General features: G+C 73.8%; 34 protein-coding genes and 6 pseudogenes. 11 read left to right on the forward strand and 29 right to left on the reverse strand.

The window, feature by feature from the left end; genetic code table 11:
* Positions 1–280: 280 nt before the first annotated feature.
* From B1205_RS25105 to B1205_RS25145, 9 genes are all read right to left on the reverse strand, one after another.
* Entirely contained in the window at positions 281–709 is a 429-nt protein-coding gene (locus B1205_RS25105) for a DUF2267 domain-containing protein (RefSeq protein WP_089157909.1), read from the reverse strand.
* A 5-nt stretch (positions 710–714) separates the two neighbouring features.
* Complete coding sequence (locus B1205_RS25110; protein ID WP_089157854.1) at positions 715–897, reverse strand: hypothetical protein; 183 nt, start codon at positions 895–897, stop codon at positions 715–717.
* A 98-nt stretch (positions 898–995) separates the two neighbouring features.
* On the reverse strand, positions 996–1,865 hold the full coding sequence (locus tag B1205_RS25115; protein ID WP_089157855.1) for a DUF72 domain-containing protein: 870 nt from the start codon (positions 1,863–1,865) through the stop codon (positions 996–998).
* 27 nt (positions 1,866–1,892) lie between these two features.
* Entirely contained in the window at positions 1,893–2,291 is a 399-nt protein-coding gene (locus tag B1205_RS25120) for a TraR/DksA family transcriptional regulator (protein ID WP_089157856.1), read from the reverse strand.
* Positions 2,292–2,461: 170 nt separating this feature from the next.
* Positions 2,462–3,091, reverse strand: coding sequence for a uridine kinase (locus tag B1205_RS25125; RefSeq protein WP_089157857.1), 630 nt, complete (start codon positions 3,089–3,091; stop codon positions 2,462–2,464).
* A 155-nt stretch (positions 3,092–3,246) separates the two neighbouring features.
* Positions 3,247–3,852: a winged helix-turn-helix domain-containing protein gene (locus tag B1205_RS25130; RefSeq protein ID WP_089157858.1), complete on the reverse strand. Its 606-nt coding sequence runs from the start codon at positions 3,850–3,852 to the stop codon at positions 3,247–3,249.
* A gap of 272 nt (positions 3,853–4,124) precedes the next feature.
* Positions 4,125–4,715: a winged helix-turn-helix domain-containing protein gene (locus tag B1205_RS25135; RefSeq protein WP_089157859.1), complete on the reverse strand. Its 591-nt coding sequence runs from the start codon at positions 4,713–4,715 to the stop codon at positions 4,125–4,127.
* A 52-nt stretch (positions 4,716–4,767) separates the two neighbouring features.
* Positions 4,768–5,259: a rhodanese-like domain-containing protein gene (locus B1205_RS25140; protein ID WP_089157860.1), complete on the reverse strand. Its 492-nt coding sequence runs from the start codon at positions 5,257–5,259 to the stop codon at positions 4,768–4,770.
* 47 nt (positions 5,260–5,306) lie between these two features.
* The gene (locus tag B1205_RS25145) at positions 5,307–5,759 is read right to left on the reverse strand and encodes a cysteine dioxygenase (RefSeq protein WP_089157861.1); all 453 of its coding nucleotides are present in this window, start codon (positions 5,757–5,759) and stop codon (positions 5,307–5,309) included.
* 179 nt (positions 5,760–5,938) lie between these two features.
* Between B1205_RS25145 and B1205_RS25150 the strand changes: the two genes are divergently transcribed.
* A complete protein-coding gene (locus B1205_RS25150) occupies positions 5,939–6,331 on the forward strand; it encodes an ankyrin repeat domain-containing protein (protein WP_089157862.1) in 393 nt (130 codons plus the stop codon).
* Positions 6,332–6,374: 43 nt separating this feature from the next.
* On the forward strand, positions 6,375–7,331 hold the full coding sequence (locus tag B1205_RS25155; protein ID WP_441338558.1) for a DUF3500 domain-containing protein: 957 nt from the start codon (positions 6,375–6,377) through the stop codon (positions 7,329–7,331).
* Here the strand turns inward: B1205_RS25155 and B1205_RS25160 are convergent.
* The 6 genes and pseudogenes from B1205_RS25160 to B1205_RS25185 form a co-directional block, all read right to left on the reverse strand.
* On the reverse strand, positions 7,309–8,067 hold the full coding sequence (locus B1205_RS25160; RefSeq protein WP_217809875.1) for a class I SAM-dependent methyltransferase: 759 nt from the start codon (positions 8,065–8,067) through the stop codon (positions 7,309–7,311). The genes B1205_RS25155 and B1205_RS25160 overlap by 23 nt on opposite strands.
* Positions 8,068–8,122: 55 nt before the next feature.
* The gene (locus tag B1205_RS25165) at positions 8,123–8,626 is read right to left on the reverse strand and encodes a DUF2231 domain-containing protein (RefSeq protein ID WP_089157864.1); all 504 of its coding nucleotides are present in this window, start codon (positions 8,624–8,626) and stop codon (positions 8,123–8,125) included.
* A gap of 76 nt (positions 8,627–8,702) precedes the next feature.
* Positions 8,703–9,443 carry a GAF and ANTAR domain-containing protein gene (locus B1205_RS25170; RefSeq protein ID WP_089157865.1) on the reverse strand — a complete coding sequence of 247 codons (741 nt, stop codon included), beginning with the start codon at positions 9,441–9,443 and terminating at the stop codon, positions 8,703–8,705.
* 185 nt (positions 9,444–9,628) lie between these two features.
* Positions 9,629–11,868 (reverse strand): annotated as a pseudogene (gene secA2 / locus B1205_RS25175) (accessory Sec system translocase SecA2).
* Between the two features lie 156 nt (positions 11,869–12,024).
* Entirely contained in the window at positions 12,025–13,113 is a 1,089-nt protein-coding gene (locus B1205_RS25180) for a zinc-binding dehydrogenase (protein WP_089157866.1), read from the reverse strand.
* The gene (locus B1205_RS25185; RefSeq protein ID WP_089157867.1) at positions 13,106–14,128 is read right to left on the reverse strand and encodes a Gfo/Idh/MocA family protein; all 1,023 of its coding nucleotides are present in this window, start codon (positions 14,126–14,128) and stop codon (positions 13,106–13,108) included. Before B1205_RS25185 ends, B1205_RS25180 begins: the two co-directional genes overlap by 8 nt.
* A gap of 249 nt (positions 14,129–14,377) precedes the next feature.
* Here B1205_RS25185 and B1205_RS25190 point away from each other — a divergent pair, with 249 nt between their 5' ends.
* From B1205_RS25190 to ctaD, 5 genes are all read left to right on the forward strand, one after another.
* The gene (locus B1205_RS25190) at positions 14,378–15,358 is read left to right on the forward strand and encodes a glucosyl-3-phosphoglycerate synthase (protein ID WP_254910190.1); all 981 of its coding nucleotides are present in this window, start codon (positions 14,378–14,380) and stop codon (positions 15,356–15,358) included.
* Positions 15,359–15,383: 25 nt separating this feature from the next.
* The gene (locus tag B1205_RS25195) at positions 15,384–16,538 is read left to right on the forward strand and encodes a glycosyltransferase (protein ID WP_089157868.1); all 1,155 of its coding nucleotides are present in this window, start codon (positions 15,384–15,386) and stop codon (positions 16,536–16,538) included.
* A 107-nt stretch (positions 16,539–16,645) separates the two neighbouring features.
* Positions 16,646–17,110 (forward strand): DUF4383 domain-containing protein, encoded by a 465-nt coding sequence (locus B1205_RS25200; RefSeq protein ID WP_303395041.1) that lies wholly within the window; start codon positions 16,646–16,648, stop codon positions 17,108–17,110.
* A gap of 81 nt (positions 17,111–17,191) precedes the next feature.
* Entirely contained in the window at positions 17,192–17,923 is a 732-nt protein-coding gene (locus B1205_RS25205; protein WP_089157869.1) for an ATP-binding protein, read from the forward strand.
* 87 nt (positions 17,924–18,010) lie between these two features.
* Positions 18,011–20,014 carry an aa3-type cytochrome oxidase subunit I gene (gene ctaD, locus B1205_RS25210; RefSeq protein WP_089157870.1) on the forward strand — a complete coding sequence of 668 codons (2,004 nt, stop codon included), beginning with the start codon at positions 18,011–18,013 and terminating at the stop codon, positions 20,012–20,014.
* A 92-nt stretch (positions 20,015–20,106) separates the two neighbouring features.
* Here ctaD and B1205_RS25215 read toward each other — a convergent pair whose 3' ends face one another.
* Together B1205_RS25215 and B1205_RS25220 are read right to left on the reverse strand one after the other, a co-directional pair.
* Complete coding sequence (locus B1205_RS25215) at positions 20,107–21,240, reverse strand: SigB/SigF/SigG family RNA polymerase sigma factor (RefSeq protein ID WP_089157871.1); 1,134 nt, start codon at positions 21,238–21,240, stop codon at positions 20,107–20,109.
* Between the two features lie 232 nt (positions 21,241–21,472).
* A pseudogene (locus B1205_RS25220) lies at positions 21,473–22,817 on the reverse strand (hypothetical protein).
* Positions 22,818–22,930: 113 nt separating this feature from the next.
* Between B1205_RS25220 and B1205_RS25225 the strand changes: the two are divergent.
* Positions 22,931–23,140 (forward strand): CDGSH iron-sulfur domain-containing protein, encoded by a 210-nt coding sequence (locus B1205_RS25225; protein WP_089157872.1) that lies wholly within the window; start codon positions 22,931–22,933, stop codon positions 23,138–23,140.
* A gap of 80 nt (positions 23,141–23,220) precedes the next feature.
* Here the strand turns inward: B1205_RS25225 and B1205_RS25230 are convergent, their stop codons facing one another.
* The 3 genes from B1205_RS25230 to B1205_RS25240 are packed head-to-tail and all read right to left on the reverse strand — an operon-like array spanning position 23,221 to position 27,192.
* A complete protein-coding gene (locus B1205_RS25230; protein WP_089157873.1) occupies positions 23,221–24,267 on the reverse strand; it encodes an iron-containing redox enzyme family protein in 1,047 nt (348 codons plus the stop codon).
* A gap of 50 nt (positions 24,268–24,317) precedes the next feature.
* Positions 24,318–26,075: a thiamine pyrophosphate-binding protein gene (locus B1205_RS25235; RefSeq protein WP_089157874.1), complete on the reverse strand. Its 1,758-nt coding sequence runs from the start codon at positions 26,073–26,075 to the stop codon at positions 24,318–24,320.
* On the reverse strand, positions 26,068–27,192 hold the full coding sequence (locus B1205_RS25240) for a baeRF2 domain-containing protein (RefSeq protein WP_089157875.1): 1,125 nt from the start codon (positions 27,190–27,192) through the stop codon (positions 26,068–26,070). The genes B1205_RS25235 and B1205_RS25240 overlap by 8 nt, the downstream gene beginning before the upstream one ends.
* Before the next feature lie 142 nt (positions 27,193–27,334).
* On the opposite strand from B1205_RS25240, the gene B1205_RS25245 reads away from it, so the two are divergent.
* Entirely contained in the window at positions 27,335–27,883 is a 549-nt protein-coding gene (locus B1205_RS25245; protein ID WP_176308788.1) for a hypothetical protein, read from the forward strand.
* Positions 27,884–27,930: 47 nt separating this feature from the next.
* Here B1205_RS25245 and B1205_RS25250 read toward each other — a convergent pair whose 3' ends face one another.
* Positions 27,931–28,278, reverse strand: a complete 348-nt coding sequence (locus tag B1205_RS25250) for a DUF3817 domain-containing protein (RefSeq protein ID WP_089157877.1) — start codon at positions 28,276–28,278, stop codon at positions 27,931–27,933.
* Between the two features lie 140 nt (positions 28,279–28,418).
* Here B1205_RS25250 and B1205_RS25255 point away from each other — a divergent pair, with 140 nt between their 5' ends.
* Positions 28,419–29,897: a glutamate--cysteine ligase gene (locus tag B1205_RS25255; RefSeq protein ID WP_089157913.1), complete on the forward strand. Its 1,479-nt coding sequence runs from the start codon at positions 28,419–28,421 to the stop codon at positions 29,895–29,897.
* 45 nt (positions 29,898–29,942) lie between these two features.
* Here B1205_RS25255 and B1205_RS25260 read toward each other — a convergent pair.
* The 8 genes and pseudogenes from B1205_RS25260 to glgX all read right to left on the reverse strand — a co-directional run bounded on the left by B1205_RS25260 (position 29,943) and on the right by glgX (position 40,448).
* Positions 29,943–30,508: pseudogene (locus B1205_RS25260) on the reverse strand (DUF6518 family protein).
* Positions 30,509–30,529: 21 nt separating this feature from the next.
* On the reverse strand, positions 30,530–31,177 hold the full coding sequence (locus B1205_RS25265) for a maleylpyruvate isomerase family mycothiol-dependent enzyme (protein ID WP_089157878.1): 648 nt from the start codon (positions 31,175–31,177) through the stop codon (positions 30,530–30,532).
* Between the two features lie 74 nt (positions 31,178–31,251).
* Positions 31,252–32,370, reverse strand: coding sequence for a helix-turn-helix domain-containing protein (locus B1205_RS25270; RefSeq protein ID WP_089157879.1), 1,119 nt, complete (start codon positions 32,368–32,370; stop codon positions 31,252–31,254).
* Complete coding sequence (locus B1205_RS25275) at positions 32,360–32,539, reverse strand: hypothetical protein (protein ID WP_089157880.1); 180 nt, start codon at positions 32,537–32,539, stop codon at positions 32,360–32,362. The genes B1205_RS25270 and B1205_RS25275 overlap by 11 nt, the downstream gene beginning before the upstream one ends.
* 143 nt (positions 32,540–32,682) lie before the next feature.
* The gene (locus B1205_RS25280; RefSeq protein ID WP_089157881.1) at positions 32,683–33,993 is read right to left on the reverse strand and encodes a helix-turn-helix domain-containing protein; all 1,311 of its coding nucleotides are present in this window, start codon (positions 33,991–33,993) and stop codon (positions 32,683–32,685) included.
* Between the two features lie 418 nt (positions 33,994–34,411).
* Positions 34,412–36,090: pseudogene (treZ, locus tag B1205_RS25285) on the reverse strand (malto-oligosyltrehalose trehalohydrolase).
* Positions 36,087–38,324: pseudogene (locus B1205_RS25290) on the reverse strand (malto-oligosyltrehalose synthase). Before B1205_RS25290 ends, treZ begins: the two co-directional pseudogenes overlap by 4 nt.
* A 3-nt stretch (positions 38,325–38,327) precedes the next feature.
* Positions 38,328–40,448, reverse strand: coding sequence for a glycogen debranching protein GlgX (gene glgX, locus B1205_RS25295; RefSeq protein ID WP_089157882.1), 2,121 nt, complete (start codon positions 40,446–40,448; stop codon positions 38,328–38,330).
* A gap of 294 nt (positions 40,449–40,742) precedes the next feature.
* On the opposite strand from glgX, the pseudogene B1205_RS25300 reads away from it, so the two are divergent.
* Positions 40,743–40,932, forward strand: a pseudogene (locus tag B1205_RS25300) (glycogen/starch synthase); the annotation flags it as partial.

The following is a 40,932-nucleotide window of genomic DNA, read 5'->3' on the forward strand; positions in this document are numbered from 1 at the left end:
GCCACCGTCGGCCGGGCCCTCCGCGCCGCCGTCCGCGCCACCGTCGTGCTGACCCGCAGTCGCACCGCCGTCGGCCGGACCCTCCGGGCCGCTGCCGCCGCTGGTCTGGATGTCGTCGTCGTTCAATGCCATCGGTGCTCCCTCGGTGTGCCGCCCCGCGAAGATCCGGGGTCCGTGTGCAGCGGGTGGTACCCCACGCCCGATTGTCTCTAACCACACCGTAGACGCCCGGACGCGGACGCACCGACCGTTCCCGCCGGGAGGCGCCCGAGGGGACGGCTCAGGCGGTGAGCTGATCGAGCCCGCGCGGCAGGTTCGACGTCACGTCCTGCCACTCGCCCTGCGAGACGTGCCGGCGCAGGGTGTCCAGCACCACCCGCACCACCCGCTGTGGACCGCCCTCCACGTCGTACGGGAAGCCCTGACGCACCTCGTAGAGGAAGTCGTCGCGGTTGAGCCGGATCGGCACGTCCGCCGGCTGCCAGCCGTCGAAGTAGATGCCCCGCAGCAGCACCGGCAGTTGCTGGGCAAACTCCACGCTCTCCCCGACCGGCATCCGGTCGCGCAGCAGGTGCAGCACGGTGCGCAGCGCCGCGTAGGACTGGTTGCGCCGCTGCGCGGGCCAGCCGTACGCCGACTCGATCTCCTTGAGGATCACGTTCGTCTTGTCCAGCGAGGACTCGAACGCGGACATCAACTGCTCGGCCATCTGGCTCACCCCCGGGGGTCGGTCTCCCAGCGTCGGTCGTCGGCGCGTCGCGGCGGCCCGCTGGGCCCCCGCCACAGCCGGGTCGGACTGAACCGGCCGGGCCGTCCGCCCCGCCGCGGCACGTCGGCACCGCCGACCACGTGCAGGACGCCACCACGGCGTCGGTCCGCCACCACCCGTACCGTCATGACCCACCTCCTCGTCGCGGCGCGCGCGGGCCGCGCGCACCGTCCATGCTGCGCGGCGGGCGGGTGAGGTGTCCTCACCCGGTGTGGGTGAGGTGTGCTCAGCGCGCCAGCAGCTCGATCAGCGTGGTGGCGTTGCGTTGGGCGTGGTCGCGGTAGCAGTTGTTCATCAGCACATGGGTCTGCTCGGCCCGGTCGGCCAGCTCGCGCAGCTTCGGCGCCCAGTCGCGCAGCTCGCGGTCGGAGTAGTCGTAGCCGAACTTCTCGTGGATGTCGCGGCTGGTCCACTTCCCGCTGTGCCCATGGAACCGGACCACCGCGAGGTCCGCGGTGGCGGCCAGCACCGGGGGTACGGACGACGGGTGGCCCTGCGGCATGTCCACGCAGACGAACGGCAGTTCGTGCCGGCGCAGGAAGTCCAGGGTCTCGTCGGCGTTGTCGCCGGCGAACCAGGAGGCGTGCCGGAACTCGATGACCGGGCGTAGCGGGGCGCACCGCCGGGCCACCTCCAGCAGATACTGCTTGTTGTCCCGCGTGATCGTGAACCAGGGCGGGAACTGGAACAGCAGCGCGCCCAGCTTGCCCGCGTCGACGAGCGGATCCAGGGCGGACAGGAACCGGGTCCAGACCTCCTCGTACGCCTGCGCGGGCAGGTCGCCGGGGTAGACACTGCGCTTGTCCGTGTCCGGACGCAGGTCCTTGTAGAGCGCGGAGACCCGGGTGGGGTGGCCGGTCAGCAGGCTGAACGCCTTGACGTTGAAGGTGAATCCGGCCGGGGTGCGCTCGGCCCACAGCCGGGCGGTGCGCTCGGCCGGCGGCGAGTAGTAGGTGGCGTCCACCTCGACCAGCGGGAACCGCCGTGCGTAGTAGGACAGCCGCCGCTGCGGCGTGTCGGCGTCCGGCGGATACCAGCCGGAGTCGAGCAGGGTCCGGTCGGTCCACGAGGCGGTGCCCACCTTGATCTCACCCATGGGACCGACCGGCGACCCGGGCGGGGCTCAGGCGGCCCGCCGCTCCCGGTGCTGCTTGCAGGCCACGCAGGAGGTGGCGGCCGGGAAGATCTCCAGCCGCTCCACCGGGATCGGCGCGGTGCACCCCTCGCAGAAGCCGTAGGTGCCCTCGTCGAGACGGGCCAGGGCGCGCTCGAACTGGGCCCGCCGGTCCAGGATGGTGCGCAGCAACGACTGGGCGGTGTCCCGCTCGGCGGTCTTGGTGCCGCTGTCGGCCTGGTCGTCGCCGGCCGTGTCGCCGACCTCGACCAGCCGCAGCACCTGACTCTGCATGACGGTCTGGTCGTACTCCGCGGTCAGCTCGTCGTACCGCGACCGCAGGGACTGCCCGATCTGGTCGACCTCCGCCTGGGAACGGCCCGTGGCTGTCGTGTCCTGGACGAGCATCGCTGCCTGCCTTCCTACGGCCTCGTACCGGATCCTCCGGCGGCGCGCGCGGGAGGATCCGGTGCGAACGTGATGCGCGGGCGAGATCACCCGTGCGCTGTGAGCCGGGCGATTACCCCGCTGCCGGGCCGGCCAAACCGACCGTCTCCCGCACCGTGACGACGGGCCGGTCAGGCGGCCTCCACCAGGGCCGGGTGGCGCGGGTCGTCGACGCGGACCACCACGTCGGCGAAGGAGGCCGGGTCGACCTCCTCGGCGTAGCGGGCGAAGGCCGGCAGCGTCCACCGCGCCGCCGGGTCGGTGCGCCGCGCCAGGGCCGCCGGGGAGAGGACCAGGTGGACGGCGACGTCGAACGGCAGCGCGCCGCCGAGCAGCAGCGCGCCGCTGACCAGGACCACCCCACCGGGCGGCAGATCCCGGTACGCGGCCCGGCTGGCCCGGTCGGCGTCGGCGTCCCAGAGCGACGGCAGCAGCCGGCCGTCGCCGTCCGGGCCGGCCGGGTCGAGCACCTCACGGCGCAGTCCGGGCTCGTCGAGCCAGCCCTCGTAGTAGGCGTCGGGATTGGTGCGACCCTGCTCCAGGCGCACCGAGGCGGGACGGAGGAAGTCGGCGGCCCGGACGTGCAGCACCGGCCGTCCGGCGGCGCGCAGCGGGTCGACGAGCGCGGCGGCGAGGGCGTCCGGTTCGGCGGCCGGCGGCCCGTCGACGGCGACCCGCACCCGGCCGGGCGTCCCGGCGCGGGCGAGCCGGTCGGCCAGTTCGCGGACGAGTCGGTCGGGGCTGATCGGTCGGACGCGCATCCGACCATCCTGCCCGGCCCACGGCGCGGTTCACCACGGGATCGCGTTCGGGCGGTCGGGGCTCCGTCCGGCGCAACTCCCTCGCCCAGCCCGGGGAAACGGCGACATCCGGCACGCTCTGACATCACCACTTCGGCGAACCGGTGTCGATCACCTCAGCCGGTGCGGTCGATGGTCACCCGGGCGTCGTCGGCGAGCCGGTAGCCCACGCCGTAGACGGTGGTGACCAGTGGAACGTCGACCCCGACCTTGCCGCGCAGCCGGCGGACGTGCACGTCGACGGTGCGGACGCCGGCGTGCTCGTACCCCCAGACCGCGTTGAGCAGTTGCAGCCGGGTGAAGACCCGACGCGGGTGGGCGACCAGGTGCAGCAGCAGGTCGAACTCCAGCCGGGTCAGCGGCAACGGCTCCCCGTCGCGCAGCACCGACCGGGAGGAGGCCAGGATGTGCAGCGTCGGGATGGTCGCCGCGAGCGGACGGGCCGGGGCGCGACCGGCCGGGACCGGATCGGGCCGGCGCTCCGCCGGAACGCCGGTGGTGACCACCGCGTCGCCGCGTTCGAGCAGCTCGCGGGCGGCGTCGAGGAGCCGCCGGGCGGCCGGGGGGAGCGACTCCTCGCTGGCCAGTGGGATGTTCAGGGTGACCGTGAGCACCGCCGTGGCGGTGTTGGCGGGGCGACGCTGACCGCCCGGGGGACGGCCGGGGACCACGGGCTGGGACGTATGCCATCCGGCGCGCGGCGAAGCGGGGCTGACCGACATGGTCCTCCTTGGCTGGTCCGGGTATCTCCCCACGGCCCGGGACGCCGCTTCATCGATGCTTCCCGGCCGCTCTGCGAGGGTCAAGGGCGGCCGCGTTGCATGAATGTGACAATTGACGAACACATCGGAGCCGAGTGCTCGCTCTGCGTACGAGCCCCGTTGATTACAGCAGAGCATCGGACCGGAACGGAACGGGGGGTCCCCGGCCGGTTCACAATGGCGGGTGCGGCCGGGACGTGAACGCGGCGTACCCGGGNCCGGCCGTGGTCATCTCAGGCGTCCCGGTCCACCTCGATCGGGGCGTCGTCGGCCAGTCGGTAGCCGACGCCGTACACGGTGGTCACCAGCGGGGTGTCCGGCCCGAACTTGGCCCGCAGCCGACGCACGTGCACGTCCACCGTGCGCGCCACCGCGTGCTCGTAGCCCCAGACGTTGGCGAGCAGTTGCAGCCGGGTGAACACCCGGCGGGGGTTCTCGGCGAGGAACAGCAGCAGGTCGTACTCGATCCTGGTCAGCACGACCTCGGCGGCGCCGTGGCGGACCCGCCGGGTGCCGGTGAGGATGCGCACGCGGCCGGGGTCGACGGCGGGCGACGGCGGCGAGACCTCGACCGGCCGCGTGGCCGGGCGGCGCAGGTCGAGCACGGCCCGGGCGGCCCGGTGCTCGTCCGGGCGGACCAGCCCCTCCCCGGTGGCGGCGAGTTCGTCGAGCAGGTCGACGAGCCGGACCAGGCCGGGCGTCAGCGGGCCGGCGCCCAGGTCGAGCGTGATGGTCAGGGTCGGTGCGGTACGCGGCCGGGGCGGAACGGCCCGGTCGGTGCGGCCCGGTCGGGCCGGACGGGTGTTGAGGGCGACGACGGACATGGGAGCCTCCTGTGCGGGCGGTCGCCCCGCCCCGCCGGGTGCGGCGGGACGGTCAGCGGAGCGCGCGGCCGGCGGTGACCGGGGGCGCGGTGGACGAGGGTCGGGGCGGCGGGGTCGGGCCGAGGGTGGGCAGGCCGGCGATACGCCAGGCGGCGAACCCGCCGGCCACGTCGGTGGCGCGGTGCAGGCCGATGTCCTGCAGGGCGGCGGCGGCCAGCGACGAGGTGTAGCCCTCCTGGCAGAGGACGATCACCGGCACGTCGTAGTCGACGGCCTGCGGCAGCCGGGCCGCGCAGCGCGGGTCGAAACGCCATTCCAGCACGTTGCGCTCGACGACGAGCGCGCCCGGCACGGTGCCGTGGGCGGCCCGCTGGCCGGCCGGGCGGATGTCGACCATCAGCGCTCCGCCCCGGTACGCCAGGTGCGCCTGCTCGGGGTCGAGGCGGCGCAGCCGGGCACGGGCGGCGGCGAGGATCTCGTCGATGCCGCGGGAGCCGGGCGGTGGCACCGGACAACTCTCGGCGGGGGTGGGGGTCTGCGCCATCGTGGGGTCCTTCCGTTCGGCGGGGTCGGTGCGCGGGCGTCGGGTGGTTACCAGGCGACGCCGGCCTCGGCCACCTCGGCGATCCGGAGCCGCCCGGCGTCGAGGTGGTAGCGGGTCATCCGGCGCAGCGCGGGCCGGTAGACGTGCACACTGACCGCGGGCTGGTCGGAACGGTTGGTGACCTGGTGCACGTGCCGGGCGCCGAAGCGCCGGCCGGCACCGGGGCCGAGCTGGTGCGGGCGGAGCCGGCCGCCGCTGACGGTCTCCTCGGTGAGCACGCCGGCGACGACCAGGAACGCGCCGGCCGAACCGCCGTGGTCGTGCAGGTCGGTGCCCTGCCCGGGCAGCCAGCTCAACGCCCACACCTCGCGCTCGCCGTCGGCGGCGAGCCGGGCGTACCACCGTTCGGACCGGTCGAAACGCAACGGTACCGGCCAGACGGTCGGGTCGGCCCAGCGGGTGGCGACGGTGAGCAGGTCGGTCCGGGCGGTGCTGGTCATCGGCGGAAGGTCCTCACGGTGCGGAACGGATCGTGCCCCCACACTCTAGACTGTAAACCCTATAGGTTTAGTAGGTATTACCACATGCTGGGACTCCCTCGCTCGTCCATGACCGCCCTCCCGCGCCCGGCTGCGCAAGCTACCAGGCGCGGCCGACCCGGACGCCCTAACCTGGGCGGATGCCCGACGAACTGGACGCCGCCGCCATCGATTTCGCCCACCGGATGTTCGACCTGGCCCGCGCCGGCGCGACGGCGGAACTCGCGGCCAACGTGGACGCCGGACTGCCGGTGAACCTCACCAACGCCAAGGGCGACACCCTGCTGATCCTGGCCGCCTACCACGTCCGTCCGGAAACCGTCTCGGCACTGCTCGCCCGCGGCGCCGACCCGGCCCGGGTCAACGACCGGGGGCAGACCGCACTGGCCGCCGCCGTGTTCCGACAGGACGCGCCGACGGTCCGGGCGCTGCTCGACGCCGGCGCCGACCCGGACCACGGTGGCCCCTCGGCGGTCGAGACGGCCCGGTTCTTCAAGCTGCCCGAGATGCTCGCGCTGCTCGGCCGTGCCTGACCTGCGCTATACAGGGGCGGTGGAGGAACCCGTACCCGAGCGGATGCGCGCCGCCGCGACGGCGCTGCTGACGGCGCTCGACGAGCCGGCTCGCCGGCGTGCCCGGCACGACTTCGACGACGAGCCGGCCCGGCGGTGGCTGGAGTACCGGCCCCGGCCCCGGCCCGGCGTCACCCTCGCGGACCTCGACGTCCCGGCCCGCAAGGCCGCCCACCGGCTGCTCGCCACCGCGCTGAGTCCGGCCGCGTACGCGCAGGCCATGGCCGTGGTGGCGCTGGAGGAGGTGCTGGACCGGGCGGAGGGCTGGCGGCGCGGCCGGCACAGCGGCGACTACGGGGTGGCCGTCTTCGGCGACCCGGCGCACGACGACCGTTGGGCGTGGCGCTTCGAGGGGCACCACCTGTCGGTGAGCATGACCGTCGCCGACGACCGGGTCTCCCCCGCCCCGGTCTTCCTCGGCGCCAACCCGGCGACCGTCCGGCACGCCGGCCGCCCGGTCTCCCGGCCGCTCGGCCCGGAGGAGGACCTGGCCCGCGAGCTGCTCGACGCGCTCGGTCCCGGCGGGCGGGCCGCCGCGGTGATCGCCGACGAGGCACCGGCCGACATCATCAGCGCCACCCGGCCCACCGCGCCGGGCCGGCTCGACCCGCTGGGCGTACCCCGGGGTCGGCTCGGTCCGACCGGCCGGGCGCTGCTCGACCGGTTGGTCGCGCTCTACCTCGACCGGCTGCCGACTGAGCTGGCCGCCCGCGAGGCCACCCGGATCCACGGCGGCGAGCTGCACTTCGCCTGGGCCGGTCCGGTCGAGCCGGGCCGGCGGCACTACTACCGGGTGCAGGGCGACGACCTGCTGATCGAGTACGACAACACCACCGACGACGGCAACCACGCGCACACCGCGTTGCGCCGCCCGGCCGGCGACTTCGGCGCCGACGTGCTGGCCGCGCACCATGCCGCCGCGCATCGCCCCGGGCCGGTCAGCGGCGACGCGCCTCGATGAGGAACCGCCGGGCGTGGGCGACGAACCGACCCTCGGCCCGGATCCGCCGATCCAGCCGGCGCAGCGCGTCGCGGTGACGGTCGACCGTGAAGCCGGGCACGGTCCAGACCACCTTGCGCAGGAACCAGACCACCGCGCCGATGTCGTGGAAGACGGTGCGCAGCGTGGCCGTGCGCAGGTCCACCACGGTCAGCCCGGCGGCGTCGGCGGCCGCGACCGCCGCCTCCGGATGGCGGTGCGCCGGCGGCGGCAGGGGCCCGAGGACGGCTTCGCTGAGTTCCCGCACGGTCCCCGGACCGATCTGCTGGGACAGGTAGCCGCCCCCGGGGCGCAGCACCCGGGCCACCTCGTCCCACCAGGTGTGCACCGGGTGCCGGCTCACCACCAGGTCGAAGGTCGCGTCGCGGAACGGCAGTGGCGGCCGGTCGGCGACCCGCACCACGGACGCGCCGACCCGGCGGAGATTACGGCGGGCGACCGGCACGTTCGGCGGCCACGCCTCGGTGGCGACCAGCAGCGGCGGCGGCGTGGGCGCCTCGGCCAGCACCTCGCCGCCGCCGGTGTCGACGTCCAGCGCCGACCGGACGGTGGCCAGCCGGGCGCCGACCAACCGGGCGTAGCCCCACGGCGGGCGTTCCTCGGTGGCCCGCCCGGCCAGCCACGAGAAACCCCATCCCTCGACCGGCGCGGCCACGGCCTCGGCGACCAGCTCGTCGAATCCCCGGTCGATCGTCATGGGTGGAAGCCTGCCGCCGGGCGGCGGCGACCGGCAACGCGTTTTCCGCCGGCGGTCAGAACGTCCCGGGCCGGGCGATCTCGACGGTGGCGCCGGAGACCCCGTCGAAGGTCTCCAGCCCGGCCGGCTCGGCGCCGTGCCGGTCGAACTGCTGGATCAGCCGGGCGCCCAGGGCCACCCCGACCGCGCCGATGCCCAACGCGACCAGTTCGGTGGCGAGCTGGACGCCGGTCGCGCCCCGCTGCGGGGCGTGCGCCCGGATCAGGCAGGTGAGCAGGAACAGCCCCGCCATCACGGCGTTGACCAGGTTGAACGTCAGCACGGCCCGGCTGGTCCGGCCGGCCCGCACGTCCCACAGGTCGACCAGCCCGGCGACCGTCGCGAGCGCGGCGGCGACCAGCGCGGCGACCGCGGTCCAGTAACCCACCTCGCCGAGGAAGGCCGGACCGCCGACCACGTCGGCCAGGTCGAAGACCGCCGCGCTGACGAAGAGCCCGAACGGGAACGTCACCAGCATCGGTTGGATCGGGTGCCCCTGCACCCGCAGCCGGCTCTCCATCGCTTCCTCCCCACGTCGGCGCAGATCACCAGTCCAGGGTGCTACCCGAGGCCCGTGGAAGTGAAACGACTGTCGCTCAGTTGTCCCGAGGTCGGGAGACGGTGAGCACGAGCCGCTCGGCCACCTCGCGCAACGGAATGTCCAACGAGGAGGCGGCGCTGCGGAGCACGCCCAGGGCCTCCGGCGCGGGGCAGCCCCGCTGCGTCATGATCACCCCGACGGCCTGCCCGACCACGCCCTCGGCCAGCAGCCTGTCGTCGAGCTGCCGGGAGCGGGCGGCCGCCCGTTCCCGGTCACGGACCGCGGCGAGCAGGAGCCCGGCGTGCTCGGCCAGCAGCATCGCGGTGAGCTGGTGGCTCGGGGTGAGCGCCGCCGGCGACGCAGCGTACAGGTTGATCGCGCCGATGACCTGCTCGTCGACGTCCACCGGCGCGGAGATCACGCCGTGCACGCCGAGCGCCCGCGCCCGCGCGCCCCACACCGGCCAGCGCGCCTCCTCCGCCAGCCCGGCCGCGATGATCATCTCTCGGCGGTGGATGGCGGTCAGCGCCGGCGTGTCCGGGGCGTGCCGCAGGTCGTCCAGCTCGGCCCGGTGCGGGTCGGAGGCGGCCACGCCGGCGGGCTCGCCGGCGCGCAGCGCGGTGAAGCCGCAGCAGTCGATGCCGGGTACGGCGTCACGGGCGATCCGAACCAGCCGGTCCAGCGCCTCGTCGAACCCGGCCACGTTGATCAGGCCGGCGGTCAGCTCACGCAGCAGGGCGGCGGTCTCCAGCACGCCCAGGTCGTCGATCATGGGCTGGCGCATGTCGAGGTTCACCGGCCCACGGCCCGCACCGCCTCCGCGTTCGTCCACGCGGTGTCCATGCCCGGCGCCGTTGCCTGTCCCATGTCCGTCCCCTTCTCTGGTGGAGCCTCGGACTACTACCCTCGCAGACCAGGATCGAAACCGCGCAAAAGGGCCCCTTCCGGCCGTACCGGCCGGAGGGGGCCCGGGGATCCGCGTCAGCGCGACCCGGAGATCAGCCGGCGGCCCACCGACGCGATCAGTCGGTCCAGCTCCGAGCCGAACGGGTTGTCGTGCACGAGGTAGGTCCAGGTGGCGCTCGGCCGCACCAGCTTGGACGCGTCCGGCTCCCACCCCTCGTCGAACTCGGTCTCCTCGAACGTGGCGACCGTCCGGGTCTCGATCTCGGGCACCAGCGCGTTGAACGCCGGCACCGCGCTGCGGTGGAACTCGTCCAGCGGGTCGAGCCGGCCCAGCGCCCGCAGGTGCACGCCCTCGCGTACCTCGGACAGCTCGGCCAGGTGCTCGGCCCAGAGCCGGTCCAGGTGGTAGAGGGCGATCTTGCGGNCAGCAGCATCAGCGCGGCGATGTCGCTGGTCAGCAGCCGCTCGCGCCGCTCGGCCAGGGCCTTGCGCTGCTGCTCGATCACCTGGCTGTAACGCCAGGTGTTGCGGTGGATCTCGTGGTTGACGCCCTCGGCGACCCGCTGGGCGTGCTCGACCGCGTAGTCGACCTGCGGGTCGGTGACCAGGCCGTCGGCGTTCATCCGGGGCGACGCCGGCACGGTGTCGCCGGCGTGCCGGACGACCAGGTCGTCCTCCAGGCTGACGAAGAAGACCGACCCACCCGGGTCGCCCTGCCGCCCGGCCCGGCCGCGCAGCTGGTCGTCGACCCGACGGCTGTCGTGCCGGCCGCTGCCGATCACGTAGAGGCCACCCAGCTCGGCCACCCGCTCCCGGTCGGACTGGTCGCTGCCGCCGAGCCGGATGTCGACGCCCCGGCCGGCCATCTGGGTGGAGACCGTCACCGCGCCGTACGCGCCGGCCTCGGCGATGATCCCGGCCTCCTCGTCGTCGTTCTTGGCGTTGAGCACCACGCACGACACCCCGGCGGCCTCCAGCGCGGCGGCCAGCCCCTCGGACTCCTTGACGTCGAGCGTGCCCACCAGCACCGGCCGCCCCGCCTGGTGGCAGCGGGTGATCTCGTCGACCAGCGCCTCGTCCTTCTCGGCGCGGGTGGCGTAGATCCGGTCCGACTCGTCCTCCCGCACGCACGGGGTGTTCGGCGGGATCACCGCCACCTCGAGGTCGAAGAACTCACGGAGCTGGTCGCCGACGAGCACCGCGGTCGCGGTCATCCCGCAGACCGTCGGGTAGAGCGCGATGTACGCCTGCACGGTGACCGTGCCCAGCACCTCGCCCTCGGCCGTGGCGTCCAGCCCCTCCTTCGCCTCGACCGCGGCCTGCAACCCGTCCGGCCAGCGACGGCGCTGGGCGACCCGGCCGCGCATCTCGTCGATCAGCTCGACCGAGTCGTCCCGGACGATGTAGTCCACGTCGCGGTGCAGCAGGGCGTGCGCGTGCAGCGCCACGTTCACCGCGGAGAGCTGCCCGACGTGCTCGGCGTCGTACAGGTCGATGCCGCCGAGCTTGGCCTCGACGGTGGCCAGGCCGACCGAGGTGAAGGCGACGCTGCGGCCGTCCTCGGCGACCGTGTAGTGCTTGCCCTTGCGCAGGCCGCGCACCAGCGCGGCGGCGGCGTGCACCGGGTCCTGCTCGCCGGGAACCGCGCCGGCGAGCACCATCGGCACCCGCGCCTCGTCGATGAGGATCGAGTCGGCCTCGTCGACGATCGCGGTCTTCAGCGGCGGCTGCACCCGGTCGGCCAGATCGGTGGCGAGCTGGTCGCGGAGATAGTCGAAGCCGGCCTCGCTGACCGCGACGTAGGTGACGTCACAGCGGTACGCGGCGCGCCGCTCCTCGGGGGTGGACGCCTCGTTGACCCACCCGACGGTGAGCCCGAGCAGGGTGTAGACCGGCTCCATCCACTCGGCGTCGCGGCGGGCCAGGTAGTCGTTGACGGTGAGCACGTGCACCGGGCCGTTGCCGAGCCGGACGTGCCCGTACGCGGCGACGGTCGCGGTGAGCGTCTTGCCCTCACCGGTGGCCATCTCGGCGACCTTGCCGGAGAGCAGCGCCATCGCGCCGAGCAGCTGCACGTCGTAGGGACGCTGGTCGAGCCCGCGACGGGCCGCCTCGCGTCCGATCGCGCAGATCTCCGTATATCCCTCGGCCTTCCCGGCGGCCTCGGTCAGCTCGACGTCGGAGAGCTTCTCCAGCGCGGCCTCGCGGGCCTCGATCGCCGGCAGCAGCTTCTCCAGCGGGGCCAGGTCGACCGTCGTCCCCGGGCGCTGGAGGAATCGGCGGAACCTGGTCTTCAACCGTTGCGACACACCCATGAGCCGCAACGGTACGCGAACCGCAGCCGATTGTGACCCCCGCCCGGCCCGACCACTCCGACGCTCCCGCATCTCCCTCCGTCGATCATGAGGTTGGCGGCGACAAAACGGGCATCCGACGCTGCCAACCTCATGATCGACCAAAAGCGGCGGCGGTCAGCCGGTCAGGATCACCTGGAGTTCGGTGCGGCGGCGCTCGGCCAGGTCGGTGAGCAGGGTCGGGGCCTCGTCCAGCGGCGCCACGGCGGAGACGACGTGCTTGCGGACCAGGTCGCCGTACTGGCGCAGCAGCTCCACGGTCTCGGCGGAGAGCCGCTCGCGGTCCCAGGTCGGCGCCAGGCCACGCGGCACCCGGCCGATCTGCGCGCAGCGCACCGACAGCCCGTTGTGGTGGAACTCCTCGCCGAGCCGGACCGCGCCCGCGCCGCCCTGGTAGAAGGCCAGGTCGACCACCGTGCCCTGGGGCCGCAGCAGGCGCAGCGCGAGCTGCAACGCCCAGTCCTGGCCCCGGCACTGGAAGACCACGTCCGCGCCGCGGTCCCCGGCGGCGTGGTGCCACCGGGTCTTGAGCACCACGGCCGGGTCGTCGGCGTCCGGGTCGAGCGTCTCCAGGCCGAGCGCCTCGGCGACCGCCCGGCGGGCCGGGGTCGGGTCCACCACGACCACCGAGGCGGCACCGTGGCGACGGGCGAACAGCGCGGTGAGCAGCGCGACCACCCCGCTGCCGACCACCGCCACCCGCCGCCCGCGCACCCCGTCACCGAGCGTGCGGACGTCGGCGCCGCACAGGTCGGCGGCGGCGTGCAGCAGCCCGTTGGCGCAGATCGGGCCCATGTGCGCCACGTAGACGCCGAGCAGCGGGTCGAGGTCGTCGGGCAGCGGCACGAACCGCTCGGCGAGCGGGTCGGCGACCCAGCCGCTGCGGTGGCCGTACGTCATCGCGCCGACCGTGCCCACCGCGACCGCCGGGGTGCGGCTCTCCACCACGCGCCCGACCTGCATGTAGCCGAGCCGGGTCACCGGGTAGGGGGTGCTCGCCTCCCCTGGCTGGAACAGCCCGAGCGCGGCGTCCCAGGTGACGTGCAGGTACGGGTTGGTGCCCTTGACGTAGCTCAGCTCGGTGCCGGCGGAGACCCCGCTGTAGAGCGTCTGCACCCGGAACGTGCCCTCGCGCAGCTCGGGCGCGTCCTGCTCGACCAGCTCGACTCGGCCTGGTCCGGCGACCACCACCACCCGGTCACGCATCGACAGTCACCTGCGCGTCCGCGACCGGGGCGGTGAGCCGGGCCGCCGGGCCGGTCGGCAGCGCCACCGGCCGACCGGTACGCGCCGACTCGGCCACCGCGAGCGCCAGCCGCTGGGTGCGCAGCGCCTCGGCGTACGGGACGCGCACGTCGTCGCCGACGCCGCGGACCGCGTCGACGAAGGCCCGGTCGACGGCGACGCGGGCGGCGTCCGGGTCGGCGGGCAGGTGCCGTTCGCCGTCGGCGTCGCGGACCGTCAGGCCGTCCTCGGCCAACGACAGCGCCAGCCCGTCGGCGAGGATCTCCAGGCCGGCCCGGTGCTTCCAGGTGAGCACGCAGGCCGCGGCGAGCGTGCCGACGGCCCCGGACTCGAACCGCAGCGTGGCCGCGGTCACCGAGTCGATGTCCGCGCCGTCGACCGGGGGCGGGTTCCCGTCGCCGTACGCGGTCACCTCGGTGGCCTCACCGACCAGCAGTCGGACCAGGTCGAGCACGTGCGCGGCCTGCTCGACCACCGGGCCGCCGGAGCGGTCCCGCCGCGCCCACCACGCCACCGGCGGCACCTTGTCCAGCCAGGCGCCGTTGACCATACGCACCGGACGGTCGGCGAGCAGCCGCCGCGCCTCCTCCACCACGCGCAGGTAGCGCCAGTGGTGCCCGACGCCGGTGCGCAGCCCACGCTGCTCGACCAGCGCGGCGACCCGCTCGGCGGTCTCCAGGTCGACCGCCACCGGCTTCTCCACGAACATCGGCACGCCGGCGGCGACCACGGCCTCCTCCGCCGGGCCGTGCGCGAACGGCGGCACACACACGTACACGGCGTCCGGGCCGGCGGCGAGCAGCTCGTCGACGTCCCGGAAGACCCGTCCGCCGTACGCCCCGGCGAGCGCCCGCGCCGCCTCCGGCACGACGTCGGTCACGCCGAGCAGCTCCACGTCCTCGAAGGCGGTGAGCACGCGGGCGTGGCGTTGCGCCACCCCACCTGCCCCAATCAGCCCCACCCGGCACACGCGCATCCGACCGCCCTCTCACCGTCATCGACAGACCTGCGACAGCTCTCCCCCCGGCGAGGTCACGGCAAACGCGGCCGGGCGGGCGCAACGCAACGTTCATCCGCCGGGAACCGCCCGGTACGCACCTGGTGATCAAGTGGTCGGGAAGGATCCGGTTAGCGCAGGCCCGGCACTGGGAAAAACAGGAGTCTGCGTTTCCGCCAAAAATAAGGGGTGCCCGTGCGGGACAGAGATTCGATCGTGTCACCGGTGGTGGAGGCATGGGCCACGTACCGCACCAGCACGGCCGACGACTGGCCGGCGCATCGGCTGGTGCGGGCCAAGGGCGGACGTCGCGTCAGCGTGGTGCTGCCGGCGCGCAACGAGGAGGCCACGGTCGGCGCCATCGTGGCGACCGTCCGGGAACACCTGATGGACCGGGTGCCCCTGGTCGACGAGTTGATCGTGGTGGACTCCCGGTCCACCGACCGGACCGCCCAGGTGGCCCGCGCCGCGGGCGCCGAGGTGGTCGGCCAGGACGCGATGACGCGCGGGCTGCCGCAGCTCACCGGCAAGGGCGACGCGCTCTGGGCCGGTCTGGCCGCGGCCGAGGGGGACGTCGTCGCGTTCGTCGACGCCGACCTGCGCGAGTTCCGGCCGCACTTCGTCACCGGCCTGCTCGGGCCGCTGCTCACCGACCAGAGCGTGGAGTTCGTGAAGGGCTTCTACCACCGCCCGCTGGTCGGCGCGACCAGTGTCGAGCCCGACGGCGGCGGACGGGTGACCGAGCTGATGGCCCGGCCGCTGCTCAACCTGTTCTGGCCGGAGCTGGCCGGCTTCGTGCAGCCGCTGGCCGGCGAGTACGCCGGCCGCCGTGAGGTGCTGGAGCGGGTGCCGTTCGTCACCGGGTACGGCGTGGAGACGGCGATGCTGATCGACCTGTTGGAGCTGGTCGGGCTGGACGCGCTCGCCCAGGTCGACCTCGGCGAGCGCAAGCACCGGCACCAGGACACCGCCGCGCTGGGACGGATGTCGGCGCAGATCATGCTGACCGCCTGGTCCCGGCTGCAACGACGCGGCTGGGCGGCGCCCGGCACGATGCCGACGCCGCTGCTGACCCAGTTCCGCCGCGGTGGCTCGGAGGCGCTGCCGAACCTGGACCGGGAGATCGTCGTCAACGACGTCTCGGTCGAGGAGCGTCCGCCGCTGGCCCAACTGCGCGACCGGGTCCCCCACCGCCGGATCGCCGCGTGAGCGGGCACGAGGAGAGGGACGACACATGACGCTCACCGTGCTGATGAACGCCGGCCCGTGGCTGTCCGTGCCACCGCCCGGCTACGGCGGGATCGAGAACGTGGTGGCCACGCTGGTGCCGGAGCTGCGCCGGCTCGGCGTCCGGGTGGTGCTCGCGTCGGTGGAGAGCAGCACCCTGCCGGTCGACGAGAAGATCTCGGTCTTCCCGGACGGGCAGTTCCACGCGTTGCAGCGGCCGTACAACCAGGTCTGCGGCGTCTCGCAGGCGCACCTGGCCGGCGTGGTGCGGGCGCTGCACCGCCGCGACGACGTCGACCTGGTGCACGACCACGTGGAGGCGGTCGGGCTGGCCACCCTGGCCGCGATGGGCCCGGCCGCGCCGCCGGTGCTGCACACGCTGCACTGGGATCTGGCCAAGCACCCGGAGCTGTACGGCAACCTCGACGGCGGCGACCGGGTCCGGGTCAACGGGGTCTCCGCGTCGCAGCTGGCCCGCGCGCCGCTCGCGCTGCGGGAGCACTCGGTGGGACATGTGCACCTCTCCACCCCGCTCGCGGTCGACGCCGACCGTCGCCCGGCGACCCCGAAGGGCGAGCACGTGGTGATCCTCGGCCGGATCAACCCGGGCAAGGGGCAGGACCTGGGCGCCCGGCTCGCCCAGCAGGTCGGCTTCCCGCTGGTGCTGGCCGGTCCGGTCGGCCCGTACCACCGGCCGGAGGACCTCGCCGCAGCCGGCGACGAGGCCCGCCAGAACCCCGACGTGCGGTTCTTCCACGACCGGGTCGCCCCCCACATCGACGGCGACCTGGTGCGCTGGGTGGGCACGGTGGCCGGGCAGGAGCGCGACGACCTGGTCGCCTCGGCCCGTGCGTCGCTGTTCCCGCTGCGGTGGGAGGAGCCCGGCGGTACGGCGGTGGTGGAGTCGTTGTCGCTGGGCACACCGGTGGTGGCCACCGCCCGGGGGTGCCTGCCGGAGCTGATCGAGCACGGCCGCACCGGCCTGCTCACGGCCGACGAGGAGGAGCTGGGCGACCTCGTGCTCGCCGCCGGCCGGCTCGCACCCGACGAGTGCCGGCGGGTGGCGGCCGACCGGTTCACCCCGGCCCGGATGGCGCAGCGGTACGTGGAGTTGTACGACCGGGTCCGCCAGGGCGCGGCGCGGCCGTTGCAGCACGCCTGATCCGGTACGCCGTCGCCGGCCCGGTCCGCCACCCGCGGGCCGGGCCCGCGGTTTGTCGTGGGTGGGCCGGGGAATCCGTCGGTCCCCTGGTGGGCGAGGAGGGCGGCGTGACGAACTCGATGGCGCACTCCCGGGCGCGCCGCAATCCGGCCTCCGGCCGAGCGCCGGTGCGCCGGGTCGCCTCGGGGTTCGCCGTGCTCCTGCTGCTGATCGGCGCGCTGGGCTTCGTGCCGGGTGTCACCAGCTCGTACCCGGACCTGCGTCTCGCCGGCCCGGGCTCCGGCGCACGGCTGCTCGGACTGTTCCAGGTTTCGGTGCTGCACAACGTCGTGCACCTGGTCCTCGGCGTGGCCGGTCTGGCGCTGGCCCGCACGGTCGCCGGTGCCCGCGTGTTCCTGCTCGGCGCCGGCGCGGTCTACCTGGTGCTGTGGCTGCACGGCCTGGCAATCGACCGGCGCACCGACGCCAACGTGCTGGCGGTCGACCGCGCCGGTTCCTGGCTGCACCTGGTGCTGGGCGTCGCCATGCTGGCCTCCGGGCTGCTCGCCGGCCGTCGCGGTCACGCCCGCTGAGCCGGGCGGACGTCCGGTTTCGGTGGCCCGGGGCCCGGGTACGTCGGTAGCCTCCCCGACAAGTTTGGAAACGAGGGCCCGATGTCGACCCGGATCAGGTGCGAGGTCCGCGACGAGTCACCGGTCACCGTCGTACGGCTGGCCGGCGCGCTCGACCTGGGCACGACGCGCGTGGTGCACGAGGTGCTGGACCGGTGCCTCGCCGCGCAGCCGGACGCGCTGGTGGTCGACCTTGAGGAGACCCGGGTGACCGACCCGTTGGCGCTCTCCGTGTTCGCCGCCGCGGCCCGGCGGGCCGCCGACTGGCCGGCGGTGCCGATGGTGCTCTCCGCGCCGCCCCCGGAGGCTGCGGCCTGGCTGGCCGAGACCACCGCCTGCCGGGTGGTGCCGGTGCGGCGGGACTGCGCCGAGGCGACGGCGCTGGCGGGCACGGCGGCGGCGCCGCGCCTGCGGGCACGGCTGGAGCCGGTCGCCGGGGCGTGCCGGCGGGCCCGGGAACTCGTCACCGAGGCGTGCGGCCGGTGGAACGTGCCGGAGCTGGCCGGCCCGGCCTCGCTGGTGCTCAGCGAGCTGGTCGGCAACGTGGTCCGGCACGCCGGCACGCCGATGCAGGTCACGTTGACGCTGCGCCGGCCGTACCTGCGGGTGGCGGTGATGGACGGCAGCCCGGCCGACGCGTGCGAGGCGACCGACCACGACCTGCGGGCGGAGGGTGGCCGCGGGTTGATGCTGGTGCGCGAGTTGACCCAGCGCTGGGGCAGCACGCCGGTCGGCGCCGGCAAGGTCGTCTGGGCCATGCTCCCGGCGAACTGACCGAAATCTGCACTCTCGCCTGGTTTCATGGCAGAGGGGTCGGGTACGCGCGCCCGTCCTGTCTGTCGTCACACGGGGTGAGATGCCATGCCCAAGCGGGTAGTCACGGAACCGACCCGGGACCGGGGGCCGGCGATCCTCGCGCCGGCCCACTTCGGCGGACACCCCGGCCCGGTCCGGGAGGCGACGAAGGGCAACTCGCTGTGGCGGCTGCTGCGCAGCACCGATGCCAAGGTGATCGGGCTGCTCTACCTGGGCACGTCGTTCGCCTACTTCATCATCGGCGGGTTCATGGCGATGCTCATCCGGGCGGAGCTGGCCCGCCCGGGGATGCAGTTGCTCTCCCCCGAGCAGTACAACCAGATGTTCACCATGCACGGCACGATCATGCTGCTGCTGTTCGCGACGCCGATGGTGTTCGGGTTCGGCAACTACCTGGTGCCGTTGCAGATCGGCGCCCCGGACGTGGCCTTCCCGAGGCTCAACGCGTTCGCCTACTGGCTGTACTTCTTCGGCGCGGCGCTGGTGATCGGCGGGTTCTTCACGCCGCAGGGCTCGGCGGACTTCGGCTGGACCGCCTACACGCCGCTGAGCACCGCCCAGCACTCCCCCGGCGTGGGCGCGAACCTGTGGGTGGTCGGCCTGGCCGTCTCCGGTCTGGGCACCATCCTCGGCGCGGTCAACCTGATCACCACGGTGCTCACCCTGCGGGCGCCCGGCATGACCATGTTCCGGATGCCGATCTTCACCTGGAACCTGCTGCTCACCAGCGTCCTGGTGATCTTCGTGTTCCCGCTGCTGGCCGCCGCGCTGTTCGCGCTCGCCTCGGACCGGATCCTGCACTCGCACGTCTATGATCCGACGACCGGCGGGCCGATGCTCTGGCAGCACCTGTTCTGGTTCTTCGGGCACCCCGAGGTCTACATCATCGCGCTGCCGTTCTTCGGCATCATCACCGAGATCATCCCGGTCTTCTCCCGCAAGCCGATCTTCGGCTACACCGGGCTGGTGCTGGCCACCATCGCCATCACCGTGCTGTCCATGACCGTCTGGGCGCACCACATGTTCGCCACCGGCCAGGTGCTGCTGCCGTTCTTCAGCATCCTGAGCTATCTCATCGCGGTGCCCACCGGGGTGAAGTTCTTCAACTGGATCGGCACGCTGTGGAAGGGGCAGATCACGTTCGAGACGCCGATGCTGTTCGCCCTCGGCTTCCTGGTCACGTTCCTGCTCGGCGGCCTGACGGGCGTGCTCCTGGCCAGTCCGCCGGTCGACTTCCACGTGCACGACACGTACTTCGTGGTGGCGCACTTCCACTACGTGCTGTTCGGCACCATCGTGTTCGCCGCGTTCGGTGGGCTCTACTTCTGGTTCCCGAAGATGACCGGCCGGCTGCTCGACGAGCGGCTCGGCAAGATGCACTTCTGGACCATGTTCCTCGGCTTCCACGCCACCTTCCTGGTGCAGCACTGGCTGGGTGCCGAGGGGATGCCCCGCCGGTACGCCGACTACCTGCCCGGCGACGGCTTCACCACGTTGAACATGATCTCCAGCATCGGCTCGTTCGTGCTCGGCGCTTCCACGCTGTTCCTGATCTGGAACATCTGGAAGTCGTGGCGCTACGGCGCGAAGGTCTCGGTGGACGACCCGTGGGGGTTCGGCAACTCGCTGGAGTGGGCCACCACCTGCCCGCCGCCGCTGCGCAACTTCGACCGGATGCCGCGCATCCGCTCCGAGCGGCCGGCCTTCGACGCCAAGTACGGCCCGCTCGTCTCCGACCTCGGCCGCGACCTGCCCCAGCGCACCACCAAGCCGCCCCAGGAGTTCGGCGAGGAATTCCACCACGTCACGCAGGAACCCGAGTCGCCGGCGGCCGAGGGCGCGCACGGTGCCCGCGAGGCGGTGGAGTACCAGCCCGCGCCGCAGTCCGGCGCACGGCCGGTCGAGGTGCCGGAGCCGGAGGAGATCCGCCGGCCCAGCTTCGAGGAGACCGACGAGCCGGAGGGGACGATCCTCGGCGCCGAGCGCGAGGACCAGCCGAACGACCGGTGGCGGCATCCGCGCGGCCCCGGCGACACCCCGGAGAACTGAAAGGAGGGGCCCCTTCTTAACGCATTCCGCATAGGAGGGGGCCCCGCTTAACACGCACCCGTGACAACAGGGCCGGCGTACGGTGGGGTCGGTCAGTCGGCGGCCGGCAGGCCGGCGGCGGCGAGCGAACGGCGCACCGCCGGCTGCACGCGGGTCAGCCGCAGCGGCACCCCGGTCCGGGCGGCGGCCTCCCGACCGGCCAGCAGCGCGGCGATGCCGCCGGCGTCGAAGCCGCCCGCGCCCACCAGGTCGACCACCACCTCGCGGGGCTGCCCGGTGACCGCCTCCAGCACGGCCCGACGGAGCTGGTCCGCGCCGGCGCGGTCGACCTCGCCGCCGACCTCGACGACCACCCGGTCACCGTTCTGCTTCACCGAGATCCGGGCCTTGGCCGGCTCGGTCTCGGCGGCGCCGTTCTGCCAGGGGGGCGGCGCGTCGGCGAGCATCGCCTGGCGCAGCCAGGTCAGCGCCCGGGACAGCAGCCGGGAGACGTGCATCTGCGAGATGCCGAACCGGGCCGCGATCTCCGCCTGGGTCTGGTTGCCGTAGAAGCGCATGGCCAGGATCCGCCGCTCCCGCCAGGGCAGCCGATGCAGCAGGCCGCTGACCGTGACCCGGTCGTCGACCGACTCCAACGCGTTGTCGGACTCGCCGACCAGGTCACCGAACTCGGCCGAACTCTCCCCGCCGACCGGCGCGTTGAGCGAGGCCGGGCTGTAGCCGGCGGCGGACTCCAGCGCGGCGAGGATCTCCTCCTCCGGCGTCTCCAGCCGCTCGGCCAGCTCGGCGACTGAGGGGGCCCGGGACAGCTCACTGGTCAGCGTGGCCGTGGCCTGCCCCACCTCGAGGATCAGGTCGCGCAACCGGCGCGGCACGTGCACGCCCCAGGTGCGGTCGCGGAAGTGTCGTTTGATCTCGCCGACGATGGTGATCGCCGCGTACGCGGTGAACGAGCCCCGCTCCGGGTCGTACCGGTCGACGGCGTTGACCAGGCCGAGGCGGGCCACCTGCTCCAGATCCTCCAGCGGTTCCCCGCGCCCCCGGTAGCGGCGGGCCAGCCGACCGGCGAACGGCAGCGCGAAGCGGACCAGGTCGTCCCGCGCCTCCTGCCGCCGCTCGGGTGGCAGCCCCTCGATCCGGGCCGCGTACGCGAGCGCCGCTGCGTCGAGGTCCTCCAGACCCCGATCGGTGGTCGGTGGGGTGGGTGTGGCGGTCTGTCCGAACATCCGCGCCTCCCTCGCCAAGGTCCCCCGCCCGGCCGGAACCGGTCGTGCGCGTGCCGAGGCGACGCGCCGGATGGGGACGTGGGGTTACGTGACGGATACGTCGGAAGCGGTGGCTGCCCACCGCTCGGCGTCGTGGGCCGTCCCGCGGCGAGCGTTCTTCCCGCTCCGTAGGTACTCAATCACGGACCGTTGGATCGCGAGGATGTTTCGGCAGGATGGGCGGGAGTCGCCGTCAGCAGACCAGCAGTCCCTGGTGGGCACCCGCGTCCCGGAGCGCGGCGAGGGCGTCGGCCATCCGCAGCGGCGGCGGTACGGGCAGGTCGCAGGGCTGGTTGCGCAACACCTCCGTGGCACGTCGGGTCGGCACCGGGGTGACCGGGTAGCCGCGGGCCGCACCCCGGTCCAGGGCCCGCCGGCGCCGCCCGAAACCGGCCACCGCCAGCCACTGGGGCAGGCCGGCGAGCGCCGGTGAGCGGAGTCCGGGCGGCTCGGGCAGCACGTCCACCGAGCTGAACGGCTCGCTGCCGGCGAGCCACCACTCGGCGGCCGCCNGCACCAGTAGGGCACCAGGCCAGCCCGTAGCACCTGTCCCGGGTCGAGCAGCCGGCCGCACTCCACCACCAGCCGGTCGCCGGTCTTGCCGGCCCGGCGCAGCCAGCGCCGGTACAGGTCGGCGGTGGCCGCGCTCAACGCGTCCGGCTGCGGCACGACCACCCGGTGCAACGGGTGCCCGTGCCGGTCGCCCCACTCCCGCGCGTCGTGCTCGAAACCGGACTCCACGCCGTGCTCGGCGAAGGCCGCCGACAGGGTGACCTCCGGGGCCGTCCACCGCGTCTCGTCACCGCCGGCCGCGCGGAGCACCTGGCGCAGCGCGTGGGCGTCCGGGTGGAAGTCGACCGGGTCGAGTCCGCTGGCCGGGCAACCGGCCTGGAAGCTGTGCCCGTCGCCGTCGTCCCGCACCGGCCACGTACGCGCGTCGTGCAACAGCAGCACCGGCGCCGCCGGCTCCAGCCGGTCGGCCAGGAACCGGGCGTACGCCCCGGGCAGCGCACGCCACCGCGCGGCGAGCACGACGGTGGCGCCGGCCGCCACACCTCGGCTGGCCGGGCAGTGCACCTGCCGTACGTGCAGCCGGGGGTTGCCGGCGAGCAGCCGGCCGGCCACCGCGGCGCCGTGGTCGAGCGCGGCGTCCGGGCGGTCCACCGCGCCCCGGCCCCACTGAGCGGCGAGTTCGAACCCGGCGGGCAGCCAGGGCACGCCGAGCGCCACCGCCAGGTGGGCCGCCGCGCCGTGCGGTGAGCCGAGCACCGCACCGGGCCAGCGCCGTTGCGGGTACTGATCGACGAACCAGCCGGCGACCTGCTCGGCGTCGACGCGGGCGACCTGGTCGGCGGTGAGCGCGGCCCGGCCGGCCGCTCGGCTCGCGGCGGCGCGGCGTACCGGCNGCAGTCGTCGCCGCGCAGCGCGCGGGCCGTCGCGGCGACCAGGAGCCGCGCGGCGCTGCCCGCCGCCACCACCCGGTCCGCCGGCACACCCGCGCTCGCGGCCGGCCCCGATGTCGTACGTTCGCTCACCACGCGGCCCGGCTTCCCGTCCCTCTGGGGTCTAAACGGGGCATCTCCCCACGGTGGGGACCAACGCCCGGTCGGGTGCGGGTTTGGGCCGGAGCGGGACGGGCACTGCAGCGCGCATGCCCGACGACGAGAGCACCCCGGCGGCCACCATCACCCCGTACCGGGACGGACCGCTGCTGGTGCGGGGCGACTTCGCGCTGGTCACGCCGGAGGGCGAGCGGATCGAGGCGCGTCCGGGCACGGTGGCGTTGTGCCGGTGCGGCAAGAGCGCGATCAAGCCGTTCTGCGACGGTACGCACAAGGTCGCCAACTTCCGCGCCGACTGAGCCGCGCGGCGGGCCTCAGGTGTTAAGCGGGGGCCCCGCCTATGCAGGAGGCGTTAACCGGGGGCCCCTCCTTACACCGCTCAGGCGGCGAGCAGGGCGCGGGCGGGTGGGCGCAGCGACGAGCGCCCGGCCGACCATGCGGTCAGCAGGTGCCCGGCGAAGAGGCGGTCCACCGCCAGCGCGGCGGCCGCTCCGAACAGCACGTCGGCGGCGAGCGCCGGCTCGGCGCGCACCAGGCCGCCGCACAGGTCGTACGCGGCGATCTGCTCGTGCACGGCGTCGGCCTCGACGTGCTCGTCGTAGAAGCGCGTGGCCGCCGCGTCGAAGCCGAGCCGGCGCAGCCCGTTGCCGTAGCGGCGGTTCGGCAGCGACGAGGTCATCTCGTACGCGGCCAGGTGCCCGAGCAGCGCCCCGCGCAGCCGCCGGTGCAGGCCGAACAGCGACATGAGGTTGTTGGTCGCCAGCGTCACCGCAGGCACCAGGTCCAGGTGGGCGGCGTAACCGGTGTCCAGGCCGAGCCGGGCCATCGTGGTGCGGAACAGCTCGGCGTGCATCCGGTCCAGCCGGCCGTTGCCGTACTCGTCCATCTGGATCTCGACCAGCGCCGCCTTCGCCGGCCCGCCGAGGCGGGGCAGCGCCCAGCTGTGCGGGTCGGCCTCGCGCAGGTGGTAGATCGAGCGGTGGGTGACGAACTCGCGGAACTGGTCGAGGTCGGCCCGGCGTTGGAGGGTGGCGGAGAGCGGCGGACCGTCGTCGGCGGCCACCACGTCGGTCAGTGCCGCCGGCAGCGCGGCCGGCAGCACCGCCGGCAGCGGCCCGACCAGCCGCCGCAGCGCCGCGACGAACGGACGCTCGGCCCGGGCCCGCAGGGCGAGCAGCGACGGCTCCCACTCCCACTCGTCGGCCACGCCCCACCACCCTCGGTAGTGCAGCTCGTAGCAGAGGAAGAGGGTGAGTTGGAGGTCCTCGTCGGTGAACGGGTCGGCCACCGGGTCGAGGCCGTCGCCGAGCCCGGCCGGCAGTTCGCCGGGCGCCCCGCGCAGCGCGGTGAGCAGCGCGGCGGAGACCGGCCCGCGTGCCGGCGGCAGCGGGGCGGGTCCGTAGCGACGGTCGGTGGTGACGGACATCTGACCTCCCGGGACGGCGTGCCAGCTCGCAGTGCCCCCCGCTGACCGGGCTAAACGAGGTCCTCGGTGGCGATGGCACCGGTCTGGATCACACGTTCGCGCACCCGGCGGGCGGCGTCCCCCTCGGCCACCAGGCCGCGCAGGTCGGCCAGGGCCGGCTCGGGCACGCCCAGCGGCACCGCCGGGTCCACGATCGCCTCCAGCACGCTGGGCCGGTCCGCGGCGAGCACCTCCTCCCAGGCGGGGCCGACGAGGTCCGGCCGGTCCACCCGGACGCCGTGCAGCCCGAGCAGGCGCGCCCAGCCGGCGTACGGCACGTCGGGCCGGCGACCGGCGGGTCCGGTCGGGGCACGCCCGCCGCCCACGCCGGACTGGTCCCGGTTGTTCAGCACCAGCACGACCAGCCGGGGGTCCGGCCAGTCGGTCCAGTGGTGGGCCACGGTGATCAGCTCGGCCAGGCCGTTGAGCTGCATCGCGCCGTCGCCGAGCAGCGCGAGCACCGGCTCGTCCGGGCGGGCCAGCTTCGCGGCGACCGCGTACGGCAGGGCGCAGCCCATCGAGCCGAGCGTGCCGCAGAGCCGGGCCTGCACCCCCGGCGGCAGGTCCAGGTGCCGGGCGTACCAGTAGACGACCGAGCCGACGTCGACCGCGACCGCGGCGCGCTGCGGCAGCCGGGCGGACAGCTCGCTGAGCACGAGTTGCGGGTTGACCGGCTCGGCCGGGGCGGCGGCGCGTTCGGCGGCCAGCGCCCGCCACCGGTCCACCGCGCTCTCCACCACGCCGCGCCACGGCGCGTTGGGTCGCTCGGGCAGCCGGGCCAGCAGCGCCCGCAGCGTCTCGGCGGCGTCGCCGACCAGCGGCACGTCCACCGGGTAGCGGGTGCCGATCCGCCCGCCGTCGATGTCGATCTGGACCGTGCGCACCTGCCCCGGCAGGGGGAACCAGTCGGTCCACGGGTCGTTCGTGCCGACCAGCAGCAAAGTGTCGCAGCCCCCCATGAGCTGCGCGGCGGCCGTGGTGCCGACCTCACCGAGCACCCCGGTGTGAAACGGCAGGCGTTCGTCCAGCACCGGCTTGCCGAGCAGCGACGTGGCCACGCCCGCGCCGAGGCGGTCGGCGAGCGCGACGATCTCGTCCGCCGCGCCGTGCGCCCCCTGACCGACCAGGACCGCCACCCGGTGACCGCCGCCGAGCAGCGAGGCGGCGGCGTCCAGGTCGGCGTCGTGCGGCAGCACCCGGGCCAGCGGCTCGCCGGGCGTCGCGGTGAGCACGCCGGTGGCCTGCGGCAGCAGGTCGGGCACGGCGGCCACCTGCAACGCGTACGGCAGCACCACGCAGGTGGGGCTGCGGGTGGCAGCCGCGGTGCGGAACGCCTGGTCCAGCAGCGCCGCTACGTGCTCCGGGGCGCGGCCGTAGCGGACGAACTGGTGACACACGTCGCCGAAGAGCCGACTCAGCCCGATCTCCTCGTGTGCCCCGCCGAGCGGGCCGCTGACGTCCTCCCCGATGATCGCCACCACCGGCTTGTGGTCGAGCTTCGCGTCGTACAGGCCGTTGAGCAGGTGCACCGCGCTGGGGCCCTGGGTGGCCAGGCACACCCCGATCCCGTCGGTGAACTTGGCGTGCCCGGTGGCCATGTAGGCGGCGGTCTCCTCGTGCCGGGCGGGGACGAACGCCGGGTCCCCGCCCGCCTCGTCGAGCGCGGTCACCAGCGGGGAGATCGCCGCGCCCGGGTAGCCGAAGGCCCGCGGCACCCGCCACGCCCGCAGGCGTTCGACCACCAGGTCGGCGACGGTACGGTCAGCCATCGCCCCGCCCCGGCGTGCCGGCGTCGACGTAGCGCAGCACCGCGCCGACGCCGTCGGTCAGCTCCGGCGCCTCCTCCGGCGCGAGCACGGTCAGGTCCGCGTCGGTGCCGATCAACGCGCGCAGCAGCGCGGCGTCGGCGCGTACCTTCTGCGGGTCGGCCACCGACATGTCCGCGAGCTGCGCGGGGTCGGTGGCGATCTCGGTCGGCTCCGGGCCGACCCACAGCTCGCCGTCGGCGGACGCGTCGTCGACGAGCAGCATGGTGTCGACCTGGTTGCGTTGCAGCGCGGCGACCACGGCGTCGAGGCCGGCGCCGACGTCCTCCTGCACGCCGAAGCGGTTCAGCGCGGCGGCGACGCGCCGGTCGGCGACCTCGGCGACGGTCTGCACGGTGACGTCGTCCATCAGGGTGTCCTCGGCGCCCCCGGCGCGCGAGCCGGCGTCGGTGCGGACCAGCACGTCCTGCCAGCGCTCGGGGAGCTGGGCGGCGATCATGCCGGTGGCCCGGATGTCCCCGGCCACCACGACCACGTCCGCGCCGACCCGCTCGGCCAGGTCGGCGGTGGCCGCGGCGGCGTCGCCGGCGTTGTGGTGCCACGCCTCCATCGCGGCGCGCTGGTAACGCGACTGCGACCACCCGCCCGGCTGCACCCGGCGCAGCTGCCGGCTCTGCCGGCCCGTCACCCGGGCCCGCCGGGGCACCCCGCCGGCGCTGACCGCCATCGCGTCCGCGCCGGTGCGGTCGGCCAGCACCCGCACCCAGGCCACCTGCTCGCCGCGCTGGGCGACCAGTGGCATGGTGTGCGGCAGCGCCGCCCAGGTGCCCAGGTCGCGCAGTGGCGGCGCGGAGAGGTACTCGGTGAGCACGACCCGGCCCCGGGAGGCGAACACCGCGATGCCGTAGTCGCCGGGCATCGGCTCGTGCCGGCGGACCACCTCCTCCACCGCCTCGACGGTGAGCTGGTCGGCGCCCTGGGCCAGCAGGTCACCCTTGAGCGCACGCCAGCGCAGGTCGACCTGGGGGCGCGCGTCGTGGGTGTCCCGGGAGGCGTCCAGGTAGACCGAGCACCAGGGCCCGGGACGATCGTAGAGCGGGCGCAGGAAGGACAGCTGCATGCTCGACCCCTTTCCGGCTCGGCCGCACGCATACCCGCAGGTCAGCTGAGTTCACCTGGTCGTGAGCCGGGCGTGACCGCCGTTCATTCACGTCGTTCGACCCGAAGGACCGATACCATCTGTGCACGGAACGGGACGCTCGGTGGAGAAAATGAACACGGATTCGAACATCCGACGCGCCGTCGGGCCGACGGAGCGCATCATCACCGGGCGGCTGGTCCGGTTGTCCGAGGGCTACGCCCGCGAGATGCGGGTGGCCCAGCCGGCGCTGGTCGCGGTGCTGACCGCGGCCGGGGTGGCCGGGCTGCTGCTCCGGGTGGTCCGGGCGCTGTTCAGCAGCGGCGGCGGGGGCGCGCGGCGCAGCTTCAAGGACCTGAAGAAGGGCCCGGAATATCTGGTCACCCCGGTCCGGGTGCGCGACCGCGCCGGCTGGCTGGTCGACGTGGAGATGCACGGGCATCTGCCGTTGAGCGCGCTGCACCAGGGCGACCACATCCAGCTCACGCTGCGCCCGCAGCGCGACGCGCAGTTGCCGCCCCGGATCGAGCGGATCGTCAACCTGACCACCGGGCAGTTGCTCACCCCGCGTACGGCGACGCTCTGGTCGCACCTGGGGCCGCCGCTGGTGTTGCAGGCGGTGCTCGGCGTGCTGGTGGTGCTCGGCGTGGCCGCCTGCTCCGCCCTGACGTGAAAGGAAGGGTCCCTTCTTAACGCCTCCGGTATAGGCGGGGCCCCCGGTTAACGCCCCGCCCCGGTGAGCGGACGCTCGGCGGGGGTGGGTGCGGGCGGGGTGAGCAGGCCGCGGCGGCGGGCCCAGCGCTCGAAGAGCACCGTGGCGAACGGCGGCACGGCGCTGGCCAGCGCCAGCCCGGTCGACACCAGCGACCAGCGGCAGCGCCGGGCCACCACGAGGACCAGCAGCCCGTACGCCACGAACAGCGCGCCGTGGATCGGGCCGAACACCTGCACGCCGATCTCGTTGCGCGGCGGTCCGTACTTGACCGCCATGCCGGCCAGCAACGCCGCCCAGGAGCACGCCTCGGCGACCGCCGCCACCACGAACGCCCGGATCCACCCGTCGCGCATCCACCACTCCTGACCTCGCCGGAAGCGGCCATGGTAGCCGGGTCGACACCGACCGGGCACGGAATGGGCCCGGCGTGCACTAACGGGGGGCGGCACGGGGTACAGAGGAGGTCAGGACCAACGGTGACAGGGTGGTGACCATGGGCGAGGACGTGGGCGTACGCGCCTTCAGCCGGGAGGATCGGGCCCGCTACCGGGACAAGGTACGACGATGCCTGGACGTCTTCGCCGCGATGCTGCGCGAGTCCCGGTTCGACGTGGAGCGGCCGATGACCGGGTTGGAGATCGAGCTGAACCTGGTCGACAAGCGCTCGGAGCCGGCCATGCGCAACGCGGATGTGCTGGCCGCGATCGCCGACCCGGCGTTCCAGACCGAGCTGGGCCAGTTCAACGTGGAGATCAACGTCGAGCCGCGCCGGCTCACCGGCACCGGCACGGCCCAGTTCGAGGACCACGTCCGGGCCAGCCTCAACGCCGCCGAGTCCAAGGCCCGCGCGGTCGGCGCGCACATGGTGATGATCGGCATCCTGCCGACGCTGCGCCCGGAGCACCTGACCGCCGAGACGCTCTCCGCCAACCCCCGGTACACGCTGCTCAACGAGCAGATCTTCGCCGCCCGCGGCGAGGACCTGCCGATCGCGATCAGCGGGGTGGAACGGCTGGCCACCACCGCCGACACCATCACGCCGGAGGCGGCCTGCACCAGCACCCAGTTCCACCTCCAGGTCAGCCCGGCGCAGTTCGCCGACTACTGGAACGCGGCCCAGGCGATCGCCGGCATCCAGGTGGCGTTGGGCGCGAACTCGCCGCTGTTCTTCGGCCGGGAGCTGTGGCGGGAGACCCGGGTGCCGCTGTTCCAGCAGGCCACCGACACCCGGGCGGAGGAGATAAAAGCCCAGGGGGTACGCCCACGGGTGTGGTTCGGGGAGCGCTGGATCACCTCGGTGTTCGACCTGTTCGAGGAGAACGTGCGCTACTTCCCGGCGCTGCTGCCGGTCTGCGACCCGGAGGACCCGGCGGCGACGCTGGCCAGCGGCGGCGTGCCCAAGCTCGCCGAGCTGCGCCTGCACAACGGCACCATCTACCGCTGGAACCGGCCGGTCTACGACGTGTGGCGCGGCCGTCCGCACCTGCGGGTGGAGAACCGGGTGCTGCCGGCCGGGCCGACCGTGCTGGACACGGTGGCGAACGGCGCGTTCTACTTCGGCCTGGTCCGGGCGCTGGCCGAGTCGGACCGTCCGCTCTGGTCGCAGATGTCGTTCAGCGCCGCCGAGGAGAACTTCCACTCCTGCGCCCGGCACGGCATCGACGCGCAGGTGTTCTGGCCGGGGCTGGGCTACCTGCCGGTGACCGAGCTGGTGCTGCGCCGGTTGTTGCCGATGGCACACCAGGGGCTGGACCGGTGGGGTCTGGACCCGGCGGAGCGCGACCGCCTGCTCGGCGTCATCGAGCAACGCTGCCTGACCGGTCGCAACGGGGCGACCTGGCAGGTGGAGACGCTGCACCGGCTGGAGTCCGCCGACCACCTGGACCGGCCGGAGGCGCTGCGCGAGGTGGTCCGCCACTACGTCGACCTGATGCACAGCAACCGCCCCGTGCACGAGTGGCCGATCCCCTGACCGGGGCTGTCCCCCGCCGCCGGGAGACCGCCTACGCGAGAGGCGTCAGCCGGCGACGACGGCGAACGTGAGCGCGCCCAGTGCGGCCATCGGCAGCGCCACGGCCGCGGCGAGCAGCCGGGGCCGGGTGGCGCGACCGACCAGCACGAGCACCAGCGCCGCGAGGCCGAGGTCGATGGCTACGTTCCACCACGCGCCGGGGTACCCGGAACGGGTCCGGCCGGCGAAGCGCAGCGCCTCCTCGACGAACACCGCCACCGGCAGCGCGGTCCCCNTCCGGCCAGCACGCCGGACGCCATCCAGAGCAGCGCGGTGGGCGCCCAGATCACGGCCAGGTCGTCGCCCTGGAGCCACGCCGCCGCCAGGTAGTAACTGGGCACGGCGACGACCAGCAGGACCGTGGCGGCCACGGCGGCCCGCAGCGCGCCCGAACGGACCCACCAGCCGAGCGCGAACGCGGCGACCGCCCAGGTGGCGGTGGAGTTGCCGAGTTCGGCGAACGGGTACGGCACCCGCGTGATCCAGACGAAGTCGAGGAATCCGAGCAGGAAACCGGCGACGGGGGTGACGGCTGTCAGGGAGCGACGTGTGGGCGGCATGGCGACGAGCATACTCAGTATGCAGGGAGGGGATCAGGCGGGGACGCACCGCCGCCGCAGCACCGCCGCGCCGGGCCCGGTCAGGTCGTCGCAGTAGGCGGCCCGCCCGGCCATCGCCATGGTCAGGGCCAGCGTGGTGCCGCTGACCAGCGGACCGGCCCCGGCGGTGAACGGCCCGTCGGTCGCCTCCACCCGCAGCCCCGCCACGGCGCTGTGCCCGGCGACCGTGAAGTCCCGCGCCGCGTAGAGCCGGGCGACCGGCGTGACGGCCTCAACCGGCGGCGTACGCGCCAGGCCGAGTGGACGCCGGATGTCCTGGGCGTGCACGACCACCTCACCGAGCCACGCCTCGGTCGGGCCGAACGTCGACGTGGTGCTGCCGACGATCCGCCGGAACCGGGCCAGGGTCTCCCCCGGGTCGACGCCCCGATGCTCGGCCAGCCGGCGGTCGTTGTGCAGGTCGAAGTCGAACCGGGCACCCAGCACGCTGGCCAGCCAGCGGACCCGGCCGAGGCTCGCCGCCGCGGTGAGGTGCGCGACCACCTCCTCCACCGTCCACCGGCCGCACAGCGAGCGCCGCGCCCACTGCGCCGCGTCCAGCCCGGCCAGGTCGTCGGCGAGCGCCGCCCGCTCGGCGTGCGCGAGCGACCACAGCTCGTCCTGGGTCAGGGTGTCGGACATGAAAACCTCCCGTGTCGGACCGTCCCCCGTCGGACCGGCCCCGGGCTGCGAACTCATCGCCGGCGTGTGGTGAGTCACCGGGTCACGCCGACCAGCGTCGCCAGGCGGGCCACGCCGGCCGGCGCCGGGTGGGCGCGGGCGATCTCCGCGACGACGGTACGCGCCACCGGCCGCAACCGGACCTCGGCCGGCGCGACGCGGTCCGCCTCCACCACCGCCCGCCCGGCCCCGCGAACGTCGCCCACCCGGAGGTACGCCCGCGCGGCGTCCAGCAGGTAGGCGGCCCGGAACTCGACCGGCAGCCGCCGCCACGCCTCCCCCCGGAGCACCTGCTCGTGCCGGTGCACCGCCTCCACGGCGTCACCGAATTCCACTGCCGCCACCACCCGGGCCAACTCGACGGCGGCCGGCCCGAACCCGGCCCGCTGCGACTCGTCCCCGGCCGTTCGCCGCGCGGCCACGTCGGCGGCCCGATCCAGCAACTCGTCCGCGCGACGGCACTCGCCGCAACCGGCGGCGGCGAGCGCGGCTTGAATCAGCAACGGTCCGTACGTCTCGGCCACCGGTCCGGCGGCCACCGTCACGGTCAAGGCCAACCGGTCCCGACCGGACGCCCGGAGCGCCTCCCCCACCGAGGCGACAGCCGTGGCCGTCAGGGACGGATCGCCCGTCGCCCCGGCCACCGCCCGATCCGCGGCCAGCCAACCCAGATCCGCCTCCCCCAGCTTGACCAGCACCGACGAGGCCACCCGGTACGCCTGCACGAGCAACTCCGGCCCGGCACCGCGCACTCCTCGGACGGCGTCGAGCAGCCCCGGCAGCAGACGCAGCGTCTGCGCGTAGTGGGCATGCTGGTAGGTCATCCAGGCGTACGTCACCTGCCGTCGCAGCTCCGCCGACGACCGGGTGCACTGACCGTCGTGGTAGGTGGCGAGCGCCGCGCGCACCGCGTCCACCCCGTCCGGCGCGCCCGTCGCCGGCAGCACCGGCGCGGCGAGCAGAACCGACGGTTCCACCCGCAACACGTCGGCGACCTCCTGGATCACCGGGTACCGGTCCAGCCGGCGCACACCCCGCTCCACCTTGTCCACCCAACTCTTCGACCTGCCCAGCCGGTCGGCGAGCATCTGCTGGGTCAGCCGGCGACGCACCCGCCACCGCGCCACCCGCCGCCCGATCGGCTCACCGGTCACGCCGCCACCCCCGATCCGGCACCGCCCGGGTGGTGTCCTCCACCGGTACGCGCTCCGCCTCGGCCTGCTCCAGCAGCCGCCGCCGCGCCGCCTCCCGCTCGGCCGCCTCGGCCCGCTCACCCCGATTCACCGTCGACTCGCCGCCGCCACGGGACCCCCTGCCGCCCATCGCCACCTCCGAGATCGGGGCGCGGCATGACCTCCGAGGCAGGATCCGCACCCAGCTCACGGCGTCCGCGACAGCATGGCCACGAACACCCTCGGCGACAGCGTGTGACGGAGAGTCAGCGCTCTCCAGATAGACAGGCCCGGCTAGTGTCCGCCAGGGTGTCCGCCATTCGCGACGGACAGATCGGCGGACAGTTCCAGGAACTCGATGACCGCCCGGGAGTCGCCAGCGACCAAGGCCAGCGCCTCACGCAAGCCCATCACCCGTTCGACCGCCCGCTGCGACCGTGCCCGACGCGCGAAGTCCAGTGCCCTACCCGCCGTGAGCGCCGCATGTTCCGCCTCTCCGGCCTGAAGCAGCGCCTGGGCCAGCCACGTCGTGTACAGCGACGTCTCGCGGGGAGAGTCATCCCCGTAGCGGGCGATCGCCCGCTCCAGGACCGGCACCGCCCGCAACGGCCGGCTCAACTCCGTCCACACCCGCCCCGTCATGATCTCGACCTCGTCCCGCGTCAGCCAGTACGCCCAGGACGGCGCCTCCTCGGGTCCGTGATCCGGATAGATGTCCTCCACCGCCCCGAGTGCACGCTCAGCGAGGCTCGCCTCCCCGAGTCGGGCATGTGCCCACGCCACCCGCTCCAGGAGCAGGGCTCGCCCGGTGGCCTCCGCGGCGTCCCGACCTCCGACATGCGCCGATCGGGCCAACGTGACGGCCGCACGCCGGTCACCGGCATTGGCTTCGAGATAGGACAGGCTGCTGAGGCAGTTCGCCGCCCCTGCGGCATCACCGCCCTCGTGCGCGGCGCGCATCCCGGCCAGGTGGTGACGGCGGGCCTCGGCGATGCGGCCCGAGTCCTCGGCGACGAAGCCCGCCAGTTGGCACAGGTCCGCGATGACGACCAGCAGGTCACCGCCCACCGGCTCGGAGTGGCTGCCCTCCCGCAGCAACGCGACGGTCTCGGCCAGTTCGGCGGTGACCATCGCATACGTCTCGCTGCCGCCGAGATGGTCGTCCAACCTCCGAAGCTGCCGGACCCGTTGCCTCACCCGCTCCACGGTGCTGTCACCGACGCGGCGCCCGGCGTCCAGTTCGTAGCGCTGCGGTGGGTCGGTGATCAACCACTGGTGCGCCAACTCGACGGCGTTCTCCGCCGTGGGAGTCTCCGTGACCAGAAGGTCGGCAAGCCGTGCCGGGTCGGGCCGACCAGGACGGTCGGAAACGGTGGTCCGCTGCTCGCGCGGGTCGGAGGCGCTGGCGAGAGCCGCCAGCCCGCCGCCGGCATCCAGCGCGTCATCAAGCCGTTGGGCGACCTCCGGACTCGGGGCTTTACGCCCACAGGCGAGGTCATGCAGATAGCTCTTGCTGTAATACGTCTGCGCGGCCAGGGTGCGGTAGCTGAGCTCACGAGCCCGCAGCAGGGCCTGGAGATGAAGGGCGAAGGCACCTGCGGGCATCGCGACTCCCTGAAGTGACCACGCGAGAGTATTCCGTCACTGACGGTACTCGTTGGTCCGGAACGCGGCTACCGACGTACCTTTTCAACGGCGACCCACGTCCGCGGGTCCCGGCAGTTGGCAGCAACGACGTGAGCGGTACGTGAGTCGTTTCTGAGGTCAGCTCGAAAGGCCGCCGCTGAAAGAAGCTCTCCTTCGGCGCCCTAGCAACTTGATGGCACGGACGGGTCGGGCCACCGTTCGGTGCGCCGAGCGTGAGTCGTTTCGGCCCTCAAGTTCCTAGCGGCGATGCCGAACCCTACTGACCGGCGCTGCCGGGCAGCGGGCGTACCGGCAACCGGCCGACCCCGACCCAGCCGACCCCGGGCCAGCCACCGCCACCGCCACCGACGAACGCTCCGCCACCGCCGCGCGGGTCTCAGAGCGAGGCGACCGCCGCGCTCTCGGCGGGCAGTTCGATGCCGTCGCGCATCACCGTGACGCCCTCCGACGAGGCGAGCAGCACCCGGCGCACCACCCCGGGCAGGTTGATCCGCTGCGGCCGGTCGGCCAGGTTGGCCACCACCAGGGTGTCGCCGCGCCGCATCACCAGGAACTGGTCGCCGTGGCGCACCTCGACCCGGTGCAGCCGGGGGTCGGCGAGGTCGGGGCACGACTTGCGCAACGCGATCAGCCGGCGGTGGAACTCGTACATCTCGCGGTGTTCGGGTTTGTCCAGCTCGGCCCAGTCCAGCCGGGACCGCAGGAACGTCTGCGGGTCCTGCGGGTCGGGCACGTCGTCGGTGGTCCACCCGTGCGCGGCGAACTCGCGCCGGCGGCCGGTGGCGACCGCGGTCGCCAGCTCCGGCTCCGGATGGCTGGTGAAGAACTGCCATGGCGTCGACGCGGCCCACTCCTCGCCCATGAACAGCATCGGGGTGAACGGCGCGGTCATCAGCAGCGTCGCGCCGACCCGGAGCATCCCGGCCGAGAGGGTGGCGGAGATCCGGTCGCCGGTGGCCCGGTTGCCGATCTGGTCGTGGTTCTGCAGGTAGGCCACGAACCGGTGGCCGGGCGTACGCTGCCGGTCCACCGGTCGGCCGTGGCTGCGGTTGCGGAAGCTGGACCAGGTGCCGGCGTGGAAGAACGCACCGGTCAGCACATCGGTGAGGNGTGCAGCGCGTGGTGAGCGTCGTCGTTCCACTGGGCGTGCAGGCCGTAGCCGCCGGCCTCCCGCGGGGTGATCAGCCGCGGGTCGTTCAGGTCGGACTCGGCGATCAGCGACAGCGGGCGGCCCAGCGCCGTGGACAGCGCCTCCACCTCGGTCGCGACCTCCTCCAGCCAGTGGGTGGCGCGGCCGTCGGGCATCGCGTGCACGGCGTCCAGTCGCAGGCCGTCGACGTGGTAGTCGCGCAGCCACATCCGCACGCTGTCGACGATGTAGCGGCGGACGCCGTCGGAGTGCGGGCCGTCCAGGTTGACCGTGCGGCCCCAGGTGTTGCTCAACTCCGTGAGGTACGGCGCGAACCGCGGCGCGTAGGCCCCGGAGGGCCCGAAATGGTTGTAGACGACGTCGAGGATCACCCCCAGCCCTCGGGCGTGAGCCGCGTCCACGAACCGTTTCAACCCGTCCGGGCCGCCGTAGGGCTCGTGCGGCGCGTACCAGCAGACCCCGTCGTAACCCCAGTTGTGCTCGCCGTTGAACGCGTTGACCGGCAGCAGCTCGACCAGGTCGACGCCGAGCTCGACCAGGTGGTCGAGCCGGGCGATGGCCGCGTCGAACGTGCCCTCCGGGGTGAACGTGCCGATGTGCAGCTCGTAGAGGACGCTGCCGGGCAGTTGCCGGCCGGTCCACGCGGAGTCGGTCCAGTCGAACGCCGCGTGGTCGTAGCGGCGGCTCGGCCCGTGCACGCCCGCCGGCTGCCAGGCCGACCGGGGGTCGGGCAGGGCCTGCTCGTCGTCGTCGAGCAGGAACGCGTAGTCGGCGTCCGATGCGGCGTCCGGCACCTCCACCCGCCACCAGCCGTCCGGCCCGGAGCGCATCGCGTGGTCGGCGACGCCGGGCAGGCGCAGCCGCACCCGGGTGGCCTCGGGCGCCCACACCGTGAACTCGGTCATGCGGCGGCCTCCACAGGGTCGGCGGGTGCGAGGAGGGCGACGGGATAGGTGCCCAGCAGATCATCCAGGAGCACCGCACCCCCACTGTAGACCCGACCGGTGAACAGGTCGGTCACCGGATGAACGGGAAGTGACAGGGTCGTTCCCCGCCAGCCGCCGTCCCGCGCCAGCCGCAGCGGCAGCCGGGTCGCCACCGCGATCGCGCCGCCCCGGTCGAACGCCAGCGCGTGCACGCCGGCCGGGCCGTGCGCCGCCACCGGCCGGTAGCCGGTGAACAGCTCCGGCCGGTCGCGCNAGCGTGCGGGAGACCACGAGCAGCTTGGCCGCGCCGTCGGCGGCCACCGCCGGCTGCCAGCCGGCATCGAGCCGGGCGAGGGTCTCCCGGCGTACGGCGAAGTCGACCGGAAGACGGTTGTCCGGGTCGACGAGGGAGTTCTCCCACAGCTCGGTGCCCTGGTAGGTGTCCGGCACGCCGGGCATGGCGAGCTGCACCAGCTTCTGCCCGAGCGCGTTGGACCAGCCGGCCGGGGTGATCTCGGCGGCGAACGCGGTGATCTGGGCGTGCAGCTCCGGGTCGTCGTACATCCGGTCGACCAGGGCGTGCATCTCGTGCTCGAACGCCGGGTCGGGGTCGGCCCAGCTGGTGCTGACCGACGCCTCCCGGGCGGCCTTCTCGGCGTACCCGTGCAGCCGGTCCCGGTCGAGCGGCCAGGCCCCGACGGCGGTCTGCCAGAGCAGGTGGGCCAGCGCCGGGTCGGCCAGCGGCACCCGCGACATCCAGTCGGTGACCCGCTCGGCCCAGCGGCCGGGCAGCTCGCTCAGCACGGCCAGCCGGGCGCGCACGTCCTCACCGCGTTTGGTGTCGTGGGTGGAGAGCGTGGTCATGCTCGCCGGCCAGCGCACCTGGCGGGCGGCGGCGAAGCGGTGCAGCTCGGCCGGGGGCACGCCGAAGTGGGCCGGGCTGCCGCCGACCTCGTTGAGCGCGACGAACCGGCTCCACCGGTAGTAGGCGGTGTCCTCCACGCCCTTGGCCATCACCGCGCCGGTGAGCTGCGGGAACCGGGCGGCCAGCTCGTGGCCGGGGTCGCGCAGCCGGGCGGTGACCGCGTCCAGCACGCCGGTCAGGTCGGGGCGTCNCCGCGGTAGACCGGGAAGCACGCGGCCAACTCGGCGAGGGCGGCGCGGACCTGCTCGCCGGGCAGCTCGGGGACGAGCGCGGCGAGGCGGGTCAACTCGGTGGCGAGCAGCCGGGTGGCGGCTTCGAGCTTGGTGGTGTGGGTCAGGTCCTCCCAGGAGGTGTGCCGCCCGGTGATCCTCCCGTCCAGCGCGGTGAAGTCCGGTTCGGCGTCCGGGTCGACGAAGAGCCCGCTGACGGCGGCCAGGGCGTCGTAGCCGGTGGTGCCGTCGACCGGCCAGTCCGGCAGCTCCTCGCCGTACTCCAGGATCTTCTCCACCACCAGCCAGCGGTCCGGCGCGGCGGCGCGCAACCGGGCCAGGTAGCCGGCCGGGTCGCGCAGCCCGTCCGGGTGGTCGACCCGGATGCCGTCGACGTCCCCGGCGTCGACCCAGCGCAGGATCTCCGCGTGGGTGGCGTCGAAGACGGCGTCGTCCTCCACCCGCAGCCCGGCCAGGTCGGAGACGGCGAAGAACCGACGGTACGTCAGCTCGGCGTCGCCGCGCCGCCAGTTGACCAGCTCGTAGTGCTGCCGATCGTGCACCTCGCGGGGGGTCCCGTCGCCGGTGCCGTCGGCGACCGGGAAACGGTGCTCGTGGTAGCGCAGTTCCCCGTCGACCAGCTTCAGGTCGTCCAGCGCGTCCGGGGCGTCGGCCAGCACCGGCAGCAACAGTCGGCCGCGGTCCCAGTCGATGTCGAACCAGCCCGCGTACGCCGAGTCGCGCCCGGCGCGCAGCACGTCCCACCAGGCCGGGTTGGCCGCCGGCCGGGCCACTCCGGCGTGGTTGGGCACGATGTCCACGACCAGGCCCAGCCCGGCGGCGCGCAACGCCCGGACCAGCCGCTGCCGGCCGCCCTCGCCGCCCAGCTCGGGGTTGACCGCACGGTGGTCCACCACGTCGTAGCCGTGCTGCGAGCCGGGCGTGGCGGTGAGCAGCGGCGCGGTGTAGAGGTGGGTGACGCCGAGCGCGGCCAGGTAGTCGGTCAGCTCGGCGGTGGCGTCCAGGTCGAAGCCGGGGCGCACCTGGATCCGGTAGGTGGAGCGGGGGGTGTCGGGCATGGGTCAGGCCGTCCTCTCCAGGACCAGCAGCGAACGGTCCGGTACGCAGACCGTGCCGCCCGCCTCGACCAGGGTGGTCTTCTCCGGATCCGGCTCCGCGGTGCTGATCACCAGCTCCCAGCCCGGCCCGAACTCCGTGCCGGGCAGCGTGAAGTCCAACGGCGCGTCGTGCGCGTTGAACAGCAGCAGGAAGGAGCTGTCCCGGTGGCGCTGGCCGTACTGGCCGCGTTCCGGGATGCCGTCGCCGTTGACGAACAGGGCCACCGAGCGGCCGAAGTCGTTGCCCCAGTCCTCGCCGGTCATCTCCCGGCCGTCCGGGGTGTACCAGATCAGGTCGGGCAGGGCGGTGCCGGCGGCCCGGCCGCCCACCGGCAGCCCGGTGAAGAAGCGCCGCCGCTGGAACACCCGGTGCCGGGCCCGGAACGCGGTGAGCCGGCGGACGAACGCCAGCAGCTCCTCGTCGGCGCGGTCCCAGTCGACCCAGGCCAGTTCGCTGTCCTGGCAGTAGGCGTTGTTGTTGCCGCCCTGGGTACGGCCCAGCTCGTCGCCGTGCCCGAGCATCGGCACGCCCTGCGACAGGATCAGCGTGGCCAGGAAGTTGCGCCGCTGCCGCGCCCGCAGCTCCCGTACGCCCGGGTCGTCGGTCTCCCCCTCGACGCCGCAGTTCCACGACCGGTTGTGGCTCTCGCCGTCCCGGTTCTCCTCGCCGTTGGCCTCGTTGTGCTTGTCGTTGTACGACACCAGGTCGGTCAGCGTGAACCCGTCGTGACAGGTGACGAAGTTGATGCTGTGGAAGGGCCGGCGGCCGTCGTCCTGGTAGAGGTCGGCCGAGCCGGAGATGCGGGAGGCGAACTCGGCGAGCGTGGCCGGCTCGCCACGCCAGAAGTCACGTACGGTGTCGCGGTACTTGCCGTTCCACTCGGTCCACTGCGGCGGGAAGTTGCCCACCTGGTAGCCGCCCGGGCCGATGTCCCACGGCTCGGCGATCAGCTTCACCCGGCCGACCACCGGGTCCTGCTGCACCACCTCGAAGAAGGTGGAGAGGCGGTCCACCTCGTAGAACTCGCGGGCCAGCGTGGCGGCCAGGTCGAACCGGAAGCCGTCGACGTGCATCTCGGTGACCCAGTAGCGCAGCGAGTCCATGATCAGTTGCAGCGAGTGCGGGCTGCGCACGTTAAGGCTGTTGCCGGTGCCGGTGTAGTCGACGAAGTAACGCCGATCCTCCTCCGACAGCCGGTAGTAGCTCGGGGTGTCGATGCCCTTGAAGCTCAGCGACGGCCCGAGGTGGTTGCCCTCGGCGGTGTGGTTGTAGACCACGTCGAGGATGACCTCGATGCCGGCGGCGTGCAGCGCCTTGACCATGCCCCGGAACTCCTGCACCTGCTGACCGAGCCGGCCCAGCGCGGAGTAGCCGTGGTGCGGGGCGAAGAAGCCGATCGTGTTGTAGCCCCAGTAGTTGCGCAACCCCAGGTCGACCAGACGGTGGTCGTGCACGAACTCGTGCACCGGCATCAGCTCGACCGCGGTCACCCCGAGCCGCTTGAAGTGCTCGATCATCACCGGCGAGGCGATCGCCGCGTACGTGCCACGCAGCTCCTCCGGGATGTCGGGGTGGCGCATGGTCAGCCCGCGCACATGGGCCTCGTAGATCACCGAGTGGTGGTACGCGATGCGCGGCGGCTTGTCGTTGCCCCAGTCGAAGTACGGGTTCACCACCACCGACTTCGGCATGAACGGCGCCGAGTCGACGGTGTTCATCCGGTCCGGGTCGCCGCCCACCTCGTAGTCGTAGACCGCCGGGTCCCAGGAGACCTCGCCGTCGACCGCCTTCGCGTACGGGTCGAGCAGCAGCTTGTGCGGGTTGCACCGCACCCCGTTGGCCGGGTCCCACGGCCCGTGCACCCGGAAGCCGTACCGCTGGCCGGGCTCGACGCCCGGGATGTAGGCGTGCCAGACGTACGCGTCGACCTCGCGCAACTCGACCCGACGCTCGGTGCCGATGTCCCACTCGTCGAAGAGGCAGAGCTCGATCTTCTCCGCCACCTCGGAGAAGATCGCGAAGTTGGTGCCCATCCCGTCGTAGGTGGCGCCGAGGGGGTAGCTCTCGCCCGGCCAGACCTGCATGCTGCTCCTTCGGCCCATGATCGTTAACGCACCGGACGGGCGTCGGCCGGTGCGCACGCCGCTATTGCCCCGCCGTACGCAACGCCAATCCACCCGTTCGGACGGTAACCGACGACGATTGGGTGTCGTCCGTCACGATCGTCGTTTTCAAGATGCGGGTTCGCGCCCGATGCACTTTCCTGGACCGCGTGCCCGCGCCCGCGCGGGTACGCCCGCCGCTCGGCAACCCCACCACCGCCTCATCGCCGTCACCGACGCCGGCGTGTCCCACCCTGCATGGACGGAGATCGACACGTGACCACTCTGCGGGTCGGCGCGCAGCCCGCCACCGCGACGGACCGGCGCCACCGGCCCACCCTCACCTCCCGCCCGACCGTGCCGCCGCAGCCCGGCGCCGCGTCCCGCAACCGGCGCATCCTGATGCTGTCGTGGGAGTACCCGCCGGTGCTCGTCGGCGGCCTCGGCCGCCACGTGCACGCGCTCT

The sequence above is a fragment of the Micromonospora sp. NBS 11-29 genome, assembly GCF_002140155.1.
GTDB lineage: Bacteria > Actinomycetota > Actinomycetes > Mycobacteriales > Micromonosporaceae > Micromonospora.

Bases quoted from the DNA above. Each gene is read 5' to 3' on its own strand.
- B1205_RS25105 (WP_089157909.1), bottom strand. From the start codon at position 709: ATGGCCGAGCAGTTGATGTCCGCGTTCGAGTCCTCGCTGGACAAGACG.
- B1205_RS25110 (WP_089157854.1), bottom strand. From the start codon at position 897: ATGACGGTACGGGTGGTGGCGGACCGACGCCGTGGTGGCGTCCTGCAC.
- B1205_RS25115 (WP_089157855.1), bottom strand. From the start codon at position 1,865: ATGGGTGAGATCAAGGTGGGCACCGCCTCGTGGACCGACCGGACCCTG.
- B1205_RS25120 (WP_089157856.1), bottom strand. From the start codon at position 2,291: ATGCTCGTCCAGGACACGACAGCCACGGGCCGTTCCCAGGCGGAGGTC.
- B1205_RS25125 (WP_089157857.1), bottom strand. From the start codon at position 3,091: ATGCGCGTCCGACCGATCAGCCCCGACCGACTCGTCCGCGAACTGGCC.
- B1205_RS25130 (WP_089157858.1), bottom strand. From the start codon at position 3,852: ATGTCGGTCAGCCCCGCTTCGCCGCGCGCCGGATGGCATACGTCCCAG.
- B1205_RS25135 (WP_089157859.1), bottom strand. From the start codon at position 4,715: ATGTCCGTCGTCGCCCTCAACACCCGTCCGGCCCGACCGGGCCGCACC.
- B1205_RS25140 (WP_089157860.1), bottom strand. From the start codon at position 5,259: ATGGCGCAGACCCCCACCCCCGCCGAGAGTTGTCCGGTGCCACCGCCC.
- B1205_RS25145 (WP_089157861.1), bottom strand. From the start codon at position 5,759: ATGACCAGCACCGCCCGGACCGACCTGCTCACCGTCGCCACCCGCTGG.
- B1205_RS25150 (WP_089157862.1), top strand. From the start codon at position 5,939: ATGCCCGACGAACTGGACGCCGCCGCCATCGATTTCGCCCACCGGATG.
- B1205_RS25155 (WP_441338558.1), top strand. From the start codon at position 6,375: ATGCGCGCCGCCGCGACGGCGCTGCTGACGGCGCTCGACGAGCCGGCT.
- B1205_RS25160 (WP_217809875.1), bottom strand. From the start codon at position 8,067: ATGACGATCGACCGGGGATTCGACGAGCTGGTCGCCGAGGCCGTGGCC.
- B1205_RS25165 (WP_089157864.1), bottom strand. From the start codon at position 8,626: ATGGAGAGCCGGCTGCGGGTGCAGGGGCACCCGATCCAACCGATGCTG.
- B1205_RS25180 (WP_089157866.1), bottom strand. From the start codon at position 13,113: ATGCGTGACCGGGTGGTGGTGGTCGCCGGACCAGGCCGAGTCGAGCTG.
- B1205_RS25185 (WP_089157867.1), bottom strand. From the start codon at position 14,128: ATGCGCGTGTGCCGGGTGGGGCTGATTGGGGCAGGTGGGGTGGCGCAA.
- B1205_RS25195 (WP_089157868.1), top strand. From the start codon at position 15,384: ATGACGCTCACCGTGCTGATGAACGCCGGCCCGTGGCTGTCCGTGCCA.
- B1205_RS25205 (WP_089157869.1), top strand. From the start codon at position 17,192: ATGTCGACCCGGATCAGGTGCGAGGTCCGCGACGAGTCACCGGTCACC.
- ctaD (WP_089157870.1), top strand. From the start codon at position 18,011: ATGCCCAAGCGGGTAGTCACGGAACCGACCCGGGACCGGGGGCCGGCG.
- B1205_RS25215 (WP_089157871.1), bottom strand. From the start codon at position 21,240: ATGTTCGGACAGACCGCCACACCCACCCCACCGACCACCGATCGGGGT.
- B1205_RS25225 (WP_089157872.1), top strand. From the start codon at position 22,931: ATGCCCGACGACGAGAGCACCCCGGCGGCCACCATCACCCCGTACCGG.
- B1205_RS25230 (WP_089157873.1), bottom strand. From the start codon at position 24,267: ATGTCCGTCACCACCGACCGTCGCTACGGACCCGCCCCGCTGCCGCCG.
- B1205_RS25235 (WP_089157874.1), bottom strand. From the start codon at position 26,075: ATGGCTGACCGTACCGTCGCCGACCTGGTGGTCGAACGCCTGCGGGCG.
- B1205_RS25240 (WP_089157875.1), bottom strand. From the start codon at position 27,192: ATGCAGCTGTCCTTCCTGCGCCCGCTCTACGATCGTCCCGGGCCCTGG.
- B1205_RS25250 (WP_089157877.1), bottom strand. From the start codon at position 28,278: ATGCGCGACGGGTGGATCCGGGCGTTCGTGGTGGCGGCGGTCGCCGAG.
- B1205_RS25255 (WP_089157913.1), top strand. From the start codon at position 28,419: ATGGGCGAGGACGTGGGCGTACGCGCCTTCAGCCGGGAGGATCGGGCC.
- B1205_RS25265 (WP_089157878.1), bottom strand. From the start codon at position 31,177: ATGTCCGACACCCTGACCCAGGACGAGCTGTGGTCGCTCGCGCACGCC.
- B1205_RS25275 (WP_089157880.1), bottom strand. From the start codon at position 32,539: ATGGGCGGCAGGGGGTCCCGTGGCGGCGGCGAGTCGACGGTGAATCGG.
- B1205_RS25280 (WP_089157881.1), bottom strand. From the start codon at position 33,993: ATGCCCGCAGGTGCCTTCGCCCTTCATCTCCAGGCCCTGCTGCGGGCT.
- glgX (WP_089157882.1), bottom strand. From the start codon at position 40,448: ATGCAGGTCTGGCCGGGCGAGAGCTACCCCCTCGGCGCCACCTACGAC.